The organism is Sphingosinicella sp. YJ22, from assembly GCF_011320075.1.
Lineage (GTDB): Bacteria > Pseudomonadota > Alphaproteobacteria > Sphingomonadales > Sphingomonadaceae > Allosphingosinicella.
Genome location: NZ_JAANPA010000003.1, coordinates 1 through 56,617, shown reverse-complemented (window position 1 = coordinate 56,617; position 56,617 = coordinate 1). Strand labels below are relative to the sequence as shown.

Below are 56,617 nucleotides of genomic sequence, written 5' to 3'. Positions count from 1 at the left end.
CGCGGAGGGGAGGGCGGCGAGGATCGCGGGCGGCATCGGCATGCCTCCCCGCAGGCCGAGCGGGGTCGCGTTGATGACGACCGAGGCGCCAACGATCTCCTCTCCCGCGAACGGTGCGGCGCGAACGCGGCCGGGAGCGCGGCGGCACAGGAGAGCCGCCCGGTCGGGGTCGCGCGCGAGCAGCACGATGTCGGCGGCCCCCTGTTCCAGCAGATGGTCGACGGCCGGCGCCGCGGCCCCGCCGGGGCCGAGAATGACCGTCTTGCGGCCGGCGATTTCCGCCGAGCCGAGCGCGGCGGCAATGCCCGTGATGTCACTATTGTCGCCGACGAGGGCGTCGCCGTCGCGGAAGACGCAATTGACGGCTCCGATCCGCTCGGCGGCGGAAGTGAGGCGGTCGACCAGCTTCGCGATGGCGATCTTGTGCGGAGAAGTGACGTTGCAGCCGCGCCAGTCGGGATCGGCGCGGCGGGCGGCGAGGTAGGTGGGCAGCCCCTCCGGCGTGACCGGGGTGGCCTCGTAGCGCGCGTGCAGGCCCAGCGCCGCGATCCAGCGGGTGTGGATCGCGGGAGAGAGGGAATGGGCGACGGGATCGCCGATCACCTCCGCATAAACGTCAGGCATCGAGCGGCTGGCGCTGCCGGTCGAGGAAGGCCGCGATCTCGTCGAGCGGCACGTCGTCCACCACGAAAGCCTGGCCGATGCCGCGGGCGAGGATCAGGCGCACCTTGCCGTTGGCCGCTTTCTTGTCGTGGCGGATTCGCTCGGCGAGGCGCTCGCCGTCGGCGGCGAGCCCGGCCTCGTCGAGGGTCGTCGGGAGGGCCACCGCGCGCAGGTGCGATTCCACGCGCTCGGCGTCCTCGGCGGGGCACAGGCCGTGTTCGGCGGACAGGCGGAAGGCGAGGCACAGGCCGATCGCCACCGCCTCGCCATGAAGCAGGCGATAGCCGGTCTCCGCCTCGATCGCGTGGGCGAAGCTGTGGCCGAGGTTGAGGAGGGCGCGGCGACCCGCCTCGTCGCGCTCATCCTCCGCGACGATGGCGGCCTTCATGCCCACGCACAAAGCGATGGCCTGCTCGCGTGCGGCCTGGTCGCCGGCGAGCAGGATCGGCCCGTTGGCCTCGCACCAGGCGAAGAAGTCGGGGTCGGAAATGAGCCCGTATTTGACGATTTCGGCATAGCCGGCGCGAAGCTCGCGGACGGGGAGGCTGTCGAGGCAGTCGGGGTCGATCAACACCAGGCTCGGCTGGTGGAAGGCGCCGACCATGTTCTTGCCCGCGGTGGTGTTGATCGCGGTCTTGCCGCCGACCGCGCCGTCGACCATCGCGAGCAGGCTGGTCGGCACCTGGACCAGGCCGACGCCGCGCTTGAGGATCGAAGCGGCGAAGCCGGCGAGGTCGCCGATCATGCCGCCGCCGAACGCGACGATGTGATCGTCGCGCCCGACGCCGCGGGCGGTGAGATCGTCGATCAGGCGGGCGAGGTGCGACCAGTCCTTGCTCTCCTCGCCGGGCGCGATGACGATGCCGTCGGGCTCGAGGCCGGCGCGGTTGAGGCCCGCCGTGAGCCGGTCGCCCTGCGCGGCGAGCACGTTGCGGTCGGTGACGACGACGATTCGGCCGTCGCGGGCATAGGGCGCGAGCATCTGGCCGGCCCAGTCGAGGCCGCCGGATTCAATGCGGACCGGATAGGCGCGGTCGCCGAGCTCGACGTTCACGAGGGTCATCGACGTTCTCCGCATTGCGCGCGATCGAGCAATTTGTGGTCGGCCAGCACGAGCGCCACCATCGCCTCGATCACGGGCGCGCCGCGGATTCCGACGCAAGGATCGTGGCGTCCTTTCGTCGAGATCTCGGTGTCGCGGCCGGCTCCGTCGATCGTCGCCACGGGCCTGGCGATGGACGAGGTCGGCTTGAACGCGGCGCGAAGCACGATCGGCTGGCCGGTTGAGATCCCGCCCAAGATTCCGCCGGCATGGTTGGACTCGAAATCAGGGCCGGCCGCGCGGGATCGCATCGCATCGGCATTGTCCTCACCGCGAAGCCGGGCGGCGCCGAAGCCGTCGCCGATCTCGACGCCCTTCACCGCGTTCACCGACATGGCGGCGGCGGCGAGCTCGGCGTCAAGCTTGGCGTAGACCGGCGCCCCCCAGCCCGCCGGCACTCCGGTCGCGACGCATTCGACCACCGCGCCGAGCGAGGAGCCTTCCTCGCGCGCCGCCTCGATCGATCGCGACCAGCGAAGCGCCGCGGCGGGATCGGGGCAGAAGAAGGGGTTGGAGTCGATCTGGCCTTCGTCGAAGTAGGAGCGCTCGATTGGGTCGCCGCCCAGCTCCACGAGATATGCGCGCAAGGCCACCTCCGGAATGACCAGCCGGGCGACGGCGCCGGCGGCGACCCGCGCGGCGGTCTCGCGGGCCGAGCTGCGCCCGCCGCCGCGCCAGTCGCGCAGGCCATATTTGGCCTCGTAGGTATAGTCGGCATGGCCGGGGCGGTAGGCGCCGGCATTGGCCGCATAGTCGGCGGGGCGGGCGTCGACATTGTCGATCATCAGGCTGATCGGCGTGCCGGTGGTGCGACCCTCGAACGTGCCGGAGAGGATTCGGACGCGGTCGGGCTCCTGTCGAGCGCTGGTCACCGGGCTGCCGCCGGGGCGGCGGCGATCGAGCCAGGGCTGGATGTCGGCTTCGCTCAAAGCGAGGCCGGGCGGGCAGCCGTCGATCACCGCGCCGATGGCGGGCCCGTGGCTCTCGCCCCAGGTCGAGAAACGGAACACGCGGCCGAAGCTGTTGACCATCAGGCGTCCTCGATGCGGGCGCCGAGGCCGCGCATCAGGTCGGCGAAGCCGGGGAAGCTGGTCGCGATCATCTCGGCGCCGTCTACGCATACCGGGGCGGCGCTGGCCAGCCCCAGCACGGCGAACGCCATGGCGATGCGATGGTCGCCATGCGCCGCGACCTCGGTACCGCCGGGCGCCGCCCCGCCGCGAATGCGGAGGGTGTCGCCTTCGACCTGCACGGAAACGCCGCAGGCGGCGAGCCCGTTGGCGATGGCGGCGAGGCGATCGCTTTCCTTGTGCCTGAGCTCGCCGAGGTCGTGCATCGCCGTCCCGCCCTGGGCAAAGGCGGCGGCGACGGCCAGCAACGGATATTCGTCGATCATCGCAGGCGCGCGCGCCGCTGGAACCTCGACTCCGCGCAGGCGCGACGCGCGGGCGAGGACGTCGGCCACCGGCTCGCCACCGACCTCGCGCCGGTTCGCCAGCTCGATTTCGCCGCCCATGTCCCGAAGGGTTTCGAACAGCCCGATGCGGGTCGGATTGATGCCCACGCCGCGGACGGTGACCTGCGACCCTGGAACGAGAAGCGCCGCGACGACCAGGAAGGCGGCGGACGAGGGGTCGCCCGGCGCCGGGACGTCCGTGCCGCGCAGCCGTCCGGCTTCGTCGAGGAACAGCGGCAGCATGCGCTCGCTATGGTCGCGGCTGGGCTGCGTCTCGATCACTCGGGTCGGGCCATCGGCGCCCAGGCCGGCGAGCAGGATGGCCGACTTCACCTGCGCCGACGCCACCGGCATCGCATATTCGATCCCGCGAAGACGCCCCCCATGCACCGTGATCGGCAACGTGTCGCCGCCTTCGATGCGGGCGCCCATCTGGCGAAGCGGCTCGGTCACCCGCCGCATCGGCCGCCGCGACAGGGACGAGTCTCCCACGAAGGTCGCGCTGATTGGCCGCCCGGCGACGGCGCCCATCAGCAGGCGCGCGGTGGTGCCGCTGTTGCCGCAGTCGATCGGCGCGTCGGGCGAGCGCCACGGGCCGCCGCGCACGCGCCAGATGTCGCCGTCGCGCGCGACATCGGCACCGAGCGCGCGCACCGCCGCGACCGTGCGCATCACATCGTCCGATTCCAGCAGGCCGGTTATCCGCGTCTCGCCCTCGGCCATCGCGCCGATGATCAGCGCGCGGTGCGAGATCGACTTGTCTCCGGGAACCGCGACCTCGCCGCGAAGGGGCGCTCCCGGATGCGCGGTCAGCTTCATGGCCGGCTGATCGACCGCGGGCGCGCTGGAGGCAAGCTTTACTGGTCTTGAGCCGGGACCTAGACGCGCTGCTGCAACATTGCGGGCGTATCAGGCGCCCGAAAGCGCCGGCCGGGAGTCATGGGTTCGATGTCGGTTGAAATGAGCAGGGAAGGCGTCGCCAAGTCCTACGACCGCCTCGCGCCGGTCTATGACTGGCTGTTCGGCCCGGTGTTCCGCAAGGGCCGTGCCGAGTCCATCCGGGTCGCGGAGAAAGCGGCGGGGAAGGGCGGCCGGATCCTCGAGATCGGCGTCGGCACCGGCATTTCCCTGCCTTTCTACTCGAAGGACACGCGGCTGGTCGGCGCCGACATCTCCGAGGACATGCTGAAGCTCGCCCGAAAGCGCGTCGAGAAGCTCGGCCTCGCCAATGTCGAATCGATTGAGGCCGGTGACGCCGAGAACCTCCGCTTCGAGGATGACAGCTTCGACGTGGTCGTGGCGCAATATGTCGTCAGCGCGGTGCCGAACCCGCACAAGGCGCTCGACGAGTTCGCCCGCGTCGTGAAGCCGGGCGGCGAGATCGTCATCGCCACCCGCCAGGGCGCCGAGCGCGGCCTGCGCAAGAGCATCGAGAAGACCTTGATGCCGGTCACCACCAAGCTCGGCTGGCGCACCGATTTCCCCTTCGCCCTGTTCACCGACTGGGCGGCCGGGCGGCCCGATATCCGGCTGGTCGAGCGCAAGCCGCTGCCGCCGCTCGGGCACTTCGCCTTGCTGCGCTTCGAGAAGCTCAAGGACGGCGCTCAGGCTATCGCGGCCTCGGCGAGGCCTCTATAATCGCCGAGATAATGAAGGGGCGATGATGCCGGGCTTTCGGGAAGAATTGGCGACCCAGCGGTGGGACGACCACCGTTTCTATCACCACAGCCTGGTGAACCAGAGCCTTCACTTCCTGTCGGCCTGCACCTTCCTGCTTTGCTATGCCCTGCTCTTCGTCGATGCGGCGGTGGCGAGCCTGATCGCCTGGACGGTGGCGATGTGGAGCCGCCAGTCGGGCCATTTCTTCTTCGAGCCGAAGGGCTACGACAGCGTCAACGCCGTGACCCACGCCTATAAGGAAGAGGTCAAGGTCGGCTACAATCTGTTCCGCAAATGGGTGCTCATGGGCATCTGGGCGGGCCTGCCGCTGGCGCTCGCCATCGACCCGACCTTCCTCGGCCTGTTCGCGCCGGCCGAGAATTGGTGGCAGCTCGCGCGCCAGGTCGGGTGGCTGTGGCTCGGCCTCGGCGCCGGCGGCCTCGCTTTCCGCGTCATCCAATTGTGCTTCACCCGCGGCGTCCAGACCGGCCTCGTCTGGGGCACCAAGATCGTCACCGACCCGATCAACGACTTCAGATTGTACCGCAAGGCGCCCGCCCGCCTGCTGCGCGGCGAGAAGTACGATCACGGGCTGGTGCCCGCGGAATAAGCCGCTCTCGCGGCACGGACGTGAAGGGCGCTGCCGGCGGGGCGGCGCCCTTTTACGTCAGAAGATGATCCAGAGGATGATCAGCAGGAGGATGAGGCCGCCGAGGCTGATGCCGATGCGCATGCAATTTGCTCCCTGTCGTTACGCAGGGTGAACGACGCCGGAGCGCGCTCGTTCCGGCCGGAAATCTAACCTCCAGTTCCGTGGACCCGAAAGTGATCGGGCGCGTTTGGCAAGCCATGGAAAACACGGCATTAATAACCAAAGCGCTGACCTACGGCGTCGGCACCTTTCTCGTCGCGCTGCCCAGCATGATGGTCACCTATTGGATGATGTAGGCAGGCGCCTCACTTGTAGGCGATCGCGGCGCTTGCCGGGCCTGCCAGCGGCAGCACCTCGCAGCGCTTGAAGCCCGCCTCCAGGCACCAGCCCTCGAAATCGGCCCCGGTGAAGTCGAAGGCGTCGCCGAACTCGATCAGCATATTGAGCGACATCATCAGCCCGAAGGCGTTCTGCCGCCGCTCGTCGTCGATGATGTTCTCGATCGCCACGAACGCGCCGCCCTCCGGCAGCGCGTCATAGGCCTTGGCGATGAGCTGCTTCTTCTTGTCGAGGTTCCAGTCGTGGAGGATCATCCCCATGGTGATGAGGTCGGCCTTGGGGAAATCGTCGGCGAAGAAGTCGATCGTGCCGGTGGCGAGGCGGCCGTCGAGGCCCGCGCTCTTGATGCGCCGCTCGGCGATCGGCTGGACGACGGGCAGGTCGTAGGACACCGAGCTGATATGGCCGTGGCGCTGGGCGACGATGGTCGCGAGCTGGCCGGTGGCGCCACCGATGTCGGCATGGGTCCGGTAGGGCGTGAAATCGAACTTGTCGGCGAAGGCGTTGAAATTGGCCATCGACACGCCCGTCATCGCGTCCATGAACTGCTCGAGCCGCGCCGGATCGGCGTAAAGCTCGTCGAACATCGGTTTGCCCGAATGCTTGACCTCGTTCTGAGGCTGGCCGGTCTTCAGCGCCGGCGTGAGATCGGCCCAGAAGCGGTAGAGGCGGGCGTTCGCCATCTCGAGGATGCCGCCGATATAGGACGGCTGGTTGCGGTCGAGGAACTGGGCGGTCGCGGGCGTATTGGCGTAGCGCGCCGCCGCGCCGTCGCCGGTGCGCTCAAGCATGCCGATCGCGACCAGCGCGTCGAGGAAGTCATAGGTGCCGCGCGGGTGGAGGCCGAGCGCCTGCTCGATCTCGGCGCCGGTCAGAGGCCCTCCGGACAGCTCGGTGAACAGGCCGAGCTCGACCGCGCTCAGCAATATTTTCGACGGCCAGAAGCCCATGCCGATCTGCAGGATCTGCTCCGGCCCAACCTCATTGTGCATGACGAAATCTCCCGCGCTCTCTTGGAAAGCGCGGGAGACTAGGGGCCAGTCCGGCCGGTTCAGGTCCGCTGCGACCGGAGCGCGCGGCGGCTCGACCGAGCGACCAAAGCCGCCCGGCCTGCGATGCGCGTGCCTTAGAAGCCGAGCCTCATCGCCACCGAGGCCTGGCTGCGGTCGCCCTGGTCCTGGCCGATCGTAGTCGATCCGGCGACCTGCACGGTGAGGCCGTTGGTGATGTGCAGGTTGGCGCCGAGCGAGACGCGCCCGTAGGTCTCGTCGTTGCCGGCGACGACCCACTGGTTGACGATCTCCGGCGCCGCCGTCGCGGCATAAAGGATGGTGCGCGGATCGTCGTCGAGTTCCTTGTCGACGGTGGCCGACAGGAACGGCGCGACGCGGCTACCGCCAATGTCGAAATCGCCGTTCATCTCAACGCCGAGGCTGCCGACCAGCTGGTCGACGTCCTGATCGGACACGTTGAGCGTGAGCACCGGGTCGCCGGTCTCGGTGAAGCCGTCGATCTCGGCCTTGGCGTAGCCGATGCCCGCGACCGGGCCGACGCGGACCTGGCCAAGGTCGAACAGATAGCCGACTTGGCCGCCGGCGACGATCGTATCGGCGTCGGTTTGACCCTGGATCTCGTCGATCACCGCGTCGCGGCGGATGTCGAGATTGCCCTGGCCGATGCCGCCATAGGCCTCGACGAACAGGCCGCCGCTCGACCAGGAGCCGTAGGCGCCGATCTGGACCATGCCGCTGTCGACGCTTCCGGTTCCGCTGAGGAATTGCGTGTCGCCTTGCGACAGGCTGGCGGCTGCGCCGATCAGCCAGGGGCCGCCGTCATATTCGACGCCGCCGGTGGCGCTCCATCGCTCGGCGCGGAAGGCGAGGCTGGTCTCCGTATCGTCCATGCCGCGCTGGCCGTAATCGGCGCCGAAGAAGACGCGCAGCGGCGGGCCCTCGCCGGCTTCGTCCGCCGAGTTGAGGTCGAGCCGGTCCTGGAGCGACTGGCCGAACGAGTCCGCGGCGAGCATCACCGTCTCGCCCTGCGCCTCAAGCTGGAGCGGCGCCTCGAGCTGGCGCACCGCATAGGCGCCGACGATGGCGAAGCCGGCCGAGGTCAGGTGGACATTGTCCGCGTAGAACAGGAAGTTGTCCGCGCGTCCCGCGGCGACGTCTGCGGCCGTGGCTGCTCCGGCGCTCTGCAGACCGTAGGCGCCGGGGTTAGCCTGGACGCGGTCGCCGATCAGGTTGAGATTGAGATAGTTCACGATCACGCCCTGGTTGGCGAAGCTGGCGAGGCTCGTCCGCATCCCCTGGTTGAAGGCGCTCGAGAAAGCGGTGCCCGCCGGGGCGCTGGGTTGGCCGACGGCTTCCGGCAGCCGGCCGACATCGCCGGCGAGGAAGGTGATGTTGCGCGCTCCGGCATTGACGAGCGCGGTAAGACCGGCGGTGGCCTCGGTCACGCGCGGAGCCGCGGCTGCCGAGGCGCCTGCTACCGTGCCGCCGCCGAGCCGGTAGGCGCGAGCGTCGTTGCCGCCGATCGAGATGACGAGCAGGTCCTGCGGATTGAACGTCCCAGCTACGCGTGGGAAGGCGGCAGGACCGCCCCCGGCGAGGAACGACTGATATTCGAGCTGAAAGCCGAGACCCGGGATTCCGTTGATGTTTCCGGTCCCGGTGTACGCGCCGCCGATCGCGAAATTGTCGACTGGCCGCCCGAGCAGCAGCGACATGGTGTCGACGAAGTTGGTGCCGTTGCTGAAGCGGCCATTCGGATAGGCGGCGGGCCTCGGAATGCCGGTCAGCTCAAAGAAATTGCCGTCGTCGGCATAGGAATCGCCGAACGCGATGATGCGGTCGACCCGCTGTGCCTGGGCCGGCGCGGCGATGGATGCCCCGGCCAGCAACATGGCCGTCGTGGCGAGCAGGCGCGACGCGAACTTGGTCATTTCTTACTTTCCCCTACGTAAAGGCCGCTGTCTGACGCAGCGTGCCGAAAACTCCCGCGACACCATGGTGTGCGGCCAACAAGACCTTGGCAAGACGGGTTTATCCGCAAGCGGCGAATAGTTGTGGATTCAGCCGGCGATCTTCCTGCCGAGCGTTTCCTTGAGGATCTGGCGCTTGATCTTCTTGTCGGTGAGGCGCTCGTCGCCGCGCCACCAGCCGTCGTCCTGCATCGCCCGGGCGGCGACGACGAAGCGCTCGCTCACTGCCTCGAAGTCGGCATCGCTGTAGTTGAGGCTGAAGATCAGGCGGCCGGTGCCGACCCAGCTCAGCATCAGCCCGTGGGCGCGCAGATAATATTGGAACATCCAGTTGTAGCGCGACGGCTGCGCATAGCCGACCGTCCAGATGCTCGACAGGTTCGTGATTCGCGGAGACAGTTCTTCCGCCTCGAGCCGCGCGTTCAGCGAAGCGGCGCGCGCGTTCCAGCGCTCGTCGATGCCGTCATAGATCGCGCGCACCTCCGCGCTGTCGAGCCGGCGCAGGAAGGCGTTCATCGCGCCCATCACATAGGGGTGCGAATTGAACGTGCCGCGCGCGATCAGCGGGTCGGCCGGCTTGTCCTCCTTGAACCGCCGCATGAGGTCGGCGCGGCCGGTGAGGACGCCGACGGGAAGGCCGCCGCCGAGCGACTTGCCGTAGGTGATCATGTCGGGCTCGACTCCGAAATATTCGCGCGCGCCGCCGGGGGCGAGGCGGAAGCCGACGAACACCTCGTCGAAGATCAGCACGATGCCGGCTTCGCGGCAGGTGTCGGCGAGGCGCCGCAGCCACGCGCCATAGGCCTCGCGGTCGGCGGGCTGCGACGAGCGCCCCGCAATCAGCGCGGAATCGGCCGGCGCGGCGCTGTTGGGGTGAAGCGCCTGCAGCGGATTGACCAGCACGCAGGCGATGTCCCTGCGCGTCTTGAGCACGTGAAGCGTCTGCTCGGACATGTCGGCGAGCGTGTAGGTGCGTTCGGCGGGAACGGGGTTGCCGATGCCGGGCTGAACGTCGCCCCACCAGCCATGATAGGCGCCGGCGAAACGGACGAGATGCGACTTGCCGGTATGGTAGCGGGCGAGGCGCACCGCCTGCATCACCGCTTCGGTGCCCGACATGTGGAACGAGACTTCGTCCATCCCCGACACCGCGCGGAGGCGCGCGACATTGTCCGCGACGACCGGGTGGAACAGGCCAAGCACCGGCCCCAATTCGGCGACCATCGCGGCGCCTTCCGCGATCGTCTCCTTGTAGAAATCGTAGCCGAACAGGTTGACGCCGTAGCTGCCGGTGAGGTCGTAGAAGTCGTTGCCGTCGAGGTCGGTGACCATCACGCCGTGGGACGACTGGAGGAACACGCCGCTCGGCAGCCTGTCGCGGACGATGCGGCTGAACTGGAACGGCACCCGGTAGGTCGAGGTGAACTGGAGGTCGGACAGGCCCTCGCGCGTCTCCCTGGTCAGCGCCAGCGTCTTGGCGAAGCGGCTGTGGAAGTCCTCGGACATCCGCTCAAACGCGGCTCGGCGCCGGTCCGCGACGTCCAGCGGCGGGTCGTCGGCGGTGAAGAATTTGGCCTCGTCATATTCGTAGAAGGGGATCATGCCGGCGACGTGCTTGGCCATCTTGGCATGGCCGGCGAGGCCGGGATGCTTGGCCCGCGACAGGTCGAGGCGCTTCTTGCCCTTGGCGAAGCCGAGCGTGAGGAGCGCGGCCGCCGCCGACGCGACGGCGAGATTTCGGCGTTTCATTCGCGTGACCTGCTCTATATGGGCGCCGCCCCCGCGGCCCTCGTTCGGAAAGCGACTGCTCGTCATGCGCTCTGCCCTGCACAGACTTGTCGCTCAAGAGGATCTGAACTTTCTCCTCACCAACCGCCTGCCGCGGCGGCTGACGACGCGGTTCATGGGCTGGTTCTCGAAGATCGAGAACCCGGTGGTGCGCAGGACCTCGATCGCCGCGTGGAAGCTGTTCACCGACCTCGACCTGTCGGAGGCGGCGACGACCAAGTTCCGGTCGATGCACGACGTGTTCACCCGCCGGCTCAAGCCCGGCGCGCGGCCTGTCGATCCGCATCCGGAGATCCTCGCGAGCCCGTGCGACGGCATCGTCGGCGCCTGCGGCCGCATCGACGGCGACCATCTCTACCAGATCAAGGGCTTCCCCTACACGCTCCGCGACCTGCTCGGCGACGAGGCCGACAGCGGCACGTTCCGCAACGGCCGCTTCGCGACGATCCGGCTGACCAGCTCGGACTATCACCGCTTCCACGCGCCCCACGATCTGGTCGTGGAAGGGGTCACCTACATTTCCGGCGACACCTGGAACGTGAACCCGATCGCGCTGAAACGGGTCGAGAAACTGTTCTGCAAGAACGAGCGGGCATTGGTCCATTGCCGCCTGCAACCGTCCGGCCATCCGATCATGCTGGTGCCGGTCGCGGCGATCCTGGTGGCCAGCATCCGCTTCCATTTCTGCGACACGGTGCGGCACCTGCGCCCGCGCCACGAGATCAACCGCCGCCGCCGCACGGGCGGTTTCGGGCGCGGCCTGCGCACCAGGCGGCGGGGCGGCGGCGCCAGGCTCGGCGTCGTGCACCGCATTCCCTGCCTGGCGGATATGGCCAAGGGGGCGGAGATGGGCTGGTTCGAGCATGGCTCGACCATCATTATGTTCGCTCCGGACGGCTTCGATCTGGCCGACGGCATCGGCGAGGGCGCGCGCATCAAGGCCGGCCAGGCGCTGATGCGGGTCCCGGCGGAGGTGCGCGCCGAAATCGGCGAATAGAGGTTCGGCTCGTCGGAAGAGCGATGCGGTTCAACCGTATCGGCACCGTAAGAACCGCAACACAGGAACCAAAAAGTTAACGCGGCGTTCGGCGGGCCAATCGGCTATGTTGTTCGAATTCCGCAACGATTGTTCAGCGCCCTGTCCTGGTTTCGCCCGTTGAGGCGAAGCCTTCGGCGCATCCCCGCCTGTTCCTGCCGGGATTATTATGGGTGCGCGATTCGTTCTCCATTGGCCGGGACCAGTGGAGGAGAATGAGTCGATGTGCAGGATTTGCGCCGGCCGCGATGCCGCGACGATCGATAGCTTCTACAAGCCGCTTTACGGACTGACCCCCGACGGGGTCGGCGACCTGAAGCCGCCGGTCACGCCGGAGCTTCTCATCACCACCGACAACGTTCCCGACGCCCCCGACACCGTCGGCAACAGCAATCCGACGATCACCGTCACCGGCCCGGGCGTGACGACGCCGATCATCTCCACCATCGATACGATCGGCGACCAGGATTTCTATCAGGTCACCCTGACCGCCGGAGTCACCTACGAAATTGGCCTTTATTCCTTCAACGGAGGCCCCAACGCGGTCGGGCTCACCGATCCCTATCTCGAACTGTACGGCGCCGACGGCACTACGTTCATCGTCAGCGCGGATGGCGGCGCCAACACGCCGTACAACGAACTGAATTCGGGCTTCGACGTCCTGTTGACCTACACGCCCGAGGTGAGCGGCACCTTTTATGTCAACGCCCGCGCCTTTTCCAATTCGCCGGCGACGTCGACCGGGGACTCGGTCGGCGACTATGAGCTGTTCGTCCGCGAGCAGGACCCGAACGACCCCAACATCTACACGCCCTATTATGACGTCGACAGTCCGCTCTACGCGATCGACTGGGGGACGCAGGTCAACCGAGTCAACCAGTCGGTCCGCAATCCCGACGGTGACGAGGGCACGCGCGACACCGGCAACGACCCGGGCACGCCGACCTATACGAGTTTGATCGACATTCCCGCCCTCGCCGAGGCGCAGGGCAAGGACATCACCGGCAAGAACGTCATCACCATTTATTTCGCCAAGCCGGGCGATGTGTTCGTCTCGAACGACCCGACCAATCCCGGCTTGCCGCCCGCGACCATCACCGCGGTGGCGATCCAGGAATTCGAATATAATGCGGTGTGGACCGCTCTCGGCGAGTTCGAGAAGGTGGCCGACGTCGTCTATCTCGAGGTCCAGGACCGCAGCCAGGCGGACTTCATGTACACCAGCTACATCGGCACGCCTGGCCCCGGCGTCTCGCTGCTCGGATCGATGAGCCCGCCCGACGAGAGCGACGAGGGCCTCGCCCAGTTCAATTCCGGCGACGAGCGCTGGAACGCGCGCGACCTCGCTCAGGGCGGCTTCTCGTTCGTCACCCTGATCCACGAGTTCGGCCACGGCCACGGCCTCGCCCACCCGCACGACAATGGCGGCCGCTCGGGCATCATGAACGGAGTCGAGCAGGAAACCGCGACCTCCGTCGCCAATTACACGACCGGCGATTTCGAGCTCAACCAGGGCGTCTTCACGATGATGTCCTATGAGGACGGCTGGCAGAGCTCGCCCTACGGCAACGCGCCGACCAATGTCGGCTACGGCTATCTCGGCGGGCTGATGGCGTTCGACATCGCCGCCATCCAGGACAAATATGGAGTCAACGAGGACTGGGCGACCGGGAACGACACCTATGTGATGAAGGACGTCAACGCCGCAGGCACCTATTTCTCGTCCATCTGGGACGGCGGCGGCACCGACCAGATCGTCTATAACGGCGCCCGCAACGCGACGATCGATCTGCGCGCCGCGACCCTCCAATATGAAGTGGGCGGCGGCGGCCGCGTCTCCTTCGCCAATGGCATCCATGGCGGCTACACCATCGCCAATGGAGTCACGATCGAGAATGCGACGTCGGGTGCCGGCAACGACACGCTGATCGGCAACGATGCCGGCAACAGCCTGCGCGGCAATGGCGGCAACGACCATCTCGTCGGCAACGGCGGCAATGACTTCCTCGACGGCGGCGCCGGAATCGACCGGATGGAAGGCGGCCTCGGCAACGACCGCTACTTCGTCGACGCCGGTGACACGATCGTCGAGCTGGACGGCGAGGGCATCGACGTCGCGTCAGCCCGCACCAACTACGCGCTGGGGCTCGGCGTCTCGATCGAGCTGCTCAGCACCGCCGACTACCGGCTGACCGACAGGATCGATCTCACCGGCAACGAGCTCAACAACCAGTTGGTCGGCAATAACGGCGTCAACCACCTGCGCGGCGGCGCCGGCATGGACACGCTCAAGGGCCTCGAAGGCAACGACACGCTCGACGGCGGCACCGGCACGGATCGGCTCGAGGGCGGCCTCGGCAACGACATCTATTATGTCGATGGCGGCGACGTGGTGGTCGAGCTCGCAGGTCAGGGCCTCGATTATGTCTGGGCGCGGACCAGCTACACCCTGACCGCGGGTGCCGAGGTCGAGGTGCTTGGCACGGCCGACTATCGGCTCACCGAGGCGCTCGACCTCACCGGCAACGAGTTCACCAACTCGATGACCGGCAACAACGGCGCCAACACCCTGCGCGGCATGGGCGGCAGCGACAACATCAAAGGTCTCGACGGCAACGACGTGCTCGACGGCGGCGCCGGTCTCGACCTGCTGACCGGCGGCGCGGGCGCCGACACCTTCCGCTACGCTTCGACGAGCGACAGCGTGCTGGGGGCTGCCGACCGGATCCAGGACTTCCTGTCCGGGGTCGACAAGATCGACCTGTCCGCGATCGACGCCGTCGCCGGTACCACGGTCAACGACGCCTTCTCGTTCATCGGCAACGCGGCCTTCTCCGGCACCGCCGGACAGCTGCGCTACGAGGTCGTCGGCGGAATCGGCAATCTCTACGGCGACACCAATGGCGACGGCCTCGCCGATCTCCACATCGTCGTCACGAACGGCGCGCCGATCGTGACCAGCGATTTCATGTTGTGAGGCCCGGAGGCGGCGGGGGTCCGAACGATCAGGCCGCCGCCGCTTTTTCCGCTCCCGCGGCGGCGGTCGCGGTCATCGTCACATAGTCGAGCTTGCCGGTGCCGAGCACCGGCAGCGCGTCCACCACCCGGACGTCCCTGGGCACCGACAGCTCGGTGACTCCGTTGCCGCGGGCCCAAGCCTGGAGCGCTGCCGCGGCGGCGGTCGGCTCGGTGGTGAACAGCACGAGCTGCTCGCCCTTCTTCGGGTCCGGACGGGTGACGACGGCATGGTCGGCGTTCGGCCACACAGCGGCGGCATAGCCCTCGACCGCAGGCAGCGAGACCATCTCGCCGCCGATCTTGGCGAAGCGTTTGGCGCGGCCGCGGATCGTCACGAAGCCTTCCTCGTCGACGGTGACGATGTCGCCGGTGTCGTGCCAGCCGCCCTCGGGGGGCTGGAGCACGCCGGGCGCGTCGGCCTTGAGATAGCCGGCCATGATGTTGGGGCCGCGAATCGCGAGGCGCTTGCCATTGTCGATTCCGGGCACCTCGTCGAGCCGCGCCTCGACTCCGGGCAGCAGGCGCCCGACGGTGCCGGGGCGGAAGTGCATCGGCGTGTTGACCGCGATGACCGGCCCCGCCTCGGTCGCGCCATAGCCTTCGAGGATGCGCAGGCCGAACTTGTCCGCATAGGTCTTGCGCGTCTCGTCGCGCACCCGCTCGGCCCCGGCGAAGATGTAGCGAAGGGCGTAGAAATCGTAGCTGTGTGCCATGCGGGCATAGCCGGCGAGGAAGGTGTCGGTGCCGAACAGGATGGTGGCGTTGGCGTCGTAGGCGAGCGCCGGCACGATGCGGTAGTGGAGCGGGCTCGGATAGAGGACCGTCTTCACGCCGTTGAGGATCGGCAGGAGCGTTCCGCCGGTCAGGCCGAAGCTGTGGAAGACCGGCAGCGCGTTCAGGACGATGTCGCTCGGGTTGAAGTCGATTCGCGCGGCCAGCTGCAGGCAGTTCGACAGCAGGTTGCGGTGAGTGAGCACGACGCCCTTGGGCAGGCCCTCCGAGCCCGAGGTGAACAGGATCACCGCCGGCGCGTCGGGCGACAGCTTACGGCGCGCGAGCAGCCGTCGGGCGAAGCGGGCGCCGATCATCGCGCGCAGCTTGGCGCCGGTGCCGATCGTCGCGGCGACGTCCTCGAGATAGAGGATCGAGCGGCCGTCCGCCTCGAGGCCGGCGACGACATCCTGCAACTTGGCCTGTTCGACGAAGGCGCGGGCGGTGACGATGGTCTTCACTTCCGCGGCGATGCAGGCGGCCTTCAAATTGGTGAGACCCGCGGTGTAGTTGAGCATCGCCGGCACGCGGCCGAGGCCCTGGAGCGCGAAGAAGCTCACCACCGCGCCGTTGACGTTGGGGAGGAGCAGGCCGACCGCCTCGCCCTCAGCCGTGCGCGCCTTGAAGGCGCGGCCGAGCGCCTTGGTCCCGACGATAAGGCGTGAATAAGTGAGCGGCTCGCGCTTCACGTCCTCGACCACCTGGGCCTTGCCGCCATGGATCGCTTTGGCGTCGAGCAGTGCCTCGTAGAGGGTACGGCTGGTGTCCGACGTCTCGAAGATCATGCCGCTCATCACGTCGTAGAGCTGGCGCCCGGCGGCGGCGCGGCGCGCCCGCGCGGACATCTCGCCCGCCACCGCGAAGCGGCGCGGCGGCAGCACGGTCAGCCGGATCTTGGGGAAGCGGCGCAGGCGGACCTTGCCCTTGAGCCGCGAGAAGCGGGTGTACTGGGCGCCGTCGATGCGTACAGGGACGACCGGAGCGTCGGCCTTGTCGGCGACCATGCCGGGGCCGTCGAACACCTTCATCAGAGCGCCCGTGACCGTGATCCGTCCTTCCGGGAAGATGACCAGCGTGTTCCCTTCCTTCACCGTCTTGACCATCGCCTTGGCGGCCATGGGGTTGGTCGGGTCGAGCGGGAAGGCCTTGAACAGCTTCATCGCCAGCCGCGCCCACCATTGCCGGGCGACGGCGCTGTGGATGGCGAAGGTCGGCTTGCCGGGCAGGAAGGCGGCGAGCAGCAGACCGTCGAGGTACGAGACGTGGTTGACCACCACCACCGCGGGCTGGCCGGGCTTAGGCATATGCTCCGCGCCGGTGATTTCGACCCGGTAGAAGAGGCGCAGCAGACCTTTGACGAGCGCCTTGATCACCGTCTCCGGCAGCAGCCAGCAGGAGATGAGCGCCACAACGAGCGTGGCCGCGCCCATCGCGCCGATCACGCCGGGAACGCCGATGCCGGCCATCACCATCAGCGCGATGACGCCGATCACCACGACGCCGACCGCGGCGTTGACGATATTGTTGGCGGCGATTCGGCGGGAGCGCTCCTCGGCCGGGCCGCTGGTCTGCAGGATCGCGTAGAGCGGGACGACGAACATGCCGCCTGCGAAGGCGATGAAGAACAGGTCGACGAGGATTCGGATCGAGGCGAAGGAGCCGGCGAAGCTGCGCCAGTTGGATGCGACCTCGCCAGGCACGAAGCCGCGCGTCGCGAGCCACAGGTCGATCATGAAGGCGGCGAGGATCAGCGCCGACACCGGCACGTAGCGGCCGGAAATCTCGCCCTTGAGCAGGCGGTTGACGGTGACCGAGCCGAGCGCGACGGCGACCGAGAAGACGATCAGGAACAGGTTGGCGACGCTCGGGTCGCCGCGAAGCACGCCGTCGACCAGCGGCGTGAACTGTGACAGCATCACCGCGCCCACGGCGAAGAACCAGCTGATGCCCAGGATGCACAGCCACACGCCCGGGCCGTGCTTGGCGACCGCGATCAGGCGCTTGCTGCTGCGCCACGGATTGGGATCGATGACGAGCCCCGCCGCCGACGACGGGGCGGCCGGGATGGCGAGGGAGGCGACGAAGCCGAGCAGTGCGAGGCCCATCGCGGTCAGACCGGCATACCAGGGCGCGATGATGCCGGCCATGAGCTGCCCCGACAGAATGGCGAGGAAGGTGCCGGCCTCGATCAAGCCGGTGCCGCCCATCACCTCGTCGCGGTGAAGGTGCTGAGGGATGATCGCGTACTTGGCCGGCCCGAACAGCGTCGAATGGCAGCCCATCAGGAACAGGCCGGCAAGCAGCAGCGGGATCGACTGGAGCGCAAAGCCGGTGAGGCCGATGCCCATGATGGCGATCTCGGCCGCCTTCACCCAGCGGATGAGCCGCGCCTTGTCCCACGCGTCGGCGATCTGGCCGGCGACGGCGCCGAACAGGAAATAGGGCAGGGTGAACAAACCGGTCGCGACCAGTGCCAGCATCGCCGCCCGCTCCGGCTCGCCGGCGAAGATCGTGTAGGTCGCGAGGAACAGCATCGCGAACTTGAACAGATTGTCGTTCAGCGCGGTGAGGAACTGAACCAGGAACAACGGGCCCAGCCGGCGGGTGCCGAGCAGCGAGAATTGCGGTGCGGACATCGGTTATCCTCCCCCGGGGCCGCGCGATTCGGCGCCCTCAGCCTGCTTGTCTCATTAAATTGATCACTGTTCAATATAGAAAATAGACAGTGATCAATTTCTTCCCTAGGCTACCTCTATGGGCCGCCGATCCGATCATAGCAGGACGGAACTCGAAGCTTTATTCCTCGCTGCGGGCGAGGCGCACATGGCCGAGGCCGGCTTTGCGCGCTTCTCGGCGCGCGAGGTGGCCAAGCGCGTCGGCTATTCGGTCGGCACGCTCTACAACGTCTTCGGCAGCTACGACCGCTTCGTCCTCGCCATCAACACGCGAACGCTGCTCGGCTGGACCCAGGCGCTTGAGGACCGGCTGAGCGGGGCAGGCCCCGACCGTATCGGCGCACTGGTGAACGGCTATTTCGATTTCGCCGAGGCCAATCCCAATCGCTGGATGGCGCTCTACGACCATCGCATGCCGCCGGGCGAGGAGGTGACGGAGCGTTTCAACCAGGCGTTCGGCGGACTGATTGGCATCATCGAACGCGAGGTCGCGGCGGTTCTCGGCAGTCCTGTCGATGCGGTGACTCATGCGCTGACCGGCTCGCTGGTGGCGATCGTCCATGGCCATTGCACCTTCGCCCTCAACGGCACCTACCGCAGCTTCGGCGGCGATCCGCGCGCAGCCGCGCTCGCCCGAATCCGCGCGGCGCTAACGGTGACGCATTACTGAGCCCGAAGGTTGGGCAGCGCCCGCCCCAGCCGCGCCAAGGCCTCGTCCAGGGTCGAGTCCTGCTTGGCGAAGCATAGGCGGACGAGGTGGGTGACCGGGTCCTCCGGATAGAAAGCCGAGATGGGGATGACGGCGACTCCGGCCTTCTCGACCGCCCAGTCGCAGAAGGCCTCGTCGGTCATCGCGATTCCGGAGGCGGCGAGGTCGAGCGACAGGAACCAGGTCGCCGCGCTCGGCTGGGTAATGAGGCCGATGCGGGCGAGACCGGCGGCGAGCCGGTCGCGCGAGCGCTCGAAGCCGGCGCGGCTCTGCTCGATCCAGGCCGCCTCATGGTCCAGCCCCTGCGCCACCGCATATTGCAGGTTGGGCGGGGTGGTGAAGGTGAGGAACTGGTGGGCCCGCGCGAGCACTTTCGCGAGGGCAGGGGCGGCGCACATCCAGCCGACCTTCCATCCGGTGAGCGCGAAGATCTTTCCCGCCGAGCCGATCTTCACGGTTCGCTCGGCCATGCCGGGCTCGGCCGTCAGCGAGCGGTGGCGAGCGCCGTCGAACACGACATGCTCCCACACCTCGTCGCAGATCGCGATGAGGTCGTGCGCGATGCAGAAGCGGGCGAGGGCGGCGCGGTCCTCCGCCGACGCGATCGTCGCTGACGGGTTAAGCGGGTCGTTGAAGATGACGAGCCTGAGCTTCGGCGAAGCGGCGGCCTCGAGCGCTTCGGGCGTGATCCGCCACTCAGGCGGCTCGAGCCGGACGTAGCGGGGCACGCCGCCGGCGCGGCGCACGAGCGGGCCGTAGGCGTCGTAGAGCGGCGGGAACATCAGCACCTCGTCGCCGTCCTCGACGAGCGCGAGGATCGCCGCCGCAATCGCCTCGGTGGCGCCGGAGGTGACCACGACATCGTCGGAGGCGAGATCGAGTCCCTGCTCGCGCGCATAATGCGACGCGACCGCCTGGCGCAGTTCGGACAGGCCCATCATCGGCGGATATTGGTTCGACCGGGTCAGCAGCGCGTCGGCGGCGGCCTGAAGCACCGCCGGCGGGCCGGCGCCGTCCGGGAAGCCCTGGCCGAGATTGATCGCGCCGGTCTCGCGAGCGCGCATCGACATGCGCTCGAAGAAGGAGATCGGCATGGCGGCGTAGAGCGGGTGCATCGGGCTTCCTGGTCAGCTCACGTGCCCGTCATTGCGAGGAGCGGAGCGACGAAGCAATCCAGCAGTGGACTGGATCGCTTCGCTCGCAATGACGATTGGGGGGATCAAAGCGGCAGCTCATCCCAATTGTCGAGCAGATCGGCGGCGTCGCGGTAGATCGCCACCGCGCCCGCGGCGCGAAGCTCCTCGTCGGAGAAGCCGCCGGAGAGGAGGGCGATGCATTCGAGGCCGGCACGCTTGGCGGCGAGCACGTCGTAGGGCGTGTCCCCAACGACGATCGCTTCCTCCGGCTTCAGCCCACCTTTCTCAAGCGCCGCCTCAAAGATGTCGGGGCAGGGCTTGGACGACTCGACGTCGTCCTTGCCGGTGGTGAAGGAGATGAGGTGCTTGCCGAGCAGTTCCTCATAATGGTCGATCTCCTCGCCGCCGGCGGAGGAGGCGAGCACCACCTTGAGGCCCCCGTCCCTGGCGCGACCGAGCAGGTCGGTTGCGCGCGGGAACGGCCGCGCCGTCGGCATCAACTCCTCTTTGTAGATTTCGCCGTGGCGCTCATCGATCGCCTCCAGCTCCTCTTCGCTGGCGTCGGGAAGCAGGCTCGGCAGGAGATTGTCGCCACCCTTGCCGATCTGGCCGTGGATGCGCTCGCGGGTGAATTCGTGGCCGTGCGCTCGAAAGGCTCGGTCCCACGCCTCCACATGCAACTCGTTGGTGTCGACGAGCGTGCCGTCGAGGTCGAACAGGATCGCGCGCAGCCGGGTCATGCCGGCTTAACGCGCTACGCCGTCAGTTCAGTTCCCGACCGATCGGGTAGAGCAAATGGCGGTCGTCATAATAAGCCGAGCGCTCGTAGAATCATTGCAACCGGCGGTCGCCGTCGCGCGCAGGAGCGCCGCGGCGAGAAGACGTGCGACTATGACGGCCGATCCGGACGGGTCAGGCCCTGTTCTTGCGGACGATCGCGAACAGGATGAGGAGGAAGGCGGAGAGCCGGATGGCATAGAGCCAGCTGCGCTCCTCGACCGGGATGTTGCCGAGCGCGAGGGTCGCCTGGACCAGACCGAGCAACAGGAAGGCGATCGCGAACGCCTGGAACAGGGAATCGCGGGTGCGCTGCCAGAAGCGAAGGAAGAACAGGGCGCAGGCCAGGAAGCCGAAGGTGACCGCACCGGCAAGGAAATCGAGCAGGGTCATGCATCCTCCTCGCTGTGGCGCCAGATGAAGCCGAACAGCAGAACGGCGACCGCTGCGAGCGACAACAGCAGCCTGGTCAGGCGGAAGTCGATGGTGGGGATTAGCAACAGGTCGAGGATCACCACGAAATTGTTTCCGGCCAGGAACAGGAAGCAGAGCGAGCTCCACAGCAGCAGCGGCGCACGCGTCTTGCGGTAATTGCGCGCGAGCAGCCCCGCGCACGCCGCGCTGGTGGCGAAGCAGAGGAAATAGACGATGGCGGGGAGGATTTCGGCCATGGTCAGTCCTTCTTGAGTCTGAATGAATCGGCGAAGGCGGTGATGCCCGGATTGGTCGCCGCGACGATCATCCGCCGGACCGCGTCGGGACTGCGCGCATAGAGCTGCTCGGTGCCTTCGACGAGATCGTCGAGCGCCGGGTCGACGGGCTGGTAGCGCGCCGTTCCGCCTTCCTCGACCATGACGAGCCCGGCGACGCACAGCCGTTCAAGGCTGTTGCTGACCACCAGGTCGCTGGCCCGCAGCGATGCCACGATGTCACCACGCGTCCACCATCGCTCGGAATCGCGACGCAGCAGCAGCAGCGTCTCCAGAGACCAGGTGGAGCGAAATGTCGCCCTGATGAAGCTTTCTACCTCTTGGTCGGAGGCCATTCGTCCCAATGTTCCCGCTTGTCCTCTTTCCCGCCGCCCGTTGGGGGGTACCTAACCGCCCAGGCCGGGGAGGCAACCCCTGACCGCCGCTTTTACGATTTTGTTGGAGCGTTTCGCTAAGGCTGGGCTATGAGAACGCCCAGAGGCCGGGGGGCCTGCCAACACTTTGAGGGGGGAGGATAAAGTCTAGGAGTAGCACGTGAACGCCGAGAACCCCCGCGAATTTCTCGACCGCCGCCAGCTCGTCGCTGCTCTGCGCAGCCTCAGGCGCGGCGACTTTTCCGTGCGCTTGCCCGACGACCTCACCGGGGTCGATTCGGAAATCGCCACCCTGTTCAACGAGGTGGTCAGCCTCGAAGAGCAGATGACCAACGAGTTCGAGCGGCTGTCGCGGGTCGTCGGCAAGGAAGGCAAGATCAACCAGCGCGGATCGGTGCGGGGTGCGACCGGCGGCTGGGAATCCAAGCTGAAGGCTCTCAACGAGCTGATCGACGACATGGTCCAGCCGACCGCCGAGGTGTCGCGCGTCATCGGCGCGGTGGCCAAGGGCGACCTTAGCCAGTCGATGACCGTCGAGATCGACGGCCGCCCGCTGCGCGGCGAGTTCCTGCGCATCGGCAAGGTCGTGAACACCATGGTGGATCAGCTCGCCTCGTTCGCGTCGGAAGTGACGCGCGTGGCGCGCGAAGTGGGCACCGAGGGCAAGCTCGGCGGCCAGGCCAACGTAAAGGGCGTCGCCGGCACCTGGAAGGACCTCACCGACAACGTGAACGCGATGGCGACGAACCTGACGTCGCAGGTCCGCAACATCGCCGAGGTGACGACCGCGGTGGCCCTGGGCGATCTGTCCAAGAAGATCACCGTCGACGTGAAGGGCGAGATCCTCGAATTGAAGAACACCATCAACACGATGGTGGACCAGCTCAATTCCTTCGCGTCCGAGGTGACGCGCGTGGCGCGCGAGGTGGGTACCGAGGGCAAGCTCGGCGGCCAGGCGCAGGTGGAGGGCGTCGGCGGAACGTGGGCCGACCTCACCGACAATGTGAACCTGATGGCCGCCAACCTCACCGGCCAGGTGCGCAACATCGCCGAGGTGACCACCGCGGTGGCGCGCGGCGACCTCTCCAAGAAGATCACGGTGGACGTGAAGGGCGAGATCCTCGAGCTCAAGAACACCATCAACACCATGGTCGATCAGCTCAACGGCTTCGCCTCGGAAGTGACCCGCGTGGCGCGCGAGGTGGGTACGGAGGGCAAGCTCGGCGGCCAGGCGCAGGTGCCCGGGGTCGCCGGCACCTGGGCCGACTTGACGGACAGCGTGAACCGCATGGCCGGCAACCTCACCGGCCAGGTCCGCAACATCGCCGAGGTGACGACCGCGGTGGCCAAGGGCGACCTGTCGAAGAAGATCACCGTGGACGTGAAGGGCGAGATCCTCGAGCTCAAGAACACCATCAACACGATGGTGGACCAGCTCAACGCCTTCGCGTCCGAGGTCACCCGCGTGGCCCGCGAGGTCGGCACCGAGGGCAAGCTCGGCGGCCAGGCGCAGGTGCCCGGAGTCGCCGGCACCTGGGCCGACCTCACCGACAATGTGAACCTGATGGCGGCGAACCTCACCGGCCAGGTCCGCAACATCGCCGAGGTGACGACTGCGGTGGCGAGAGGCGATCTCTCCAAGAAGATCACCGTCGACGTGAAGGGCGAGATTCTCGAGCTGAAGAACACCATCAATGTCCTGGTGGACCAGCTCAACGGCTTCGCCTCGGAAGTGACGCGCGTGGCGCGTGAGGTGGGCTCGGAAGGCAAGCTCGGCGGCCAGGCCAAGGTGGAAGGCGTCGCCGGCACCTGGGCCGACCTCACCGACAGCGTGAACCTGATGGCCGGCAACCTGACCGCGCAGGTCCGCAACATCGCCGACGTGACCACCGCCGTGGCCCGCGGCGATCTGTCGAAGAAGATCACCGTCGACGTGAAGGGCGAGATCCTCGAGCTCAAGGACACCATCAACGTCATGGTGGACCAGCTCAACTCCTTCGCGTCCGAGGTGACCCGCGTGGCGCGCGAGGTCGGCTCGGAAGGCAAGCTCGGCGGCCAGGCCAAGGTGGAAGGCGTCGGCGGCACCTGGAAGGACCTCACCGACAACGTGAACGACCTCGCCGCCAACCTCACCGGCCAGGTCCGCAACATCGCCGAGGTGACGACCGCAGTGGCCTTGGGCGATCTGTCTAAGAAGATCACCGTCGACGTGAAGGGCGAGATCCTGGAGCTCAAGAACACCATCAACACGATGGTGGACCAGCTCAATTCCTTCGCATCCGAGGTGACCCGCGTGGCCCGCGAGGTCGGCACCGAGGGTAAGCTCGGCGGCCAGGCGCAGGTGCGCGGAGTCGCCGGCACCTGGGCGGACCTCACCGACAATGTGAACCTGATGGCCGCGAACCTCACCGGCCAGGTCCGCAACATCGCCGACGTGACCACCGCCGTGGCGCGCGGCGACCTTTCCAAGAAGATCACCGTCGACGTGAAGGGCGAGATCCTTCAGCTCAAGGACACCATCAACACCATGGTGGACCAGCTCAACGGCTTCGCGTCCGAGGTGACCCGCGTGGCGCGTGAGGTCGGCACCGAGGGCAAGCTCGGCGGCCAGGCCAACGTGCCGGGGGTCGGCGGTACCTGGAAGGACCTCACCGACAACGTGAACCTGATGGCCAACAACCTGACCAACCAGGTGCGCGGCATCGCCGATGTCGTGACCGCAGTGGCGCAAGGCAACCTCAAGCGGAAGCTGACGCTGGACGCGAAGGGCGAGATCGCGGCGCTGGCTGAGACGATCAACTTCATGATCGAGACGCTGGCGACCTTCGCCGACCAGGTGACCAACATGGCCCGCGAGGTCGGCATCGAAGGCAAGCTCGGCGGCCAGGCGCGCGTGCCGGGCGCTGCCGGCCTGTGGCGCGACCTCACCGACAATGTCAACGCGATGGCGAACAACCTGACCAGCCAAGTGCGCTCGATCGCCGACGTGGCCACCGCCGTGACCAAGGGCGATCTCACCCGCTCGGTCGCCGTCGAGGCGTCGGGCGAGATGGCCGCGCTCAAGGACAACATCAACGAGATGATCCGCAACCTCAAGGAACAGACCTTGAAGAATGCGGAGCAGGACTGGCTCAAGACCAACCTCGCCCGGTTCAGCCGAATGCTGCAGGGCGAACGCGACCTCACCACCGTGTCGAACCTGATCATGTCGGAACTGGCGCCGCTGGTGAACGCGCAATATGGCGTCTTCTACGTCACCTCGCGCGATGGCGAGGACAATGTGCTCGAGCTCGCCGCGAGCTACGGCGCCGAGAGCAAGGAAGAGCTCAAGAGCAAGTTCAAGCTGCGCGAGGGGCTGGTCGGCCAGGCCGCCGCCGACAAGCGGCCGATCCTGCTCGAGAACGTGCCGGGCGACTTCGTCCGGATCGGCTCCGGTCTCGGCCACGCGACGCCGGCCAACGTCACCATCCTGCCCGCTTTGTTCGAGGACGAGGTCAAGGCGGTGATCGAGCTCGCCTCGTTCAGCGAGTTCAACGAGACCCACCAGAGCTTCCTCGACCAGCTGATGGAATCGGTCGGCATCGTGTTGAACACGATCGCGGCGACGATGCGCACCGAGGGCCTGCTCAAGCAGTCTCAGCTGCTCACCCAGGAGCTGCAGGCGCGCCAGACCGAGCTCACCACCAAGCAGGAGGAGCTTCACAACACCAACGAGGAGCTGCAGGAGAAGGCGCAGCTGCTCGAGAACGAGAAGCGGCAGGTCGAGGCCAAGAATATCGAAATCGACATGGCCCGCCGGGCCATCGAGGAGAAAGCCGAGCAGCTCGCGCTCACTTCGAAATACAAGTCCGAGTTCCTCGCGAACATGTCGCACGAGCTCAGGACGCCGCTCAACTCGCTTCTCATCCTGTCGAAGCTGTTGGCGGACAACCCGCACGGCAACCTCAACGAGAAACAGGTCGAGTTCGCCCGCACCATAAACTCGGCGGGCTCGGACCTCCTGAGCCTGATCAACGACATCCTCGATCTGTCGAAGATCGAGTCCGGAACGGTGTCGATCGAGATCGGCGAGATGCCGATGCACGCGCTCAAGCTGCACATGGAGCGGACCTTCCGCCAGCTCGCGGCGGACAAGGACCTCGATTTCCAGGTCCGCGTCGACGAGGATCTGCCCGCGACCATCCGAACCGACGAGAAGCGCCTCCAGCAGGTCGTCCTCAATCTGCTGTCGAACGCCTTCAAGTTCACCTCGCACGGCAGCGTCACGCTCGACGTCAAGCCGGCGACGAGCGGCTGGAGCCCGCACCACCCGGTGCTTCGCGGTGCCGACAAGGCGATCGAGATCTCGGTCACCGACACCGGCATCGGCATCCCGGAGGACAAGCAGAAGCTCATCTTCGAGGCGTTCCAACAGGCCGACGGCACCACCAGCCGCAAATATGGCGGCACCGGCCTCGGCCTCTCGATCAGCCGCGAGATCGCCCGCCTGCTCGGCGGCGAGCTGCAGGTGAAGTCGAAGCCCGGGGAGGGCTCGACCTTCACCTTGTTCGTCCCGCTGAACGCCACCGCGTCGGTCAGCAGCGGCCCGCCCACCACCACCGCCCGCTACGACAATAGCGGCGCGATGGTGCCGCTGGCGCTGCCGATCGGCTTCGACGTCAACGACGACCGCGACGATCTAGGCGATTCGCCGTTCGTCCTGATCGTCGAGGACGACCCGACCTTCGCCGCGATCCTGCTCGACATGGCGCGGGGCGTCGGCCTGAAGGGCGTCATCTCGACCGCGGGCGCGGGCACGCTGGCGCTGGCGCGCAAGCTGAAGCCGCACGCGATCACGCTCGACCTCGGTCTCGCCGACATCGACGGCTTCGTTCTGCTCGACCTGCTGAAACACGACCCGAAGACCGCGCACGTGCCGATCCACGTCATTTCCGGCGCCGACAAGGTCGCCAAGGTGATGGAGATGGGCGCGTTCGGGGTTACCGAGAAGCCGGCCAACGACGCCGAGTTGACCAAGGTCTTCAAGAACCTGGCCAAGGCGATCAAGAAGGATCGCAAGGTCGTCGAGCTGCTGCCGGACAAGTCCAAGGCCCATGAGGTGCCGGAGCTCGCCGGGGCCAAGATCCTCATCGTCGACGACGACATCCGCAACATCTACTCGCTGACCAGCGTGCTGGAGAGCCACGAGGTCGAGGTGCTCCACGCCGAACGTGGCAAGGATGGCATCCTGATTCTGGAACAGACTGCCGGCATCGACATTGCGCTTATCGACATCATGATGCCGGAGATGGACGGTTACGAGACGATGCAGCAGATCCGCCAGCGGCCCCAGCTCGCCGAGCTTCCGTTGATCGCCGTGACCGCCAAGGCGATGAAGGGCGACCGCGAGAAGTGCCTCGACGCGGGCGCGTCGGACTATATCGCCAAGCCGGTCGACATCGACCTGCTGCTCGCGCTGCTCCGCGTGTGGATCGCCCGGGCGCGCGAAAACCCGGTGCGCACCGGCGCGTCGCCGCTCCAGGGTGCCGCCGAGTAACACATGGCTTCGATCAAACCTGCAGCGTCGAAGGCCGCGCCGGCGGCCGCGCCCAAGCTGGCTACGGCCGAAGCGGCCAGCGCGCGCGCCCGAGTGCTCGTGGTCGACGACGACGAGCGCAACCTGCTCGCCATCCGCACCGTGCTCGAGGAAGTCGCCGAAGTGGTCGTCGCGAGCTCGGGCGAGGAGGCGCTTCGCCACCTGCTGAAGGGCGAGTTCGCGGTCATCCTGCTCGACGTCTACATGCCCGGCATGGACGGCTACGAGACCGCCCAGATGGTCCGCTCGCGCGAGCAGACCAAGCGCATCCCGATCGTCTTTCTGTCCGCGGTCAACAAGGACATGGAGCATCTGCTGCGCGGCTATTCGATGGGCGCGGTCGACTATGTCTTCAAGCCGGTCGACGCGACCGTGCTCAGGTCCAAGGTCGCGGTGTTCGTCGACCTGTTCAACATGACCAAGGAGGTCGAGCGCAAGGCCAGGGCCGAACAGGAACTGCTGGACGCCAACCTCAAGGCCAATGCCGAGCTTCTGCGCACCGAGCAGGAGCTGAGGAGGGCGCAGCAGCGCCAGGCCGCGATCATCGAATCGCTGCCGATCATCCTTTACCTGGAGCCGCTCGAGGGCAATCCGCGCCAGCCCGGCTTCGTCAGCGGCAATTTCGAGGCGGTCACCGGGTATACCTACGGCCAGGCGCAGGAACGCGCGGGGCAATGGTCCGAACAGCTGCACCCGGAGGATCGCGAGCGGGTGATGGCGGCGCTCGACGAGCGCAAGCGCACCGGAGCGCTCGCCATCGAGTATCGCTGGCGCTGCGCGAGCGGCGAATACAAGCATTTCCTGGACCAGGCGGTCCTGCTGCGTGATCCCGCCGGCAAGCCGGTCGAATATGCCGGCACCCTGATGGATGTCACCGACCGGCGCCTGCTCGAAAGCCAGCTTGTCCAGGCGCGCAAAATGGACGCGATCGGCCAGCTCACCGGCGGCATCGCGCACGACTTCAACAATCTGCTCGCAGCGGTGCTTGGCGGCCTGTCGATCATCGAGAAACGGCTGCCGCTCGAGGACGACCACAAGAAGATCCTCGGCATGGCGCGGCACGCGGCGGAGCAGGGGTCCGAGCTGGTACGCCGGCTGCTCGCCTTCGCGCGGCGCCAGCAGCTGCAACCTGACCGCATCGAGATCAATCACCTCGCCAAGTCGGTATCGGACCTCGTCGCCCACACGCTCGGCGGCCTGGTCGAGGTCGAGTGGCAGATCGCGGAGAATCCCGGCTGCGCGTTCGCCGACGAGGCGCAGCTCGAGCTCGCGTTGATGAACCTCATCATCAACGCGCGCGACGCCATGCCCGAGGGCGGCACGATCACCGTCGCCGCCGACAATCGCAAGGTGGCGCCGGACCATGGCGAGGGCGACCTCGCGCCCGGCGACTATGTCGTCCTGTCGGTCACCGACACCGGCCACGGCATCGCGCCGGACATGATCGAGCAGGTGATGGAGCCTTTCTTCACCACCAAGGAAGTCGGCAAGGGCACCGGCCTCGGCCTGTCCATGGTCTATGGCTTCGCCAAGCAGTCGGGCGGAGCGATCCGCATCGCGAGCCACGTCGGCAAGGGCACCCGCGTGGAGATTTGGCTGCCGCGGGCGGAGGCGTCCGAAGAGCCCCATCCCGGCAAGGCGCGCGAGACGGCCGAAGAGCCCGACGGCGACCCGCTCAGGATCCTGCTGGTCGACGACCATGACGGCGTTCGCGCGATCACCGCCGGCCTGCTTGGGGACATGGGCCACCAGGTGACCACCGCTGGGGACGGACCGGAGGCCCTGGCCTTGATCCAGGCCGCGGTGGACGGCTTCGACTTGCTGGTCAGCGACTATGCGATGCCCAAGCTGTCGGGCGCCGAGCTGATCCGCCAGGCGCGCGAGCGGATGCCGGGCCTGCCGGCGATCATCATCACCGGCTATGCCGACACGGAATCGATCGGCGAGCGGCCCGCCAACGTCGCCATCCTGCCCAAGCCGTTCACGCCGGAGCAGATGCGGTCATGCCTGACCGCGACGATGGAGGGCGCCAAGGCGGCGGCCTGAGCCAGAATCTGCACCGCAGCTGACTCGCGGGTTCAGGCTCAGGCAGGACGAGTTCGGTTAAGGCGCGGGCAGATCACGCCTTTTCGAGGACCGTTCGATGTTGTTTCACGCCGCCACCCTGTTCGCGTTGTCGCTTGCCGCTTGTGATGGCGGAGCGGCCACGACCGCCGCTTCGGCAGTGCAGGCCCCGGCCGCGGGCGCGTGGACGATCGGTCCGATCATCCGCGGCCGCAATTATTCGCACGGCATGCCGCTGCATCCGACCGCGCTTCGCGGCGGCGGGTTCGCGATCGACCTGCCGCAGGCGCCGGGCAGCGTCCATTACGTCACTTTCCGTCACGGCTCGCTCGCCGGCAAGCGCCGCATCGTCATGCGCTACCGCATCGAGGCGGCGCCCGGCGTGCGCATCGTGCCGCGCACCAATCCCGCGCAGGCGTCGATGATCACGCCGTTCTTCCAGCGCAGCGGCGACAATTGGAGCGCACGCGGCCGCTACGAGGCCTATCGCTGGTACGGCACCTTCGCGACCCACTCGCCGCTACAGCCGGGCACGTTCGAGATGGTCGCGCCGCTCGACGGCAACTGGACCGCGGTCGAGCGGTCGAGCGCCCGGACCAATCCCGCCGGCTTTCGCGACGCGGTCGCCAATGCCGACCAGGTCGGCTTCGTGCTCGGCGGCGGCGACGGCTATGGCCATGGCGTCTACGCCACCGGCCGCGCCCGCCTGATCGTCACCGACTTCCGCGTCGAATAGCCCGCTCAGGCGGGCACGACTTCCTGCTCGATCGCTCCGAAGATGGAGTGGCCGGTCTCGTCCTCCATCCAGATGCGGACGCTGTCGCCATGCTTGAGGAAGGGCGTGGCCGCCTTGCCGTCGAGGATCGTCTCGACGGTGCGCACCTCGGCGAGGCAGGAATAGCCGCGCCCGCCGCGGTCGACCGGCTTGCCGGGGCCGCCGTCGGAGTCGCGGTTGGACACCGTGCCCGATCCGATGATGGAGCCGGCGCCGAGATTCCGGGTCTTAGCGAGGTGAGCGATCAAGGTGCCGAAGTCGAAGGTCATGTCGACCCCGGCGTCGGCGCGGCCGAAGGGCTGGCCGTTGAGATCGACCTTGAGAATGCCGCTGAGCTTGCCGTCCTGCCAGGCGCCGCCGAGCTTGTCGGGCGTGACCAGCACAGGCGACAGCGCGGAGGCGGGCTTTGACTGGACGAAGCCGAAGCCCTTGGCGAGCTCGGCCGGGATGAGGTTGCGCAGGCTCACGTCGTTGACGAGGCCAATGAGCTTGATGTGGCCGAGCGCCTGCTCGCGGGTGCAGCCCTGCGGCACGTCGTCCACCACGACCACCACTTCGGCCTCGAGGTCGCAGCCCCAACTTTCGTCCGCCAGCGGGATCGGGTCGCGCGGGGCCAGAAGTTCGTCGGAGCCGCCCTGGTACATCAGCGGGTCGGTCCAGAAGCTCTCCGGCATCTCGGCGCCGCGTGCTTTGCGCACCAGCTCGACATGGTTCACGTAGGCCGAGCCGTCGGCCCACTGATAGGCGCGGGGCAGGGGGGCGTCGGCCTGGCGCTCGTGGAAGCGCATCATCGGGATGACCTCGTGGGCGAGGTCGGTGGCGAGCAGCTCGAGCTGCGGCGCGACCTCGGCCCAATCGTCGAGCGCGGCCTGCAGCGTCGGCGCGATATGGGTCGCGTCGGCGCACCAAGCGAGATCGTCGCTGACCACGACGAGGCGTCCGTCGCGGCCGCCCTTCAAGGAACCAAGTTTCATTCGGGCAGCCTCGCTTTCGGAAAGCCGCCCCAGGCGGCGTCATAGTCCTTCTGGAGCGCGTCGCTCTCCAGCGCAAACCGGGTCGGGCGATAGGGCCAGCACGTTTCGACCATGAAGGCCATCGTCCCTTCGATCTTGTGCGGCTTCAGCTCCGCCTCGCTCGCCGCCTGCCAGCTCGCCACGTCGGGCCCGTGGCCGGCCATGAGGTTGTGCAGGCTGAGCCCGCCCGGCGCGAAGCCCTCGGCCTTGGCGTCATAGGCACCGTGGATCAGGCCCATGCACTCGCTCATCACGTTGCGATGGAACCAGGGCGGCCGGAACGTGTCCTCGGCGACCATCCAGCGAGGCGGAAAGATGACGAAGTCGGCATTGGCCCGGCCCTGCACGTCGCTGGGCGAAGTCAGAACGGTGAAGATGCTGGGATCGGGGTGGTCGTAGCTGATCGTGCCGATCGTGTTGAACAGGCTCAAATCGTACTTCCACGGCGCGAGATTGCCGTGCCAGGCGACAACGTCGAGCGGGCTGTGGCCGAGCTCGGTGACCCACAGGGACCCAAGCGATTTTTGCACGAGCTCGAACGGCTCGTCGCGGTCTTCGAACCAGGCGCGAGGGGTGAGGAAATCCCGTGGATTGGCTAGGCCGTTGGAGCCGATCGGGCCCAGATCGGGCAGGCGGAACAGCGCGCCCTGGTTCTCGGCGACATAGCCGCGGGCCTGGCCGTCCGGAAGCATGACCCGGAAACGCACCCCGCGCGGAACCAGCGCGACCTCGCCTGGTGAAAGGTCGACGCGGCCGAGCTCGGTCAGTAGCTCGAGCCGGCCCTGCTCGGGGATGATCAGCAATTCGCCGTCGGCGTTGAAGAAGGCGCGCCGCTCCATGTCCCTGGTGGCGCGGTAGACATGGACCGCGACGCCCTCGAGACTTTCAGGCGAGCGGTTGGCCATCATCGTCACGAGGCCGTCGACGAAGTCCGTCGGCTCGCTCGGCAGGTCGAGCGGGTTCCAGCGCAGGCGGTTGGGCGGCAGCGGCTTGTCCAAGGTGCCCGGCGCGAACAGCTTGGCGCCGTCGTAGCGGCGATAGGGTGGGTGCTCGGCCGACGGCCGCAGCCGGTACAGCCACGACCGCCGATTATGGTCGCGCGGCGCCGTGAAGGCCGTCCCGCTCAGCTGCTCGGCATAGAGCCCGAACGGCGGCCGCTGCGGCGAATTGCGCCCCTTCGGCAGCGCCCCCGGCACCGCCTCCGTCTCGAAATGCCCGCCGAAGCCGGGGAAGTAATCCGCCACGTCCTGCTCCCGCGCGACGGGTGGGCTCACGCCTCGGCTTTCGCGGGGATCACCCCGCGGCGGATCTGGTCGAGCTCGATGCTCTCGAACAAAGCCTTGAAATTGCCCTCGCCGAAGCCCTCGTTGCCCTTGCGCTGGATGATCTCGAAGAAGATCGGCCCGACCATATTCTCGGTGAAGATCTGCAGGAGCAGGCCCTCGCCGGTCTCGGGCGAGCCGTCGATCAGGATGCGGCGGTCGCGCATCGCCTGAACGTCATGCTCGTGATGCGGGATGCGCTGGTCGATCATGTCGTAATAGGTGTCGGGGCTGTCCTGGAACTTGACGCCCGCGGCGCGGAGCTGGTCGACCGTCTTGAAGATGTCGTCGGTCGCGAAGGCGAGGTGCTGGATGCCCTCACCCTTATATTCCTTCAGATATTCCGCGATCTGCGAATAATCGTCCTGGCTCTCGTTCAAGGGGATGCGGATCTTGTCGTCGGGCGCGGTCATCGCCCGCGACAGCAGGCCGGTCTGCTGGCCCTCGATGTCGAAATAGCGGATCTCGCGGAAGTTGAAGATGCGCTCGTAGAAGGACGCCCAGTGGTTCATCCGGCCGCGGTTCACATTGTGGGTGAGGTGGTCGAGCGTGTGGAGGCCGGCGCCGGGGCCGCACTCGGCGATCGTCTCGAAATCCTGCTCGTAGAGGCGCTCCTGGGCGGAGGGATCGACGAGATAGAGATAGGATCCGCCGATCCCTTCCAGCGCCGGCAGGTCGAGGTCGCCCTTGGTCTCGGTGGCGCCGCGCTCGACCGCGAGCTTGAGCGCCGTGGCGGAATCCTCGACGCGGAACGCCATCGCGCTGGCCGAGGGGCCGTGGGCGGCGCGGAACTCGGCGGCGTGGCCGGTCGGCTCCATGTTGAGGATGAAGTTGACGTCGCCCTGGCAGTAGCGGCGGATCGCCTTGCCGCGGTGGTTGCCGACATGGGTGAAGCCGAGCCTGGTGAACAGGCCGGCGAGCGCCTCCGGATCGGGGCCGGTGAACTCGACGAATTCGAAGCCGTTGAGGCCGATCGGGTTCTCGCGAACCGTTTGCTGCGTCGCCATGGCGCGCTCCTTCTCAAGCAACAGGATGGGTCGGCGCCCCTCCTACTCCGGCGTGGCGGGGCGGGGAAGTCCTAGGCGAATGCGGATCACGGCGCCGGTCGACCCACGACCGACCAATCGACGGGTTAGCGCGCGGTCTACGAACAGGGAAGGAATGGCTGGCGCACCCGACAGGATTCGAACCTGTGACCTCTGCCTTCGGAGGGCAGCGCTCTATCCAGCTGAGCTACGGGTGCATCGCGCGGGAGGAGGGGCGTCTAGCAAAAGGAAAAGCGGCGAGCCAGCCCCTATCCGCGCGGCGGGACGGTGATCTGCTGAAAGCTGCCGAGGCCGCAGCTGGCGCGGGCGCTGCCGTCGGCGCGCACCAGGGTGATGGTGTCGGTGCTGCACAGCCGGTCGGTCGCGCTGCGCTGTATGAATCGGCTCCCGCGAAGGCCCTGGCAGATTTGCGGAAGGCGGTTGCGCATGAGTCGGCCATCGTCGAGCGAGAAGTCGACCGTGCGGTCGTCGCGCACCGCGGTGCCGGCGATCCGGGCCTTCTCAACGCAGCTCACCGGCGGCGCGACCGGGTTGGCGGTGGCGAGTGCCCAGGCGTCGGTCGAGCGCACGGCGCCGTCGTCGCCGGTGCAGCCGGCGAGCCCGCCGAAGGCGATTGCCGCGACAGCGATCGGAAACCTCATGCCTTCACCCCCTTCTTGGCCAGCCGCGCCGGCACCGTGCCCGGCGGCGGCGTCTTGGGCTGGTAGCGGCACAGATGCGCGACGACGCAGCGCCAGCATTCCGGCTTGCGCGCCTTGCACACATAGCGGCCGTGCAGGATTAGCAAATGGTGGGCGTCGCGGCGATAGGGCTGGGGGGTCACCTTATCGAGCTTGGTCTCGACCGCGAGCACGGTCTTGCCGGGCGCAAGGCCGGTGCGGTTGGCGACCCGGAACACATGGGTGTCGACCGCGAACGTCTCGTGCCCGAACGCGGTGTTCATCACCACGTTGGCGGTCTTGCGGCCGACGCCGGGCAGCGCCTCGAGCGCGTCGCGGTCGGCCGGCACCTCGCCGCCATACTGGTCGACCAGGATGCGCGACAGGGCGATGACGTTCTTGGCCTTGGTGTTGAACAGGCCGATCGTCTTGATGTGCTGCTTGAGGCCCTCCTCGCTGAGCGCGACCATCGCCTGCGGAGTCCGCACCTTGGCGAACAGGTCGCGGGTGGCGAGGTTGACTCCGGCGTCGGTCGCCTGGGCCGACAGCACCACCGCGACGAGCAAGGTGTAGTCGTTGACGGATTTGAGTTCGGTCTTGGGGTTCGGCGTGCGCTCCGCGAGCAACCGGTAGAATTCCGGTATATCCTTTTTCAGCATCGGCCTTACCGCTCGGCCCGAGCCTGCCGACGACCTGTCCTCCCCCTCTCCCATACGGGCGGGATGTCGGCAGGCTCAGCTCTTCCCCCGATCATCAGAGGCCGAGCACGTCGGTCATCGCGTAGCGGCGGGCCGGGCGGCCGTGCAGCCACAAGGCCGCCTGCACCGCGCCGCGGGCGAAGATGTCGCGGCTCTCGGCGCGGTGGCCGAGCTCGATCCGCTCCCCCTCCGCGGCCAGCACGACCTGGTGGTCGCCCGCCACCGATCCGCCGCGCAGCGAGGCGAAGCCGATGGCGCCGCTCTGGCGCGCCCCGGTGATTCCATCGCGGCCGCGCTCGCTATGGGCGGCGAGGTCGATCCCGCGCCCCGCGGCAGCGGCCTCGCCGAGCAGCAAGGCGGTGCCGGATGGCGCGTCGACCTTGTGGCGGTGGTGCATCTCGACGATCTCGATGTCCCAGTCCGGCCCCAGCCGCGCCGCCGCCTCGCGCACGAGATGTGCGAGCAGGTTGACCCCGAGTGACATGTTGGCGGCCTGGAGCACCGGGATGCTCCGAGCGGCGCGGTCGATCGCGGCGTGATGCTCGTCGCCGATGCCCGTGGTGCCGATCACGACCGGTTTCCCCGCGGCCTCGGCGGCGGCGAGCGTTCCGGCCAGCGCGGCGGGCGAGGAGAAGTCGATCAGCACGTCGCAGGCCTCGGCCAGCCAGGTGGGATCGTCGCCTCGGTCCGCGCCGCCGACGAGCCGCGCGCGTTCATGCTCCTTGAGGACGGCGGCGATCGCGCGCCCCATCCGTCCCTTCGCTCCGACGATGCCGATGCCGATCATGCGGCCTCATGTCGCGGAAAGCGGCCTCCTGCGCAACCGGGACGGGGGCGGAACAGTCGGAACCAACGGGCGTTAACCCCCGCAATCCAACTTGCCGGAGTAATTCAAATGGCCGAGCGTGATCGTGAAACCGTGGTGGTGACAGACGGCGATCGTGGCGGTGGCGGCGCCGTCCTCGCGGTCGTCCTGCTCATCGCCGTGCTGGTGGTGCTGTTCCTGGTGTTCGGCGGCACCGAGATGTTCAGCGGCGGCTCGGACCCGACCGAGATCAAGGCCGACATCAACGTCAAGCCGACCACCAACTAGAGCACGCCCGAGATCGAAGGGGGCGCGAGGTTCAATCGGCCTCGCGCCCCTTTTTTGTTGTTTCGGGGCGGGCCGGATCAGGCGGCGGAACGGCTTCCCGATCGTCCATCGAGCGGCTCAGAGGCACGCCAGCGGCCTTCTTCGCTGCGTTCCAGCGGCCGCGCGCAGGATTCGCAGATGGCGGCATAGCCGCCCTGCCGGCGCGAGATGGATTGGAGGGAGGGGCGATGGTGGCCGAACAGACAAGCGATACTCATGTGCCCACAGATAAGCTCATGGGAGTCGGGCAAGAAGCTGGGAAGCGACGAGCCGATTCAGGTTCCGGGCGCCCTGTGGCCGAATTGCTTCAGCTCTGCGGCTGGTGCCCTGGCCGGTCCTAGTGGCGTGCGACCGCCATCGTCGCCCTGCTTGCGCCCGGCGCCCCGCCAGGCGCGAAATTGTCATAGATGGCGCGCGCCGCGCTGGCGATGACGGCGGGGCGGTTGGAGCCGTAGCGGGCGAAGAAGGCGACTGCGATGCGCTGGCCGTCGGGCAGGGTGAGGAACCCGACGTCGCCGGTGTAGCCGTTCAAGGTGCCGGTCTTGTTCTCGACATGGGTGCCGGGCGGCAGCAGGCCGCGGATTCGGTTGGATCCGGTGCGGCAGCGGGCCATCATGTCGAGCAGCATGGCGCGGCTGTGCGGCTGCAGCACCCTGCCGCTGTCGATCAGCCGGAGCAGGTTGAGCATCGCCACGGGCGTGCTGGAATCGCGCACGTCGCGCAGGTCGCGGCGGGCGGCGAGCAGCTGGGCGATGGTCCGGTCGACACGCATGCCGGTGACTCCGTGGCTCCGCAGCCACTCGTCCACCACCGCTGGGCCGCCAAGCATCGCGATCAACTGGTCGGTCGCGCGGTTGTCGCTGCGCGTGATCATCGCATCCATCAGCCTGCGGGCGCTGACGCCGCCGACACTGTCGTCGAGGCTGCGCCGACCGGCCTCGACGTCGTCGAGATAGGCGGCGGCGACGGCGATCTTCATCGTGCTCGCCATTGGGAAGGCTTGGTCGCCATTGAAGCTGACTGTCTCGCCGGTCGCGAGATCGAGCGCGGCGAAGCCGTAGTCGCCGGGATTCTCGGTCGCCAGCGCGGCGAGCCGTTGCTCGAGCGGCTGAAGCCGCGCCGAAGTCTGGGCCCAGGCAGGCTGAGCAACGAGAGCGAGAATCCAGACCAGCCACGCAAAACGCCGCATGTGCACACCCCACCAATAACGCGAGACCCTTGCCCGGGCCCAGGACCGTGTTCTTCCATCAGATTTCCCGATGCGGCGAGACCCTGCGGTTAATTTGATCCCGTCCCTGCGACGTGCCGAGATTTTTTTGCGCCGATCGGACGCGGCGCGACGTGATCGGGCGGCTCCCTCGCGAAGTTTCGATGCACCGGCTAAGCGGGGCGGATGGATTTCAGCGACATCCGCAACATCGTCATCCTCACCGGCGCCGGCATTTCGGCGGAATCCGGCGTTGCGACGTTCCGCGGCCCGGACGGCCTGTGGGAAGGGCACCGCGTCGAGGACGTCGCGACGCCCGAGGGCTTCGCGCGCGATCCGGCGCTGGTCCAGCGCTTCTACGACGCGCGGCGGGCGCGGCTGCACGAGGTCGAACCCAACGCCGCCCATGCGGCGCTGGCGCGGCTCGACAAGGAGTGGAAGGGCGGCCTCCTCATCGTCACCCAGAATGTCGACGACCTCCACGAGCGCGCAGGGGCCAGTCGCCTGCTCCACATGCACGGCGAGCTCAAATCCGCCTGGTGCCGCGCCTGCGACGCGCGCTCGCCGTGGCAAGGGGAATTGGCCAACGGCCCGGACTGCCCGACATGCGGCGTCGCGGGGAAGCTTCGGCCCGACATCGTGTGGTTCGGCGAGATGCCCTATGAGATGGAGCGGATCGACAGGGCGCTGATGGAGGCGGACCTGTTTGTGTCGATCGGCACGTCGGGCGCGGTCTACCCCGCCGCCGGCTACGTCCAGACCGCCCGCTATTGCGGCGCCCGCACGCTCGAGATGAACCTCGACCCGCGCCAGGGCAGCATCTTCTTCCACGAAACGCGGATCGGCAAAGCGGGCGAGCTGGTGCCGGCCTGGGTGGAGGAGGTGCTGGCGGCGAACCCCTGAGTCAGCCCGGCTCGCCGGCCACCGTCGTGTCCGCCGCCGGCTGGACGACGCCTTCCTCGCGCATGTCCTGCTTGGTCGGGCGGTGAGGGAAGCCCTCGAACACGGTGCTCAGCCGATAGGGCTCGACTCCGTCGCTGGAGATCAGTGAGACCGATGCGTTGGCCGGGTTGGGCTGGGCCTGGAACCATTCGGGCGTCAGGTGGAGCCACTGCATGATGAAGGCGCGCAACGTGACGCCGTGGCTGACGATGACGAAATTGCGGATTCGCCAGCCATTCTCGCGCTCGCGATTGTCGCGGATGAGGGTGCCGAACACGCCCTTCACACGGTCGGCGACCTGGACCCGGCTCTCGCCCAAGGGCATCGGCGCGAAGAACTCGCCCTCGAAATCGACATGCTTCTGATAATGGGCGTGCTCGCGTGGGAAGAGCTGGGGCAGTTCCTCGTCGGCGATGCCGTCGAATAGGCCGAAGCTCATTTCCCTGAGCGCCAGCTCCTCGATCCGGTCGTACGCGACGTCGTTGGCCTTCAGCCCCGCCTCGATGCCGGCGCAGGTCTCGCGCGTGCGCTGGTAGGGCGAACACAGGATGCGGGTGCCGCCCGGCTCCTGCGTCTTCAGCCAGGCCGCGACCGCGTCGCCCGCCGCGCGCGCCTGCTCGTGGCCCTGGGGCGCCAGCGGTACCTTGGGGTCGGGCAAGCGCTGATAGAGGCTGCGGTCGAGATTAGCCGCGGACACCGCGTGGCGGACGAGCAGGATGTTGATCGGACGCGGCATGGCTGGGCGATAGGCGAACGCGCGGGCGCTCTCAACGTGCCCCGGTTGCCGCAGTGCAGCAATTCGGCTATTGGCTCGATCGCTATGAACGCGACCAGCACCCTTCGTCTCGAAGTCGGTAGCCCCTGGGGCTGACCGGGCGCGTCGTTGCGCCCGTGACGAGGGCGCAGCGCCAGCTGGTCGAACTTTCCTCCATAGTCGAAAGCTCAGACGCCGGAACGGCCGTCCTCCTCGCGGGATTTCACCAAGGGGAGAGTAAGATGAGTACGAAATTTTCAGTGCACCAAAGCGGGGGAGCGCCGCTCAAGCTGTGGGACAGCCACGCGCCGTTCGAGGCGCAGGCGATGCAGCAGCTGCGCAACATCGCGTCGCTGCCGTTCATCCACAGCCATGTCGCCGGGATGCCCGACGTGCATCTCGGCAGGGGCGCCACGGTCGGCTCGGTGATCGCCACCAGGAAGGCGATCATCCCGGCCGCGGTCGGGGTAGACATCGGCTGCGGAATGTCGGCGGTGCGCACCAGCCTGATCGCGAGCGACCTGCCCGACAGCCTCGGCGCGATCCGTGCGGACATCGAGCGGGCGGTGCCCAAGGGTTTCGAGACGAGCCAGACGGCCAACCACGCCAAGGGTGGCTGGGCGTCGACTCCGAACTCGATCGGCCGCGTGTGGCACGACCGGTTCGAGGACCGCTGGCGGCGGATCAAGTCGAAGCACCCGAAGGTCGACGGCAAGACGTCCGACCAGCTTGGGTCGATGGGCGGCGGGAACCACTTCATCGAGATCTGCCTCGATGAAGAGGACCGCGTGTGGGTGATGCTCCACTCCGGGAGCCGGGGGACCGGCAACCGGATCGGGACCTACTTCATCGACACGGCCCGCGAGGCGATCGCCAAAGAGCGGCTCGACTTCCACCTCGCCGACCGGGACCTCGCGTTCCTGTCGGAAGGGACGCAGTTGTTCGACGATTATATCGAGGCGATGAGCTTCGCTCAGGATTACGCGATGGCCAATCGCGAGATCATGATGGGCCGGGTCCTCGATGCCCTTCGCGGTCATGTGCCCCCGTTCAAGACCGACAAGGCGGCGATCAACTGCCACCACAATTATGCGGTCAGGGAGCATCATTTCGGCGAGGATGTGTGGGTCACCCGCAAGGGCGCCGTGCGCGCCCGCGAGGGCGACCTTGGAATCATCCCGGGATCGATGGGAACGGGGAGCTTCATCATCGAAGGGGTCGGCAGCGCGGACAGCTTTCACAGCTGCTCGCACGGCGCCGGCCGGGTGATGTCGCGCACCCAGGCGAAGAAGCTGATCAGCCTGGAGCAGCACCAGGCGGCGGTGAAGGGCATCGAGTGCCGCACCGACGCCGGGGTGATCGACGAGAGCCCTGCGGCCTACAAGGACATCGGGGCGGTGATGGACGCGCAGACCGATCTGGTGCGGATCAAGCACCGGCTCAGGCAGATCATCAATATCAAGGGCTGACGGGTGAGGCTCGCCGCGAGGCGGGCCTCACTTGTTAGTAGAGGCGGACCAGCGCCATGTTCTGGCCGGCCTTGAGCCGGTCGACCTCGATCCCCAGCGCGGCCAGGAAGGCGCCGGCGGGCCGCCAAGGCGCGGGATAGCGCTCCATCACCGCGAACCCGGCTGCCTCGTCCGCCGGGACGAGCGCGTAGCGGGCATCGTTTCGCACATTCGACAGGCCCGCCCAGTGCAGTGGCAACTCGGCGCGCGAGACGATTTCCGGAGCGGCGGCGATCGGGCGAGACGGATCTGCGGCTGCCGCTTCGACGAGAGCCGTCGCTTCCCAACGCGGATGGTTGTTCTGCAGCGACAGCATGGCGAGGTTGGCGGCCACCGCGACGGCGAGGATTGCGGCAGCGCGCTTCGGGGCGAGACGGGCGATCCAGGCGGCGACGAGGATCGTTGCGGCGACCGCGGTCGGCGTGAAGTAGCGCGGGTTCAGCACCAGCTTGTGCGACAACAGGGCGACCAGCACGAACGAAGCGGCGCCCATCGCCAGCATTGGCGCGAAGCGGCGCCAGTCCATGCCCGCGCGGCGCATCGCCAGCGTCGCCGGGATCGCCAGCCAGAACATCAGGGCGAATTCGTTGTTCACGAACAGCACGAGCAGCGGGTCGAGCGCCGGGTGGACGAGCAGATTGCCTTCCTCGTTGGCCGCGCGGTCAAGGCGGGAATCGTGATTGAAGGCGAGGGCGTAGCGGTGAAGCGGGTCGCCGGTCATCGCCCACTGGAACGCCGCCTCACCGACCAGCACCAGCGCCGCGCCGCAGCCGACCGCGAGCAGCGCCCAGCGGGGGAGGGGACGGCCGAGGAGGAACAGGATTCCGAGGCCCGACAGCGCCAGCACCGCCGTCTCGCGGCTCAGCATCGCCAGCCCGAAGGCCGCTCCGGCGAGCAGGCAGCGGCTCACGCGTGCCCGCTCGACCTCGCCGGCGAGCAGCCAGGCGCCGAGCATCAGGAACACCGCTTCGGGATTGTCGCAATTCACGATCGAGCCGCCCGTGGCGATCAGCGGCATGCTCGCGAGAAGCACGCCTGCGATCCAGCCGGCGTGCTGACCCGCGATCCGCCGCGCGAGCAGGATGCCGACGGCGACGAACGCGGCGTACCAGGCGATGGCGGTGAGATGCAGGGCGAGCGGTTCAGCGCCCACCGCCCTGATCGCCGCGGCGAGGCTGAGGACAAGCGGGAAGCGGGTCGTCCAGTGGCTGTCGCCCGCGAACGGCCCGCTCTGCGCCCACTCCAGCGCGCCGAAATAATAGAATTGGTCGTCCGAAGCGATGAACCCGGTCCACCCGACCGCGACCGCGACGATCCCGACCAGCACCACCAGCGCCGGCCAGCCGATCGTCGACGTGCGAGCGAAGCGTGCGGGTGCCGCGTCTATGCGTTGCGCGAGGGTGGCCATGAGAGCGGCCTACGCTCTCGCGTGAGGGCCCGCGACCGCTGCTTCAGCGCCGTCCCGCAGGCGGACAGCCGCCCACGCGAACCTTACTCGACCCAGTCCAGCCCGATTTCGCGATAGAGGCCGCGGTCCTCCTCCCAGTCGGGCTTCACCTTGACGTGGAGGAAGAGGTGGACCTTGCGGCCCAGAAGCTCGGCGAGCTCGGTGCGCGCGGCCTCGCCGATCTGGCGGATCATGGTGCCGCCCTTGCCGAGCACGATCGCCTTCTGGGTCGGCCGGCCGACGAGGATCTGCTGGTGGATGGCGACCGAGCCGTCCTTGCGCTCCTCATATTTCTCGGTCTCGATCGCGCTCGCATAAGGCAGCTCGGCGTGGAGCTTGAGGTAGAGTTGCTCGCGCGTCACCTCGGCGGCCATCATCCGGTCGGTCGCGTCCGACACCTGGTCCTCAGGGAACAGCCACGGCCCCTCCGGCATCCGAGCGGCGAGTGCGGCCTTGAGGTCGGCGACCCCGTCCCCGGTCGTTGCCGAGACCATGAACGTGTCGGTGAAGTCGACGCGCTGGTTCATGCCGGCGATCAGCGCGAGCAAATCGTCCTTCTTGGTGATGTCGACCTTGTTGAGGACGAGGATCTTGGGCTCGCGGCGCTCGGCGATGCGCTGGACGATCTGCTCCAGGGCGCGGTTGAAGCCCTTGGCCGCGTCGACCACCAGGGCGATCGCGTCGGCGTCCTTGGCGCCTTCCCACACCGCGGCGTTCATCGCGCGGTCGAGGCGCCGGCGCGGCTCGAAGATTCCCGGCGTGTCGACCAGGAGGACCTGGGTCTCGCCGAGCAAGGCGATGCCCATCAGCCGAGTCCGCGTCGTCTGCGCCTTGGGCGACACGATCGCCACCTTCTGCCCGACCAGCGCATTGACCAGGGTCGACTTGCCCGCATTGGGTGCGCCAACCACGGCCACCAGGCCCGCGCGTTGTGCCATCACTTGGAATCCTTGTTCATGCGGAGAAGGTAGGGGTTATCCCAGTTTCTCCAACAGCAGGCGGGCCGCTTCGGTTTCGGCTTCCTGCTTGCTTGTGCCTTCCGCCTGGGCCTCGCCGGCGCCGCGCACCTGCACCTCGACGATGAAGCGCGGTGCATGGTGGGGGCCGGAGCGGTCGACCAGGCGGTATTCGGGGGGCTTGCGGTTGTTCGCCGCGGCCCACTCCTGGAGCCCCGACTTGGGGTGCTTGGGCGCCGAGCGCTGCTCTTCGACGAAGCTTTCCCACTGGCGCCGGACGAAGGTCTCGGCCGCGGCGACTCCGCCTTCGAGATAGAGCGCGCCGAGCAGCGCCTCGATCATGTCGCCGAGCACATTGTCGCTGTCGCCGGCGCCGTCCTCCAGCGCTTGCTTGCCAAGGCGCATGCGCGGCGCGAGGCCGATGTTGCGCGCCACCTCGGCGCAGGTCTCGCGCGACACCAGCACGTTCAAGCGGCGCGACAGCTGGCCTTCGCTCTCCTTGTCGAAACGCGCATAGAGCCACGAGGCGATGACCACGCCGAGCACGCGGTCGCCGAGGAACTCCAGCCGCTCATAATCGGCGCCGCCGCGGCTCGAATGGGTCAGCGCCCGCTCGAACAGGGAAATGTCGGCGGGGGCGTGGCCGGTCTCGGCCTTCACCCACGCGGCGAGATCGCTCACGGATAGGTCATCCCGATCCGGCTCCACCGCGCCGCGCTGAACCAGGTCCAGGGCAGCAGCCACGCGGCGGATCCGTCGGTCGACCAGAAGCTGATCAGCGCGCGCCCTTGCAGGTTTTCCAGCGGCAGCAGGCCGACGCCGCCCCGAGCCACCGGGAATCGGCCGTCCAGGCTGTCGTCGCGGTTGTCGCCCATCACGAAGACATGGCCTTCGGGGACGGTGAATTGCGCGACATTGTCGCCTTCCGACGCCGGGAACTGGTCGATCGTGTCGAAGCTTCGCCCGCCCGGCAGGGTCTCGCGCACCAGCGGATAGGAGCAGGCGGGCGTGCCGTCCGGCTGGGCGATCAGCCGCGCCGCGCTGCCCGGATAGGGACTGCACGGGCTGTTCTCGGACACCGGCACGACGAACTGGCCGGCGGCCTGGCGCTGCACCGGCTGGCCGTTGAGGATGGTGGCGCCGCCGCGCACCTCGATCGTGTCGCCGGGCAGGCCGATGACTCGCTTGACGAAATCCTCGTTGCGCGGGCCGGGGTAGCGGAATACGGCGATGTCGCCGCGCTCGGGCAGCGACGACATGATGCGGCCGTCGAACTGGGCGATTCCGAACGGGAAGGAATAGCGCGAATAGCCGTAGGGCCATTTTGACACGAAGAGATAGTCGCCGATCATCAGGTTCGGCAGCATCGATCCCGACGGGATGCTGAACGGCGCGAACAGCAGGCTGCGCACCAGCAGGGTGACGACGCCGAGGATGAGCAGGAAGCGCAGGAAGCTCCAGATCGACTCCTTCTCCTGCTTTTCCGGCGGCGTTTCGGCCGCAGACGGGACGGGAGCCTGTTCCGCGGCGGGCGCGGCCTTGTCGCTTTCGCTTGCCATTCCGGTCCCTTCGCTTGGCGACGGGGTTCGGGTCAAGCGAAGCCTTGGCCCCGGCCGGAATGCAGCAATCCACTTCAATGGGCGTTCAACTGCGCCTAGGGCGGCGGTGAAGATCAGGGAGTGTGAGATGGAAGACGCCTGGCAGGCGCTGGACGGCGCGGCCGCCGAGACGAGGACTCTGGCGGACTTGTTCGCTGCCGATCCCGACCGGCTGGACCGGCTGGTCCGGGAAGCGTGCGGAATCCGCTTTGACTTCGCCAAGACCCATCTCGACGCGCGCCTGATCGAGCGCTTCGCAGCGCTTGCCGAGGCTCAGGACCTCGCCGGCCACCGCGAGGCGCTGTTCGCCGGCGCCGTCGTCAATCCCACCGAGGGCCGCGCCGCCGAGCATACCGCCGAGCGGGGCGAGGGGGCTGCGGAGAGCGTCGAGCAGGCGCGCCAGTTCCACGCCCGCATGCGCACCCTGGTGGATGCGGTCGAGGCCGAGGCGTTTGGTCCGGTCCGCCACATCCTTCATGTCGGCATCGGCGGCTCGGCGCTGGGTCCCAAGCTGATCGTCGACGCGCTCGGCCGCGATTCCGGCCGCTACGACACCGCCATTGTCTCCAATGTCGACGGCGCCGCTCTGGCGGAGGCGATCCGCCATTTCGACCCGCATTCGACTCTGCTGGTCATCGCGTCCAAGACCTTCACCACTACCGAGACGATGCTCAACGCCGCCTCGGCGCTCCAGTGGATGGAGGAGAATGGCGTTCCCGACCCCTACGGCCGGGTCATCGCCGTTACGGCCAGCCCCGACCGAGCGCTGGAATATGGCATCGACGAGACCCGAATCCTGCCGTTCAGCGAGACCGTCGGCGGTCGCTTCTCCCTGTGGTCGTCGATCGGCTTCCCCGCCGCGCTCGCGCTCGGCTGGACCGCGTTCGAGGAGCTGCTGGAGGGCGCCGCGGAGATGGACCGCCATTTCCGCCACAGCCCGATTTCCGACAACGTCCCCGTCCTCGCCGCCTTCGTCGACCGCTATTATGCGAATGTCCGCGGCTGCGCGACGCGGGGCGTGTTCGCCTATGACGAACGGCTTCGGCTGCTGCCGCCCTATCTCCAGCAGCTCGAGATGGAATCGAACGGCAAGAGCGTCCGCCTCGACGGCTCCCCCGTCGGCCGCGCGACCGCGCCAATCACCTGGGGCGGGGTCGGCACCGACGCCCAGCATGCCGTGTTCCAGCTGCTCCACCAGGGCACGCATCTGGTCCCGGTCGAGTTCATCGCCTGCACCGAGCCGGGCCATTCGCTCTCGTTCGAGCATCATGCCCAGCTGCTCAGCAACTGCTTCGCCCAGGGCGCGGCGCTCATGGCCGGCCGCCGGTCGGACGATCCGCACCGCAATTATCCGGGTGACCGCCCCTCGACGACGATCCTGCTCGACCGCCTCGACCCGCGCAGCCTCGGCGCCCTGCTCGCTTTTTACGAGCACCGCGTCTTCGCCAACGCGGTGCTGCTGGGGATCAACCCGTTCGATCAGTTCGGGGTCGAGCTCGGCAAGGAAATGGCCAAGGCGATCGACATGCCCGGCGCCCTGGCGTTCGACCCCTCCACCCAGGCCCTCATCGAGCGCGCCTTCGGGGCGGAGGGAGAGTTCGAAGACTAACCCCGGGGCCGATTGCCGCCCCGCCCCGTCCGACCCATATCGCCCGCGTACCGATCACCCGAGGAGCCGACCCGATGCCCGCCACCTACGACTATGACCTGTTCGTGATCGGCGGTGGCTCCGGCGGGGTGCGCGCCTCGCGCGTGGCGGCGGCGCATGGTGCTCGGGTCGCTCTGGCCGAGGAATATCGCCTGGGAGGCACCTGCGTGATCCGCGGCTGCGTGCCCAAGAAGCTGCTCGTCTACGGCGCCCATTTCGCCGAGGATTTGCAGGACGCTCGCCGCTTCGGCTGGGACGTGCCGAACTGCGAGTTCAACTGGCCGACCCTTCGTGACAACGTCCTCGCCGAGGTCGACCGGCTCGAAGGCATCTATGGCGGCATCCTCGAGAACAATCACGTCGAGGTGTTCGACCAGCGCGCGACCATCACCGGCGCCAACGAGGTCACCCTCGCCGACGGCACCAAGATCAAGGCCGCGACCATTCTCGTCGCCACCGGCTCATGGCCGATGGTGCCCGATGTCGAGGGCGCCGAGCACGGCATCACCTCGAACGAGGTCTTCCACCTCGACGAGATTCCGAAGCGCGCGGTGATCGCCGGCGGCGGCTATATCGCCAACGAGTTCGCCGGCATCTTCCACGAATTCAGCTGCAAGGTGACCCTGGTCAATCGCGGTGACACGATCCTGCGCGGCTATGACGAGCAGATCCGCGACCGCCTCCTGCAGATCAGCGTGATGAAGGGCATCAACTTCGTCTTCAACGCGCCGTTCGAGCGGATCGACAAGCAGCAGGACGGCAGCCTGATGATCCACATGACGGATCACGAGCCGATCGAGGCGGACATGCTTCTATGGGCGGTGGGGCGCACGCCCAACACGGTCGGTCTCGGCCTGGAGAAAGTCGGCGTCGAGCTCGGCAAGAACGGCGCGATCCTGGTCGACGAGGACAACCAGTCGAGCGTCCCGAGCATCTACGCGATCGGCGACGTCACCGACCGAGTCCAATTGACCCCTGTCGCGATCCGCGAGGGCCAGGCCTTCGCCGACACATTGTTCGGCAACAAGCCGACCCGCGTCGACTATCACAACATCCCGAGCGCGGTGTTCAGCCACCCGCCGATCGGCGGCGTCGGCCTGACCGAGAGCCAGGCGCGCGACCAGCTCGGCAGCTACAAGACCTACACCGCCGACTTCCGGCCGATGAAGAACGTGCTGGCCGGCCGCAACGAGCGCGCGCTCTACAAGATGATCGTCGACGAAGGCACCGAGCAGGTTGTCGGCCTCCACATGATCGGCCCCGACGCGCCCGAAATCCTCCAGGCCGCCGCGATCGCGGTGAAGGCCGGCCTCACCAAGAGCCAGTTCGACGAGACCATCGCCCTCCACCCGACCATGAGCGAAGAGCTGGTGCTGATGCGGTAGACGCTAGCCCCTCCCCTGGCAGGGGAGGGGCTGGGGTGGGGGAGCTCGCCGCTAGAATCGCCGCCGGAGGCATCGAGCCTCCGTCGCCGCTCCCCACCCCCGTCCCCTCCCCTGAAGGGGAGGAGCGAACTACTGCGTCCGCTGATATGTCCCCTGCGGCGCGTCACCGATTGGGGTGATCGTGAACGCCGTCGCGCGGCTTCCGTCCGCGGCGAACTCGACCTGGAGCAGCGGGTTGTTGTCCAGCGCGAAGCGATTGGCGCCCAAGGGGATGAGCAGCTCGCGGGGCCGCTGGCCGCGCTGGTAGTAGAGCCGGTCGCCGTCGACCATGATCGAACGCTCGCCGAACGCGCCCGCATAGGCCGCGAGCGACAGGGCCGGCGCGCGGCCCTCGCCCCGCGCCGCCACCGTGTCGGCCAGGACGAGCATGCGGTCGCGGTCGCTGCCGGTGGCGGTCTCGGCGAGCTGGCGAAGCGCCGCCGCATGCGCCGCGTCGAGCGCCGCTGGGACCGGCGTGGCGATGTTCGGGGCGTGGCCGACCGCCTCCCAGTCGCGCCCGGTCGAGGCGAGCACGGCGCGGCCCACCGACACGCTGAGGATGAAATTGCCGGCGATCGGCGCCAGCTCGTTGCGGAAGCCCGCGCCGGCGGTGGTCTCGCCGACCAGCTGGCCGAGCCGGTAGCCGGCGACATGGCCGGCGAATTCCTCGGCGGCCGATGCCGTCATGTTGCTGGTCAGCACGTAGAGCGGCTTGCCGATCATGCGGCCCGCCGGCACCTCGGCCAGCGTCGCGGTGCGGTCGGGAGTCTCCGAACCGTTCATGTGGAAGGTCATCAGCGGCTGGCCCGCGGCCATGAAATGGTTGGTGATATATTGCACCGCCGCTGGGCTTCCGCCGCCGTTGCGCCTCAAGTCGATGATCACCGCGTCGCCGCCCGACAGGAAGCGCATCGCCGTCTCCAGCGCGGCGGCGGAGGTGTCGCCGGTCCAGTCGAACCCGTCATAGGCCATGTAGCGCACGTTGCCGGGGAGCACGCGAAGCTCGCGGATGCCATAGTTGCGCCGCTGCGCCTGCCGCTCATAGGCGGCCGGGTCCGGCTGGCGCCCGCCGCCGGCGAACAGGCCGACCGCCTGGGGATCGTAGCGGAAGTTGAGGTGGCGGTCGCGGCCGACCCGGGTCAGGTCCTCGTTGATCCGCTCGGCGAGAAGCCTGGGATCGTCGGTGGCGTAGCGGCCGGATGACAAGCCTTCCGCCAGCACCGCGTCCAGGGCCGGACGCCGCTCAGGAAGCACGTAGCGCTCGGCGATCACCCGCCGGACCTCGTTCACCACCTGCTGGGCGTTGACGGCCGCGGCCGCAGGCGAGGGCCGGCCGCCAGGCTGCGCTGCGGCCGGCGCGGCGAGACAGAAGGCGGCGGCAAGCAAGGCGGTCGAACGCATCATCGGAAAAGCTCCCATTCGCTGCCGCCTTTATCCCTTGGGTGGCGCGCCGGATTGCGGCAAACAGCGACGGGAGCTTGCCAGTTTCTGGCATGGGAGGGAGCGAAGCGGCGCCATGCGGCAAACACTCGACGCGCTCGACCGCCGCTTGCTCGCGGCGCTCCAGCGCGACAATCTCCAGACCGCCGACCGGCTCGCCGAGCAAGTCGGGCGCTCGCCCTCTGCCATCGCCCGCCGGGTGCGCCGCCTGCGCGCAAGCGGCGCCATCGCGGCCGACGTCGCCATCCTCTCGGACCGCGCCGCCGGCCAGCCGCTCTCCGCGATCGTCCACATCCAGCTCGAGCGTCACGCGCCGCAGGAAGGCGACCGCCTCCGCCGCCGCCTCGCCGCCAGCCCCAACGTCCAGCTGCTTCTCGACATCGCCGGCACGTTCGACATCTTGCTGCTCGTCGCCGCCCGCGACATGGGTGCGTACAACGATTTCGCGGACGCCATGCTCGCCGAGCACCCGGCAGTCCGCCGTTTCGAGACGAGCTTCGTCAAGAAGCGGGTGAAAGCGACCCTGGCCTACCCTCTTGAGGAATCCCCGAGTGAATAATCAGAGTGACGTCGTCATCATCGGCGCGGGGCATAACGGCCTCGTCTGCGCTTATTATCTCGCCCGCGCCGGGATGAAGGTGACGGTGGTCGAGGCGCGCGACGTGGTCGGCGGGGCGGCGGTGACCGAGGAGTTCGCGCCTGGCTTCCGCAACTCGACCGCCAGCTACACGGTGAGCCTGCTCCAGCCGCAGGTGATCGAGGACATGGACCTGGAGCGCCACGGCCTGCACGTCGTCCTGCGCAAGGTCGACAATTTCCTGCCGACGCTGGGCGGCGACTATCTGCTCGGCGGCCGCGGCGGCCTCACCAAGCGCGAGATCGCGCGTCACTCGCCGGCCGACGCCGCCAATTACGACGCCTATATCGCCGCGCTCGACTCGGTCGTCGCCGTTCTTCGCCAGTGGCTTCTGCGCGCGCCGCCGAATGCGGGCGGGGGCCTCGGTGATCTCATCGCGCTCGCCTCGCTGGGCCGCGGCGTCGGGCGCCTGCCGCTCGAGGAGCAGCGCCATCTCGTCGATTTCTTCACCAAGCCCGCCGCCGAGGTGCTCGAGCGCTATTTCAGCACGGAGCTCGTCCAGGCTTTGTTCGGCTTCGACGGCGTCGTCGGCAATTTCGGCAGCCCGTGGACCCCGGGCTCGGCCTATGTCCTGCTCCACCATGTCTTTGGCGAGGCCGCCGGAGTCCCCGGCGCCTGGGGCCACGCCATCGGCGGCATGGGCGCGATCACCCAGGCGATGGCCAAGGCGTGTCGCGCCCGGGGCGTCGAGATCGTCACCGGCGCCCCTGTCAGCGAAGTGATCGTCGAGAAGGGCAGGGCGGCCGGCGTCGTCGCGGGCGGCACGACCTATCGCGCCCGGGCCGTCGCGGCCGGGGTCCACCCGAAGCTGCTGTTCACCCAGCTGCTGCCCGACGGCGCTGTGCCGGAGGATGCCGCCACCCGAATGGCGCATTGGAAGAGCGAGTCTGCTACCTTCCGGATGAACGTCGCCTTGTCGGAGCTGCCGCGCTTCACCTCGCTGCCCGAGCCCGGCGACCATCTCACCGCCGGAATCATCGTCGCCCCGTCGCTCCAATATATGGACCGCGCCTATATCGACGCGCGCCAGCATGGCTGGTCGGCCGAGCCGATCGTCGAGATGCTGATCCCCTCGACCCTCGACAACAGCCTCGCGCCGGAGGGGCGCCACGTCGCCAGCCTGTTCTGCCAACATTTCCGTTACGACCTGCCAGGCGGTTGGGACGCGCACCGCGACAAGGTCGCCGACGCGATCATCGCCCATGTCGACCGCTACGCCCCGGGCTTCGCGGCATCCGTCGTCGGCCGTCTCGCTTTGTCGCCGCTCGACCTCGAGCGCCGCTTCGGACTGATCGGCGGCGACATCTTCCACGGCCGGATGAGCCTCGACCAGCTTTTCTCGGCACGTCCGATGCTCGGCCACGCCGATTATCGCATGCCGCTCAACGGCTTGTATCTGTGCGGGTCGGGCGCCCATCCCGGCGGCGGAGTCACCGGCGCGCCCGGCCACAATGCGGCCCGTGCCATATTGGCTGATCGGCGTTCATTTCTCTGGCGTAACAAGCGGAACTTCCGCTAAGCCTGAAGCGCTTCAGCTGGCAAGTTCAAGTTACGACAGGGGTGACTTATGAACGCACGTCGCTTTGCCGCGGCGATGGCGATCCCGTGCCTGTTTGTCTTGGCCAGCCCGGCCGACGCACAGAACCGCCGCGCCACCCGGGCCGCACCGCCCGCCTCCTTCGATCTCCGCCAGGCGCCCACCGGCCAGACGGACGAGAGCCTTCGCCTGCGCCCGCTCGAAGAGCCTGCCCAGCCGGCCGGATCGGGCTTGCTCGAAAGCTGGGACGTCGACGACAATGCGGTGTTCGGCATCGGCCGCTTCCGCATCGGCGATCTGCCGCGCCGGCGGAGCAACATGGAGCGGGTCCGTGACAATCTGATCGAGCGCGAGAACCGCGCCATCGCCGGCGCCGGAGTGCGGATCAGCTTCGACTGACGCGATCTTGCCGGACGGTCCTCCCGCGCTCTAGGGAGCGCGCAAAGGGAGGACACGTCCATGCAGCTCAATTCCGACATCGCCGCCGTCGTCACCGGCGGCGCTTCCGGCCTCGGCGAGGCCACCGCCCGCGCGCTCGCCGCCAAGGGCGTCAAGGTCGCCATCTTCGACCGCGATGCCGACAAGGGCGAGAAGGTCGCCGCGGAGATCGGCGGAATCTTCTGCCAGGTCGACGTGACCTCGGACGAGGCGGTCGACGCCGGCTTCGCAAAGGCGCGCGCCGCGCACGGCCAGGAGCGCATCCTGGTCAACTGCGCCGGCGTCGCCAACGCCATGAAGACGGTCGGCCGCGACAAGGAGACCGGCGCGGTCAAGCGCTACCCGATCCACCAGTTCGAGCTCGCCATCCAGATCAACCTGATCGGCACCTTCCGCTGCATCGCCGCGAGCGCGGCCGGAATGGCCGACCTCGAGCCGCTCGCCGACGGCGAGAAGGGCTGCATCATCAACACCGCGTCGGTGGCGGCGCAGGACGGCCAGATCGGCCAAGCCGCCTACACCGCCTCCAAGGCCGGCGTGCTCGGAATGGCGCTGCCGATCGCCCGCGACCTCATGGGCGAGGGCATCCGGGTCAACACCATCCTTCCCGGCGTGTTCAAGACCCCGATGGTCGCGATGATGCCGGAGAAGGTGCAGGACGCTTTGGGCGCCCAGGTGCCGTTCCCCAAGCGCCTCGGCCAGGCCGAGGAATATGCCAAGCTCGCCGTGTTCATGGCCGAGACGGTCTATCTCAATGCCGAATATGTCCGCCTCGACGGTGGCATCCGGATGGCGCCGCGCTAAGCCTTCACGCGCCGCCGCCGCGCTGGAACGCGACGGCGGCGCCGAGCAGGCCGGGTTCGGGATAGGTGCAGAGCTGGACCGGCACGCGCTCCATGCGCGGGCGGTAGCGTCCCTTCGCTCGGAACGGATCGTGGAACAGCGGCGTGGCGAGACGCGCCTTCATGCGGTTGGTGAGGCCGCCGGTGACCACCACGCGCATCGATCCGTGGGCGAGGCAGATGTCGCCCGCCGCGGCGCCGAAGCAGGCGACCAGCAGGTCCAGCGCCCGCGCCGCGACCGGATCGTCGCCGTCGATCGCTGCGCTCCACAGCGTGCCGGCGTCGAGCACGTCCCATTCGCCCCCGCCCAGCATCGCATAGATCTCGACCAGGCCGGGCCCTGACACGACCCGCTCGATCGAGCAGCGGCCATAGCGCGCCCGAACCACGCGCTCGACCGCCTCTTCCTCCAGGCTTTGCGGCGCGAAGGCCATGTGCGCCGCCTCGGTCTCGATCACTTCGACTCGGCCCTCGCGCTCGGCGAACAGGGCGACGCCGAGGCCGGTGCCGGGGCCGATCACGCTCGTGATGCCATTGCCGGCCGCCGGCGCCTCCGGGCCGCCGAGTGGCTCCAGCGCATCGGCTCCCAACGCCGACACCGCATGCGCCACCGCGCCGAAGTCGTTGAGCAGAAGCAGCTGATCGAGCCCCAGCTCGCCGGCGAGCGTCCGCCGGTCGAGCGCCCAGTCATTGTTCGGGAAGCGCAGCACGTCGCCCTCGATCGCGATGGCGACGGCGAGCGACGCGGCGGCGGGCAGCGCGCCGCCATTGTCGCTTCGGAACGCCGCCCAGGCCGAGCCGAAGTCGGCATGCTCGCGGGTGCGGTACTTGCGCATCGGCCCCAGCCGAACCGGCGCGCCGGGCGCCACCTCCGCAATCGCGAAGCGGGCATGAGTGCCGCCGATGTCGCCCGCCACGATCTTCATCTGAGGGTTTGTCCCAACAAGCCTAACCTGTCTTTAATCGTCTTTCGCCTATCGGGGTCCATGGCCAAGCGTCCCGTCGATCTTGCCCAGGCAATGGCGAAAGCCCGCGCGGCGCCGCATTCTCGTGCGGCGGTGCTGAGCCGCCTGCTTCGCCGCCGGGCTCATGCCCACCAGGTCGGCGACGTCGAGACCGAGGCGCGCCTGCGCGAGCAGATCCGCTGGAGCCTGCCGATGCAGACGCCCCACGAGCGCGACGACTAGCGGTTCCTTCGCCCCTCCACCAGATTGTCGACCAGCGCCGGCTCGGCGAGCGTGCTGGTGTCGCCGAGATTGGCGAAATCGTTCTCCGCGATCTTTCTCAGGATGCGTCGCATGATCTTGCCCGAGCGGGTCTTGGGCAGGGCCGGGGTGAAGTGGATGAGGTCCGGGCTGGCGATCGGGCTGATCTCCGTCCGCACGTGCTGGCGCAGCTCCTGCTCGAGCGCGGGTGAGCCTTCCTCGCCGGCGACCAGGGTCACGTAGCAATAGATGGCCTGGCCCTTGATTTCGTGCGGGTAGCCGACGACTGCGGCCTCGGCGACGAGCGTGTGGCTGACCAGGGCGCTCTCGATCTCGGCGGTGCCGAGGCGGTGGCCGGAGATGTTGAGCACGTCGTCGACACGGCCGGTGATCCAGTAATAGCCGTCCTCGTCGCGGCGGCAGCCGTCGCCGGTGAAATATCTGCCGCGATAGGTGCTGAAATAGGTCTGCACGAAGCGGTCGTGGTCGCCATAGACGGTGCGCATCTGCCCCGGCCATGAGCGGGCGATGCAAAGGTTGCCCGACGCCGCGCCCTCGAGCACCGCGCCGTCGCCGTCGACCAATTGCGGCTCGATTCCGAAGAAGGGCCGGCCCGCCGATCCCGGCTTCATCGCATGGGCGCCGGGCAGCGTGGTGATCATGATCCCGCCGGTCTCGGTCTGCCACCAGGTGTCGACCACCGGACAGCGCTCGTCGCCGACCACGCGCCAGTACCAGCGCCACGCCTCCGGGTTGATCGGCTCGCCGACCGTGCCGAGCAGGCGCAGCGACGAGCGGTCGTGCTTGGTCACCGGCGCTTCGCCCTCGCGCATCAGCGCCCGGATCGCGGTCGGGGCGGTGTAGAAGATGTTGACCTTGTGCCGTTCGACGACCTCCCAGAAGCGGCTGAAGTCGGGATAGTTGGGCACGCCCTCGAACATCAGCACGGTCGCCGCGTTGGCGAGCGGGCCGTAGACGACGTAGCTGTGGCCGGTGACCCAGCCGACGTCGGCGGTGCACCAGAACACCTCGCCCGGCTTGTAGTCGAACACGTAATGGAACGTGCTCGCGGTCCACACGCCATAGCCGCCGGTCGTGTGCAGGACGCCCTTGGGCTTTCCGGTCGAGCCCGACGTGTAGAGGATGAACAAAGGATCCTCGGCGTTCATCGGCTCGCACGGGCAGGTGTCGGGCACCGTCTCGCCGAGGCGGTCGTACCAATGGTCGCGGCCCTCGACCCAGTCGATGTCGTTGCCGCAATGGCCGATGACGAGGACTGCGTCGACCTCGGCCCCCTTGGCGATGGCGGCGTCGACATTGGCCTTCAGCGGGATGAGCTTGCCGCCGCGATTGCCGCCGTCGGCGGTGATCACGATCCGGCTCGCGCAATCCTCGATGCGCCCGTGAAGCGCCTCGGCCGAAAAGCCGGCGAACACCACGCTGTGCACCGCGCCGATGCGGGCGCAGGCGAGCATCGCTACGGCCGCCGCCGGGATCATCGGCAGGTGGATGGTGACTCGGTCGCCCTTCGTGGCGCCGAGCGCCTTGAGGCAATTCGCCATCCGAACGACGTCGCGGTGCAGTTGGCCATAAGTGACCGTGCGGCCTTGGCCTGGCTCGTCGCCCTCGAAGATGATGGCAACCTGGTCGGCGCGCGCCTCGAGGTGACGGTCGACGCAATTATGGCAGAGGTTGAGCACGCCATCCTCGAACCAGCGGATGTCGACCGGATCGTAGGACCAGTCGGCGATCCGGCTCGGGAAACTTGACCAGTCGAGCCGCCGTGCCTCGCGCGCCCAAAAGGTTTCCGGGCTGTCGAGCGACTCGCGGTACAGCCTCGTGTAATCTTCGCTGGTGCAGTGGGTGCCCGCGACCGCGTCCGAGGGGGGTGGGATCATCTCGTTCATGCGGCCGTCTCCACTCTTTGCGGAGGCGATTAGCGCTCTGACGCGCCCTAGGCCAGACGGATCGCCGGCCGCGGCGGAGGTGTAGGGTTGTACTAATACACTCGATGGAGTATGAAGGGCCCCCATCTCATGCGTGCGCTCACTCTGCCTCGACCCGTCATCCCGGCCGTGCCGAGCTTCCTGCGGCTCGGCTCAGTGCGGTTGCGCGCGCTGATCGCCGGCTTCGTTCTGCTGCTCGCTTTGGGCCTCTATGCGATCGCGGCCTTTTCGCTGACCGCCGGAAGCAACGACCCGTCGGTGCCGACCGCCGCGGCCCGCGCCGTTCTCGCCGGCGTGGTGCCGCCGGTCGCGCCGGAAAGCGATCCCAACGCGCTCGCGCCGATGTCGGCCGAGGACGCGCAGAAGGCCAATGCCGAAGTGCCCGTCGCGACGGGGCCGAACCCGGCCGCGGCCGCCTTCCGACTGAGCAATGACGAAGTCGCTCGGATGCGCTCGATCGACTGCCTCGCCGCCGCCATCTATTACGAAGCGGCGCTCGAGCCGGTCGACGGCCAGCGCGCGGTCGCCCAGGTGGTTCTCAACCGAGTCCGCCACCCGGCCTATCCGAGCACCGTGTGCGGCGTGGTCTTCCAAGGGCACCAGCGCGTCACCGGCTGCCAGTTCAGCTTCACCTGCGACGGCTCGCTTCGCCGTACCCCGATCCCGGCGATCTGGAACCGGGTGCGCGCGGTCGCGGAGGCTGCGCTGGGCGGCTATGTCCACCGCCCGGTCGGCCTCGCCACCCATTATCACGCCAATTACGTCTTCCCCTACTGGGCCCCGACGCTCGCCAAGATCACCCAGATTGGCGCGCACATCTTCTACCGCTGGCAGGGCGGCTGGGGCCGTCCCGCGGCGTTCAGCTCGCGCTATGCCGGCGCCGAGCCCGCCATCGCCTGGCGCGGCGGCTTCGGCCAGCCCGACCGCGCGGCGCTCGCTGCCGCCGGCGTGCCGGT

47 protein-coding genes and 1 tRNA gene (1 of these 48 cut by a window edge) are annotated in these 56,617 nt (G+C 67.9%); 19 read left to right on the top strand and 29 right to left on the bottom strand.

Features of this window, described 5'->3' with window-relative positions; genetic code table 11:
• The 4 genes in view from G7B71_RS02270 to aroA are tightly spaced (each overlapping or abutting the next) and all read right to left on the bottom strand, a layout consistent with a single transcriptional unit that may run on beyond the window.
• Positions 1 to 624 carry the 5' portion of a shikimate dehydrogenase gene (locus G7B71_RS02270; RefSeq protein WP_166037454.1) on the bottom strand. 165 nt of this gene lie to the left of the window's left edge, so the window shows 624 of its 789 coding nt (coding positions 1-624); the start codon lies at positions 622 to 624; its stop codon lies beyond the left edge, outside the window.
• Positions 617 to 1,726 (bottom strand): 3-dehydroquinate synthase, encoded by a 1,110-nt coding sequence (gene aroB / locus G7B71_RS02265; protein ID WP_166037452.1) that lies wholly within the window; start codon positions 1,724 to 1,726, stop codon positions 617 to 619. The genes G7B71_RS02270 and aroB overlap by 8 nt, the downstream gene beginning before the upstream one ends.
• Positions 1,723 to 2,799 (bottom strand): chorismate synthase, encoded by a 1,077-nt coding sequence (gene aroC, locus G7B71_RS02260; protein ID WP_166037560.1) that lies wholly within the window; start codon positions 2,797 to 2,799, stop codon positions 1,723 to 1,725. The genes aroB and aroC overlap by 4 nt, the downstream gene beginning before the upstream one ends.
• Entirely contained in the window at positions 2,796 to 4,040 is a 1,245-nt protein-coding gene (gene aroA / locus G7B71_RS02255; RefSeq protein ID WP_166037449.1) for a 3-phosphoshikimate 1-carboxyvinyltransferase, read from the bottom strand. The genes aroC and aroA overlap by 4 nt, the downstream gene beginning before the upstream one ends.
• 141 nt (positions 4,041 to 4,181) lie before the next feature.
• On the opposite strand from aroA, the gene G7B71_RS02250 reads away from it, so the two are divergent.
• Together G7B71_RS02250 and G7B71_RS02245 are read left to right on the top strand one after the other, a co-directional pair.
• Entirely contained in the window at positions 4,182 to 4,859 is a 678-nt protein-coding gene (locus G7B71_RS02250) for a methyltransferase domain-containing protein (protein ID WP_243406061.1), read from the top strand.
• 22 nt (positions 4,860 to 4,881) lie between these two features.
• A complete protein-coding gene (locus G7B71_RS02245) occupies positions 4,882 to 5,490 on the top strand; it encodes an Mpo1-like protein (RefSeq protein ID WP_243406060.1) in 609 nt (202 codons plus the stop codon).
• A 347-nt stretch (positions 5,491 to 5,837) separates the two neighbouring features.
• Here the strand turns inward: G7B71_RS02245 and G7B71_RS02240 are convergent, their stop codons facing one another.
• The 3 genes from G7B71_RS02240 to G7B71_RS02230 form a co-directional block, all read right to left on the bottom strand.
• Entirely contained in the window at positions 5,838 to 6,863 is a 1,026-nt protein-coding gene (locus G7B71_RS02240; protein WP_166037445.1) for a methyltransferase, read from the bottom strand.
• A gap of 134 nt (positions 6,864 to 6,997) precedes the next feature.
• A complete protein-coding gene (locus G7B71_RS02235) occupies positions 6,998 to 8,815 on the bottom strand; it encodes an autotransporter domain-containing protein (RefSeq protein ID WP_166037443.1) in 1,818 nt (605 codons plus the stop codon).
• Positions 8,816 to 8,944: 129 nt separating this feature from the next.
• Positions 8,945 to 10,603, bottom strand: coding sequence for an aminotransferase class III-fold pyridoxal phosphate-dependent enzyme (locus G7B71_RS02230; protein WP_166037441.1), 1,659 nt, complete (start codon positions 10,601 to 10,603; stop codon positions 8,945 to 8,947).
• A gap of 64 nt (positions 10,604 to 10,667) precedes the next feature.
• On the opposite strand from G7B71_RS02230, the gene asd reads away from it, so the two are divergent.
• Together asd and G7B71_RS02220 are read left to right on the top strand one after the other, a co-directional pair.
• A complete protein-coding gene (gene asd, locus G7B71_RS02225; protein WP_166037439.1) occupies positions 10,668 to 11,639 on the top strand; it encodes an archaetidylserine decarboxylase in 972 nt (323 codons plus the stop codon).
• Between the two features lie 262 nt (positions 11,640 to 11,901).
• On the top strand, positions 11,902 to 14,655 hold the full coding sequence (locus tag G7B71_RS02220; protein WP_166037437.1) for a M10 family metallopeptidase C-terminal domain-containing protein: 2,754 nt from the start codon (positions 11,902 to 11,904) through the stop codon (positions 14,653 to 14,655).
• A gap of 28 nt (positions 14,656 to 14,683) precedes the next feature.
• Here the strand turns inward: G7B71_RS02220 and G7B71_RS02215 are convergent, their stop codons facing one another.
• Positions 14,684 to 18,103 (bottom strand): acyl-[ACP]--phospholipid O-acyltransferase, encoded by a 3,420-nt coding sequence (locus G7B71_RS02215; protein WP_243406059.1) that lies wholly within the window; start codon positions 18,101 to 18,103, stop codon positions 14,684 to 14,686.
• Between the two features lie 118 nt (positions 18,104 to 18,221).
• On the opposite strand from G7B71_RS02215, the gene G7B71_RS02210 reads away from it, so the two are divergent.
• Positions 18,222 to 18,812 (top strand): TetR/AcrR family transcriptional regulator, encoded by a 591-nt coding sequence (locus G7B71_RS02210; RefSeq protein WP_166037435.1) that lies wholly within the window; start codon positions 18,222 to 18,224, stop codon positions 18,810 to 18,812.
• Here G7B71_RS02210 and G7B71_RS02205 read toward each other — a convergent pair.
• The 5 genes from G7B71_RS02205 to G7B71_RS02185 all read right to left on the bottom strand — a co-directional run bounded on the left by G7B71_RS02205 (position 18,806) and on the right by G7B71_RS02185 (position 21,809).
• The gene (locus G7B71_RS02205; RefSeq protein WP_166037433.1) at positions 18,806 to 19,966 is read right to left on the bottom strand and encodes an aminotransferase; all 1,161 of its coding nucleotides are present in this window, start codon (positions 19,964 to 19,966) and stop codon (positions 18,806 to 18,808) included. The two genes, G7B71_RS02210 and G7B71_RS02205, sit on opposite strands and share 7 nt — an antisense overlap.
• A gap of 104 nt (positions 19,967 to 20,070) precedes the next feature.
• Entirely contained in the window at positions 20,071 to 20,727 is a 657-nt protein-coding gene (locus G7B71_RS02200) for an HAD family hydrolase (RefSeq protein WP_166037431.1), read from the bottom strand.
• Positions 20,728 to 20,899: 172 nt separating this feature from the next.
• A complete protein-coding gene (locus G7B71_RS02195; RefSeq protein WP_166037429.1) occupies positions 20,900 to 21,157 on the bottom strand; it encodes a DUF5985 family protein in 258 nt (85 codons plus the stop codon).
• Positions 21,154 to 21,435, bottom strand: coding sequence for a DUF5985 family protein (locus tag G7B71_RS02190; protein ID WP_166037427.1), 282 nt, complete (start codon positions 21,433 to 21,435; stop codon positions 21,154 to 21,156). Before G7B71_RS02190 ends, G7B71_RS02195 begins: the two co-directional genes overlap by 4 nt.
• Positions 21,436 to 21,437: 2 nt before the next feature.
• Complete coding sequence (locus tag G7B71_RS02185; protein ID WP_166037425.1) at positions 21,438 to 21,809, bottom strand: TrmB family transcriptional regulator; 372 nt, start codon at positions 21,807 to 21,809, stop codon at positions 21,438 to 21,440.
• A gap of 199 nt (positions 21,810 to 22,008) precedes the next feature.
• Between G7B71_RS02185 and G7B71_RS02180 the strand changes: the two genes are divergently transcribed.
• The 3 genes from G7B71_RS02180 to G7B71_RS02170 all read left to right on the top strand — a co-directional run bounded on the left by G7B71_RS02180 (position 22,009) and on the right by G7B71_RS02170 (position 30,223).
• The gene (locus G7B71_RS02180; protein WP_166037423.1) at positions 22,009 to 27,384 is read left to right on the top strand and encodes a HAMP domain-containing protein; all 5,376 of its coding nucleotides are present in this window, start codon (positions 22,009 to 22,011) and stop codon (positions 27,382 to 27,384) included.
• Positions 27,385 to 27,387: 3 nt separating this feature from the next.
• Positions 27,388 to 29,469 carry a response regulator gene (locus G7B71_RS02175; protein WP_166037421.1) on the top strand — a complete coding sequence of 694 codons (2,082 nt, stop codon included), beginning with the start codon at positions 27,388 to 27,390 and terminating at the stop codon, positions 29,467 to 29,469.
• Positions 29,470 to 29,566: 97 nt separating this feature from the next.
• A complete protein-coding gene (locus G7B71_RS02170; protein WP_166037419.1) occupies positions 29,567 to 30,223 on the top strand; it encodes a hypothetical protein in 657 nt (218 codons plus the stop codon).
• Positions 30,224 to 30,228: 5 nt separating this feature from the next.
• On the opposite strand, the gene G7B71_RS02165 is transcribed toward G7B71_RS02170, so the two are convergent.
• The 7 genes from G7B71_RS02165 to dapB form a co-directional block, all read right to left on the bottom strand.
• The gene (locus G7B71_RS02165) at positions 30,229 to 31,236 is read right to left on the bottom strand and encodes a fumarylacetoacetate hydrolase family protein (protein WP_166037417.1); all 1,008 of its coding nucleotides are present in this window, start codon (positions 31,234 to 31,236) and stop codon (positions 30,229 to 30,231) included.
• Positions 31,233 to 32,519, bottom strand: coding sequence for a homogentisate 1,2-dioxygenase (hmgA, locus tag G7B71_RS02160; RefSeq protein WP_166037415.1), 1,287 nt, complete (start codon positions 32,517 to 32,519; stop codon positions 31,233 to 31,235). The genes G7B71_RS02165 and hmgA overlap by 4 nt, the downstream gene beginning before the upstream one ends.
• A 26-nt stretch (positions 32,520 to 32,545) precedes the next feature.
• Entirely contained in the window at positions 32,546 to 33,604 is a 1,059-nt protein-coding gene (gene hppD / locus G7B71_RS02155; protein ID WP_166037413.1) for a 4-hydroxyphenylpyruvate dioxygenase, read from the bottom strand.
• Positions 33,605 to 33,763: 159 nt separating this feature from the next.
• Positions 33,764 to 33,840 (bottom strand) — tRNA-Arg (locus G7B71_RS02150).
• 51 nt (positions 33,841 to 33,891) lie between these two features.
• Positions 33,892 to 34,284 carry a hypothetical protein gene (locus G7B71_RS02145; protein WP_166037411.1) on the bottom strand — a complete coding sequence of 131 codons (393 nt, stop codon included), beginning with the start codon at positions 34,282 to 34,284 and terminating at the stop codon, positions 33,892 to 33,894.
• Positions 34,281 to 34,961: an endonuclease III gene (gene nth / locus G7B71_RS02140; RefSeq protein ID WP_166037409.1), complete on the bottom strand. Its 681-nt coding sequence runs from the start codon at positions 34,959 to 34,961 to the stop codon at positions 34,281 to 34,283. Before nth ends, G7B71_RS02145 begins: the two co-directional genes overlap by 4 nt.
• A gap of 94 nt (positions 34,962 to 35,055) precedes the next feature.
• Complete coding sequence (dapB, locus tag G7B71_RS02135) at positions 35,056 to 35,787, bottom strand: 4-hydroxy-tetrahydrodipicolinate reductase (protein WP_166037408.1); 732 nt, start codon at positions 35,785 to 35,787, stop codon at positions 35,056 to 35,058.
• Between the two features lie 108 nt (positions 35,788 to 35,895).
• Here dapB and G7B71_RS02130 point away from each other — a divergent pair, with 108 nt between their 5' ends.
• Positions 35,896 to 36,093 carry a hypothetical protein gene (locus G7B71_RS02130; protein ID WP_166037406.1) on the top strand — a complete coding sequence of 66 codons (198 nt, stop codon included), beginning with the start codon at positions 35,896 to 35,898 and terminating at the stop codon, positions 36,091 to 36,093.
• 376 nt (positions 36,094 to 36,469) lie between these two features.
• Here G7B71_RS02130 and G7B71_RS02125 read toward each other — a convergent pair whose 3' ends face one another.
• Positions 36,470 to 37,321 carry a serine hydrolase gene (locus tag G7B71_RS02125; RefSeq protein WP_166037404.1) on the bottom strand — a complete coding sequence of 284 codons (852 nt, stop codon included), beginning with the start codon at positions 37,319 to 37,321 and terminating at the stop codon, positions 36,470 to 36,472.
• A 204-nt stretch (positions 37,322 to 37,525) separates the two neighbouring features.
• Between G7B71_RS02125 and G7B71_RS02120 the strand changes: the two genes are divergently transcribed.
• Positions 37,526 to 38,242: an NAD-dependent deacylase gene (locus tag G7B71_RS02120; RefSeq protein WP_166037395.1), complete on the top strand. Its 717-nt coding sequence runs from the start codon at positions 37,526 to 37,528 to the stop codon at positions 38,240 to 38,242.
• 1 nt (position 38,243) lies between these two features.
• Here G7B71_RS02120 and G7B71_RS02115 read toward each other — a convergent pair whose 3' ends face one another.
• The gene (locus G7B71_RS02115; RefSeq protein ID WP_166037394.1) at positions 38,244 to 39,017 is read right to left on the bottom strand and encodes a histidine phosphatase family protein; all 774 of its coding nucleotides are present in this window, start codon (positions 39,015 to 39,017) and stop codon (positions 38,244 to 38,246) included.
• A gap of 260 nt (positions 39,018 to 39,277) precedes the next feature.
• Between G7B71_RS02115 and G7B71_RS02110 the strand changes: the two genes are divergently transcribed.
• Positions 39,278 to 40,504, top strand: coding sequence for an RtcB family protein (locus tag G7B71_RS02110; protein ID WP_166037392.1), 1,227 nt, complete (start codon positions 39,278 to 39,280; stop codon positions 40,502 to 40,504).
• Between the two features lie 34 nt (positions 40,505 to 40,538).
• On the opposite strand, the gene G7B71_RS02105 is transcribed toward G7B71_RS02110, so the two are convergent.
• From G7B71_RS02105 to lepB, 4 genes are all read right to left on the bottom strand, one after another.
• Positions 40,539 to 41,951 carry a glycosyltransferase family 39 protein gene (locus G7B71_RS02105; protein WP_166037390.1) on the bottom strand — a complete coding sequence of 471 codons (1,413 nt, stop codon included), beginning with the start codon at positions 41,949 to 41,951 and terminating at the stop codon, positions 40,539 to 40,541.
• An 83-nt stretch (positions 41,952 to 42,034) separates the two neighbouring features.
• On the bottom strand, positions 42,035 to 42,928 hold the full coding sequence (gene era, locus G7B71_RS02100) for a GTPase Era (RefSeq protein ID WP_166037388.1): 894 nt from the start codon (positions 42,926 to 42,928) through the stop codon (positions 42,035 to 42,037).
• 36 nt (positions 42,929 to 42,964) lie between these two features.
• Complete coding sequence (rnc, locus tag G7B71_RS15605; protein ID WP_243406057.1) at positions 42,965 to 43,627, bottom strand: ribonuclease III; 663 nt, start codon at positions 43,625 to 43,627, stop codon at positions 42,965 to 42,967.
• Positions 43,624 to 44,505: a signal peptidase I gene (gene lepB, locus G7B71_RS15600; protein ID WP_243406056.1), complete on the bottom strand. Its 882-nt coding sequence runs from the start codon at positions 44,503 to 44,505 to the stop codon at positions 43,624 to 43,626. Before lepB ends, rnc begins: the two co-directional genes overlap by 4 nt.
• A 127-nt stretch (positions 44,506 to 44,632) precedes the next feature.
• Between lepB and pgi the strand changes: the two genes are divergently transcribed.
• Together pgi and gorA are read left to right on the top strand one after the other, a co-directional pair.
• Positions 44,633 to 46,153: a glucose-6-phosphate isomerase gene (gene pgi, locus G7B71_RS02090; protein WP_166037386.1), complete on the top strand. Its 1,521-nt coding sequence runs from the start codon at positions 44,633 to 44,635 to the stop codon at positions 46,151 to 46,153.
• A 74-nt stretch (positions 46,154 to 46,227) separates the two neighbouring features.
• Positions 46,228 to 47,577: a glutathione-disulfide reductase gene (gorA, locus tag G7B71_RS02085; RefSeq protein WP_166037384.1), complete on the top strand. Its 1,350-nt coding sequence runs from the start codon at positions 46,228 to 46,230 to the stop codon at positions 47,575 to 47,577.
• Between the two features lie 129 nt (positions 47,578 to 47,706).
• Here the strand turns inward: gorA and G7B71_RS02080 are convergent, their stop codons facing one another.
• A complete protein-coding gene (locus tag G7B71_RS02080) occupies positions 47,707 to 49,020 on the bottom strand; it encodes a S41 family peptidase (RefSeq protein WP_166037382.1) in 1,314 nt (437 codons plus the stop codon).
• Between the two features lie 112 nt (positions 49,021 to 49,132).
• Here G7B71_RS02080 and G7B71_RS02075 point away from each other — a divergent pair, with 112 nt between their 5' ends.
• The 4 genes from G7B71_RS02075 to G7B71_RS02060 are packed head-to-tail and all read left to right on the top strand — an operon-like array spanning position 49,133 to position 52,472.
• Positions 49,133 to 49,615, top strand: coding sequence for an Lrp/AsnC family transcriptional regulator (locus tag G7B71_RS02075; protein ID WP_166037380.1), 483 nt, complete (start codon positions 49,133 to 49,135; stop codon positions 49,613 to 49,615).
• Positions 49,608 to 51,212, top strand: coding sequence for an NAD(P)/FAD-dependent oxidoreductase (locus G7B71_RS02070; protein ID WP_207774694.1), 1,605 nt, complete (start codon positions 49,608 to 49,610; stop codon positions 51,210 to 51,212). Before G7B71_RS02075 ends, G7B71_RS02070 begins: the two co-directional genes overlap by 8 nt.
• 48 nt (positions 51,213 to 51,260) lie before the next feature.
• Entirely contained in the window at positions 51,261 to 51,629 is a 369-nt protein-coding gene (locus tag G7B71_RS02065; protein WP_166037378.1) for a hypothetical protein, read from the top strand.
• Positions 51,630 to 51,689: 60 nt separating this feature from the next.
• The gene (locus tag G7B71_RS02060) at positions 51,690 to 52,472 is read left to right on the top strand and encodes an SDR family NAD(P)-dependent oxidoreductase (RefSeq protein ID WP_166037376.1); all 783 of its coding nucleotides are present in this window, start codon (positions 51,690 to 51,692) and stop codon (positions 52,470 to 52,472) included.
• 4 nt (positions 52,473 to 52,476) lie between these two features.
• Here G7B71_RS02060 and G7B71_RS02055 read toward each other — a convergent pair whose 3' ends face one another.
• Positions 52,477 to 53,436 (bottom strand): glucokinase, encoded by a 960-nt coding sequence (locus tag G7B71_RS02055; protein WP_166037374.1) that lies wholly within the window; start codon positions 53,434 to 53,436, stop codon positions 52,477 to 52,479.
• Between the two features lie 60 nt (positions 53,437 to 53,496).
• Between G7B71_RS02055 and G7B71_RS02050 the strand changes: the two genes are divergently transcribed.
• On the top strand, positions 53,497 to 53,697 hold the full coding sequence (locus tag G7B71_RS02050) for a hypothetical protein (RefSeq protein WP_166037372.1): 201 nt from the start codon (positions 53,497 to 53,499) through the stop codon (positions 53,695 to 53,697).
• On the opposite strand, the gene acs is transcribed toward G7B71_RS02050, so the two are convergent.
• Positions 53,694 to 55,622, bottom strand: coding sequence for an acetate--CoA ligase (acs, locus tag G7B71_RS02045; RefSeq protein WP_166037370.1), 1,929 nt, complete (start codon positions 55,620 to 55,622; stop codon positions 53,694 to 53,696). The genes G7B71_RS02050 and acs overlap by 4 nt on opposite strands.
• A gap of 129 nt (positions 55,623 to 55,751) precedes the next feature.
• On the opposite strand from acs, the gene G7B71_RS02040 reads away from it, so the two are divergent.
• Positions 55,752 to 56,617 (top strand): cell wall hydrolase (locus tag G7B71_RS02040; protein ID WP_166037368.1); only part of this gene is annotated, 866 nt, incomplete at its 3' end.

What these genes read in the sequence shown, in the direction of transcription:
- aroB (WP_166037452.1), bottom strand. Translation starts at nt 1,726, where the DNA reads ATGACCCTCGTGAACGTCGAGCTCGGCGACCGCGCCTATCCGGTCCGC.
- aroA (WP_166037449.1), bottom strand. Translation starts at nt 4,040, where the DNA reads ATGAAGCTGACCGCGCATCCGGGAGCGCCCCTTCGCGGCGAGGTCGCG.
- G7B71_RS02250 (WP_243406061.1), top strand. Translation starts at nt 4,182, where the DNA reads ATGAGCAGGGAAGGCGTCGCCAAGTCCTACGACCGCCTCGCGCCGGTC.
- G7B71_RS02245 (WP_243406060.1), top strand. Translation starts at nt 4,882, where the DNA reads ATGATGCCGGGCTTTCGGGAAGAATTGGCGACCCAGCGGTGGGACGAC.
- G7B71_RS02240 (WP_166037445.1), bottom strand. Translation starts at nt 6,863, where the DNA reads ATGCACAATGAGGTTGGGCCGGAGCAGATCCTGCAGATCGGCATGGGC.
- G7B71_RS02235 (WP_166037443.1), bottom strand. Translation starts at nt 8,815, where the DNA reads ATGACCAAGTTCGCGTCGCGCCTGCTCGCCACGACGGCCATGTTGCTG.
- G7B71_RS02230 (WP_166037441.1), bottom strand. Translation starts at nt 10,603, where the DNA reads ATGAAACGCCGAAATCTCGCCGTCGCGTCGGCGGCGGCCGCGCTCCTC.
- asd (WP_166037439.1), top strand. Translation starts at nt 10,668, where the DNA reads ATGCGCTCTGCCCTGCACAGACTTGTCGCTCAAGAGGATCTGAACTTT.
- G7B71_RS02220 (WP_166037437.1), top strand. Translation starts at nt 11,902, where the DNA reads ATGTGCAGGATTTGCGCCGGCCGCGATGCCGCGACGATCGATAGCTTC.
- G7B71_RS02215 (WP_243406059.1), bottom strand. Translation starts at nt 18,103, where the DNA reads ATGTCCGCACCGCAATTCTCGCTGCTCGGCACCCGCCGGCTGGGCCCG.
- G7B71_RS02210 (WP_166037435.1), top strand. Translation starts at nt 18,222, where the DNA reads ATGGGCCGCCGATCCGATCATAGCAGGACGGAACTCGAAGCTTTATTC.
- G7B71_RS02205 (WP_166037433.1), bottom strand. Translation starts at nt 19,966, where the DNA reads ATGCACCCGCTCTACGCCGCCATGCCGATCTCCTTCTTCGAGCGCATG.
- G7B71_RS02200 (WP_166037431.1), bottom strand. Translation starts at nt 20,727, where the DNA reads ATGACCCGGCTGCGCGCGATCCTGTTCGACCTCGACGGCACGCTCGTC.
- G7B71_RS02195 (WP_166037429.1), bottom strand. Translation starts at nt 21,157, where the DNA reads ATGACCCTGCTCGATTTCCTTGCCGGTGCGGTCACCTTCGGCTTCCTG.
- G7B71_RS02190 (WP_166037427.1), bottom strand. Translation starts at nt 21,435, where the DNA reads ATGGCCGAAATCCTCCCCGCCATCGTCTATTTCCTCTGCTTCGCCACC.
- G7B71_RS02185 (WP_166037425.1), bottom strand. Translation starts at nt 21,809, where the DNA reads ATGGCCTCCGACCAAGAGGTAGAAAGCTTCATCAGGGCGACATTTCGC.
- G7B71_RS02175 (WP_166037421.1), top strand. Translation starts at nt 27,388, where the DNA reads ATGGCTTCGATCAAACCTGCAGCGTCGAAGGCCGCGCCGGCGGCCGCG.
- G7B71_RS02170 (WP_166037419.1), top strand. Translation starts at nt 29,567, where the DNA reads ATGTTGTTTCACGCCGCCACCCTGTTCGCGTTGTCGCTTGCCGCTTGT.
- G7B71_RS02165 (WP_166037417.1), bottom strand. Translation starts at nt 31,236, where the DNA reads ATGAAACTTGGTTCCTTGAAGGGCGGCCGCGACGGACGCCTCGTCGTG.
- hppD (WP_166037413.1), bottom strand. Translation starts at nt 33,604, where the DNA reads ATGGCGACGCAGCAAACGGTTCGCGAGAACCCGATCGGCCTCAACGGC.
- G7B71_RS02145 (WP_166037411.1), bottom strand. Translation starts at nt 34,284, where the DNA reads ATGAGGTTTCCGATCGCTGTCGCGGCAATCGCCTTCGGCGGGCTCGCC.
- nth (WP_166037409.1), bottom strand. Translation starts at nt 34,961, where the DNA reads ATGCTGAAAAAGGATATACCGGAATTCTACCGGTTGCTCGCGGAGCGC.
- dapB (WP_166037408.1), bottom strand. Translation starts at nt 35,787, where the DNA reads ATGATCGGCATCGGCATCGTCGGAGCGAAGGGACGGATGGGGCGCGCG.
- G7B71_RS02130 (WP_166037406.1), top strand. Translation starts at nt 35,896, where the DNA reads ATGGCCGAGCGTGATCGTGAAACCGTGGTGGTGACAGACGGCGATCGT.
- G7B71_RS02125 (WP_166037404.1), bottom strand. Translation starts at nt 37,321, where the DNA reads ATGCGGCGTTTTGCGTGGCTGGTCTGGATTCTCGCTCTCGTTGCTCAG.
- G7B71_RS02120 (WP_166037395.1), top strand. Translation starts at nt 37,526, where the DNA reads ATGGATTTCAGCGACATCCGCAACATCGTCATCCTCACCGGCGCCGGC.
- G7B71_RS02115 (WP_166037394.1), bottom strand. Translation starts at nt 39,017, where the DNA reads ATGCCGCGTCCGATCAACATCCTGCTCGTCCGCCACGCGGTGTCCGCG.
- G7B71_RS02110 (WP_166037392.1), top strand. Translation starts at nt 39,278, where the DNA reads ATGAGTACGAAATTTTCAGTGCACCAAAGCGGGGGAGCGCCGCTCAAG.
- G7B71_RS02105 (WP_166037390.1), bottom strand. Translation starts at nt 41,951, where the DNA reads ATGGCCACCCTCGCGCAACGCATAGACGCGGCACCCGCACGCTTCGCT.
- era (WP_166037388.1), bottom strand. Translation starts at nt 42,928, where the DNA reads ATGGCACAACGCGCGGGCCTGGTGGCCGTGGTTGGCGCACCCAATGCG.
- lepB (WP_243406056.1), bottom strand. Translation starts at nt 44,505, where the DNA reads ATGGCAAGCGAAAGCGACAAGGCCGCGCCCGCCGCGGAACAGGCTCCC.
- pgi (WP_166037386.1), top strand. Translation starts at nt 44,633, where the DNA reads ATGGAAGACGCCTGGCAGGCGCTGGACGGCGCGGCCGCCGAGACGAGG.
- gorA (WP_166037384.1), top strand. Translation starts at nt 46,228, where the DNA reads ATGCCCGCCACCTACGACTATGACCTGTTCGTGATCGGCGGTGGCTCC.
- G7B71_RS02080 (WP_166037382.1), bottom strand. Translation starts at nt 49,020, where the DNA reads ATGATGCGTTCGACCGCCTTGCTTGCCGCCGCCTTCTGTCTCGCCGCG.
- G7B71_RS02075 (WP_166037380.1), top strand. Translation starts at nt 49,133, where the DNA reads ATGCGGCAAACACTCGACGCGCTCGACCGCCGCTTGCTCGCGGCGCTC.
- G7B71_RS02065 (WP_166037378.1), top strand. Translation starts at nt 51,261, where the DNA reads ATGAACGCACGTCGCTTTGCCGCGGCGATGGCGATCCCGTGCCTGTTT.
- G7B71_RS02060 (WP_166037376.1), top strand. Translation starts at nt 51,690, where the DNA reads ATGCAGCTCAATTCCGACATCGCCGCCGTCGTCACCGGCGGCGCTTCC.
- G7B71_RS02055 (WP_166037374.1), bottom strand. Translation starts at nt 53,436, where the DNA reads ATGAAGATCGTGGCGGGCGACATCGGCGGCACTCATGCCCGCTTCGCG.
- G7B71_RS02050 (WP_166037372.1), top strand. Translation starts at nt 53,497, where the DNA reads ATGGCCAAGCGTCCCGTCGATCTTGCCCAGGCAATGGCGAAAGCCCGC.
- acs (WP_166037370.1), bottom strand. Translation starts at nt 55,622, where the DNA reads ATGAACGAGATGATCCCACCCCCCTCGGACGCGGTCGCGGGCACCCAC.